This is a genomic window from Streptomyces coeruleofuscus (assembly GCF_039532725.1).
GTDB lineage: Bacteria > Actinomycetota > Actinomycetes > Streptomycetales > Streptomycetaceae > Streptomyces > Streptomyces coeruleofuscus.
The window spans coordinates 56,586-113,102 of record NZ_BAAASE010000017.1 but is presented as its reverse complement, the minus strand read 5'-3'; the positions used below and the strand labels follow the sequence as shown (position 1 = coordinate 113,102).

The following is a 56,517-nucleotide window of genomic DNA, read 5'->3' as shown; positions in this document are numbered from 1 at the left end:
GGTACCGTAGTTGTCACCAGATCGGCAGGCTACTTGTCACTAGCGGCGCGGACCGCGTGGTGGTTGTCACCCGCCGCAAGCGCTGCCAGCGCGAGCTGTGCTCGATGGCGGGCGCACGCCCAGAACCAAGTCCTCTAGTCGTCCTATGAACTCTTTTTGATCAAGTACTCGACGGCGTTGTTCCAGCGCTGCGAGGGGTTGGGCAACTGCTCGCCGCGCAGGTTGGCGCCTAGAGACTTCAGTACCTCGATGTAGGTCATGGCTACCAGTCGTTCCGGGCCGGTGTAGCCGAGTGGGATCCGCAGGTCGTCCGCATGAATGATGAGAGCGATAGACCCTGTCAGCCGGTTGCGGAGCTCCTCATCCCGGAAGACCAACGCAGCGACCTCGGTTCCCACGAGGAGGCCCGAGACATCTACGCGCCAGTTCCGGGCGGCCAAGGGGGGCTACTGCTGGCCTGCTGCGCCGCGCCGATCCACTCCATCACTCCAGTCTGTGCGACGTCTTGTCCCGTTCCGTGGAACAGGCGCAGGCTGCCCGTCGTTGTCCGGCGATCGGGTGGCCCTGTCGATGCCTTGGCTACTCGTGTGCGTCGACGATGCCGGTGAGGGCGCGTAGACCCGCGACGATTTCAGAGGCGTCGGGAGCCTGGTCGGGGTCGGTGAGCCACTGCGTCATCAGACCGGTGAACAGGGCCATCTGCGCGGCGCCCAGGGTGCGGGTGGCGGTGTCGCCGACCTCGTCCTCGGGTGTGCCGAGCAGCAGCGCGGCCAGACCCTGGCGGCCCTGGGCCTGACTTCCGGCCAGGTAGCGGCGCAGATCGTCGGAGTGTTCCGCCTGGAGCAGGGCTTCGAGCGTGGCCAGCCACAGCGTCCGGTCGTCCTGGAAGGACTTGATGATCTCCGCCCACATCGCCTCGTAGCGCACGGCCGGGCTGCTTCCGGCTTCGCCGTGGGCCTACAGCACGCCGTGCAGGGCGTTTTCCTTGAAGCCGTCATCTTCCTCGCGGTAGCGGCGCATGACCTTGGAGCCGGGGGCACATCCGCCCTGCTTCTCCGCCACGGCGTCGGGGTTGCCGGTGGGGGAGGACTCGGTGACCAGTCCGCGGCGGGGGCTGTGCCCGGTGGGCCGGATGTCGAGTTCGGCGCGGGCGCCGATGCGGGTGAGGACGTCGCCGACCGACTCCGGGGCCAGTCCGCCCTGCGCGACCGTCACGCAAGGTAACGGAATAGAGCAGACCGTTACTGAGGGTGGGCTTTCTAGAGAAACTTCTCCTTTTACCGTCCCATCGGAGGTAACCAATCGAGTGCGCCGTGTCTTCGCCGGAGGCGGACCTCGACCCCGTCGGACCAGGGAGCCTTCCTCATGGACCAGATGTACATATTCCTGGCGTGCGTGCTCGGCCATGTAGCGCACGCCTACTATCCCGCCCTCCTTACAGCGGCACGGCCGGGTTGGACCTCGAACTTTGGTACGTGGCGGGCCTTCGGTGCACGTGTCGCCACAGGCTCCATGGTCGGGGTACTGACTCTCCCGCTTGTTCTTGCGTACGTCAGCTCGCCAGCCGGAATGCGGTTCCTCTTCGCGGGCATCGTCGGGTGGAGTATCCGCGGCCTGATCATGCCCGCCCTCGCCTGTACATGCATGAGGGGCCCTTAAGCTCCTCTCCGGTGGTGCCGCCGGGTGCGCGCCGGATGACCGCCGTCCGTCCGATCCTCGGTAGCGCCTTCGTTACAGCACGCCGTGCAGGGCATTTCCTTGAAGCCGTCGTCTTCCTCGCGGTAGCGGCGCATGACCTTGGAGCCGGGGGCACATCCGCCCTGGCGCTCGGCGACGGCGTCGGGGTTGCCGGCGCGGGAGGACTCGGTGACCAGGTCGCGGCAGGGGCTGTGGCCGGTGGGCCGGATGTCGAGCTGGGCGGGGGCGCCGATCCGGGTCAGGATGTCGCCGATGGTCACGGGGTCGAGCCCGCGCTGCAGGACGGTCTTCCATCGGTTGTGCACGGCCCGGTAGGCGACGAGTCGGGGTCGACGTCTTCGCCGAGTTCGGCCTTCCTGCGGCGCCAGGCCCGTACCGGGCACAGGTGGGCCCGGGAGCCGAAGGGCACTTCGACCGTGCGCGGCGCCACCTTGGAGTCCCGGACGTCCACGATGAGCCCGCGGCCCTCGGGGTCCTCAGCGATGTCGCGCACCCTGAGGTAGGCCAGCTCGTGCTCGCGGCCGGCGCGAAGTGCAGCGTCATCAGTGACAGGTCCCGGATTCCGAACCGGTTGGGCGGCAGGGTGGCGGCGATTTTCTCCATGTGCCGCACGAGCAGCGCGGGCGCCGGGCCGCGTCCACGGCGCTCCCCCGCCTTCTCCATCTGGCCTCCTCGGCGACGTCCTCGGCCAGCTGCAGCTTGTGCTGCCGGCGGGCGGTGACGACGACGCCGGACAGGCGGCGGTCGATGGTGGAGGGCGCGGTGAGACTGGCCGACTTTCGGCCGGGCTTCGGCGGCCGGGCGGGCTGGTGCCAGCACCATTCGACGAACGCGACCAACGTGCCGGAGCGGACGGCGGCCGGGGGCAGGTCCTCCTCGGCGCAGAACCTGAGCGGCGCGGGTGGCGGGCCGCAGGCCCCGGTCCCACGGCTCTCGGGCCCCTTCCGGCTCTGGGAGTGACGGCCCCGGCTGGAGGGCCCGGTGATGCTGCTCGGCCGGGCTCCACACCCTCATACTGAAGGGATAGAAGGTGATCAGAATGCGAACCCGGAACCTTATCGTCACGGCAGCCAGTGCGGCGGTTCTGGCCGTGGGAGGGGTTACCGCGTGCGGCGGCACCCCTGCTCAGGACAAGGCGGACCTCCCCGTGACTACGACGGCGGACCTCCCCGTGACTACGACAGAGGAACAGCCCACTCGTCAGTCTCCCCCGACGCTCCGCGTCGGTGAGACCGTTACGGCCTATTACCAGCCCACGTATGACGAGCCAGATCAGCCGGTCAAGGTCACCTTGAAGGACCTGGCCGAGGTAGCTAACGAAACACCCGGAAAAACGAGCTACGCGATGACATTCCGCGTAGAGAACACGGGTACGGCCACGTTCCTCCCCTCACTTCTGGATGGAGGCACGTGGGAGAGCGAGGACGGCCGGTTGGTTGACTCCGTGAGTGTGGTAGGCCACGAATACGAGGACTTCGTCCAAGAGATCCCGCCCGGCAAGTACGCCATCGGCACGTCGGTTGTGGAAGTCCCGGAAGGCAAGGGAACGCTCCACTTTACGGACACGGGCACATCGCCCATGTTCGACGTGCCACTGGACAGCTGAGCGCCCAGTTCCGCCCGCGATCCGGAACTTTAAGGAACAGACCAACCCACCGCCACCAAGAGCGTCCTACAGCACTCCGAGCAGGGCGTTGTCCTCCCACTGGTCGACGACTTCGAGGTAGCTGGCGAGGACCTTGGAGTGCGGGGCCCAGCCACCCTGCTTGGCGATGACGATCTGGTCGTGGCCCTTCAGCCGGGAGGAGGTGGCGAGCCCGCGGCGGGGGCTGTGGCCGGTGAAGCGGATCTCGATTCCGGCGCGTTCGCCGGCGCGGGTGACGACGTCGCCGATCGCCGCGGGCTGCAGGCCGCCCTCCATGACGGTGTGTCAGCGGTTGTGCAGGCGGCGCCAGGCGTATCCGTCCGGGTCGGTGAGGCCGGCAGCCTCCTTCCACGCCTGCCAGGCCCGGACCGGGCAGATCGACGGCCGGGATCCGTAGGGGACCGGGACGACGCGGGGCCGGACCTTGGACACGCGCAGGTCGGCCTGGATGCCGCCGGGGGTCTCGGCGTAGTCGCGCACCCGGTTGAAGGCGAGTTCGTGCTCGCGGCCGGCGACGGCGAAGTGCATGAGCACCAGGGCGCGGTCGCGGATGCCCCTGAGGTTGTCGGGGCAGGCGGCGCTGATCTTCACTAGGTGCTCGACGAGGAGCGGCGGGGCCTGGCCCCGGCCGCGGGTCTCCCCCTTCTCCTCCATCTCCTTCACCAGCTGCTTGAGCCGGTTGCGGGCGAGTCGGGCGACGCCGTCCTCCAGCCGCACGCCGTGCTCGGCGCGGGCGGACACTACGGTGCCGGAGATCCGGCGGTCGATGGTCGACGGCGCGGTGCACGTCCCCTTCTTCCCGCCGGGCTGGGTCCACAGCCACTCGACGAACATCACCAGCGTGCTGGGGGTGATGGCGAGCACCGGCACGCCGGAGGCGGCGCAGAACTTCGTCCAGCTCGCCCAGTCCTGGGCGTAGCTTCTGCGGGTGCTCGACGGGCGGCCGTCGGCGATGGTGCGCACGGCCTGGCGGTCGATGTGGTCGAGTGCGGCCCGGGTTGCGGTGTCGTACTGCTCCGGCCGGGCCGGTGCCGCGGGGATGACGAGCGGTTCGACCGTGTTCTGACCATCCGACATGCGACGCCCCGTTCACCGGATTTGAGCACTTCCATGGAACCTCGATATGGGGCGCTTATCCGGAGTCCAGGGCGGTGCCGCTAGCAGACGCCGTATGAACTGTTCCTTTGATGTGCTCTTGGAATCCACTGACCCCTACGTCAGCAAGGGATGGCCCGTCATCGACTGCGGCCGTTGAGATGGTCGCGAGCGCCCACCACGAAAGCCTCCACTACGTTGGTGAGAGCGACGTGGCGAGGCACGATCTCGGAAAGCGGGGGAAGGCGAAGATGGTGTGGTGCCCCGTGGCCAGAGAGCGACAGCATCCTGGCCAAGGGAAGCAAGGGATGACAGACGATATTGAGGACGCTGGCGGCGTGGGAGACGACGGACTCGGCGAGTTCCGCGACGTGCTTCGGCCCTTCGAGCTCCACGACGATGTAGGCATCCTTAAGGGGCCTATTGTCGGCCTTGCTGCGCAGCTCAGCGGCTCGCGCCCCCGCCCTGCCAATCAGTTGGGACGGGTCTTGCCCCGCCGCGCGGATGACGACTCCGTCCTGTGGATGCGTGGATGCTTGGAAGGCTCGGGCGGCCTTGGCAAAGGCGGCGTAAGCGTCGCGCTGGTGCTCTCGTCGTACAGCATCGACAGGTCCTTGGTGGGCTCCCCGGGCCTGCGCGCGCCCGGCTGCGTAAGCGGCCGTGGCGGCGATGATGGCCGTAGGGGCGGCGATGAGAGCGGCGACCACGGTGGAGTCCATGACGTGCCATCGTGCCGGACAACGAGAGGGCCCGTGGCAGTGTTGGCAACTCGCGCCCTATGGGGCGGCTCGGCCCGGCAGGGAGCGCTTGCGCCCCTCAGGGTCCGGTGATGGCGGCACTACCCACGTGGGGCGTCGGCCCTCGGATCTCCGCACTCCGAGCCGTCCGCCTTGTCTCACCTGCGGGGGTTCGGGCGATGCTCCCAGCCTTGGGACGTCCCGACTCCAAAGGGTCGGCCGACCACACCTAACACATCCTTAGCCTGCACCGGACAAAGACCAGGACAACGAACCGGACAGGGCCAAGATCTCAGTTCAGACCCGAGGACGACGCCGACGACTGCTGTCACTGCCTGGTGGCCGCCGGCTAGACGCTTCGATGGCCAGCTACGCCCTGTTCAGCGATTCTTTCGCAGCCTGAAGGAAGGCCGAAGAAAATTCTATGTAGCGCGACTCCAGCTCAGCACTGTGGGCGCGAGAGGGCGGAAACTTTTGGGTGATCTGCACCAGCTCGTATCCGACGCTGGCTACTGATGCGGGGCCCTCGATGTTCACCAACGAGGCTGCTCGCAACAAGGCTGCGCGGTCTTCAGACCCATGACGATGCAGGATGGCCACGTCCTCCGCCGCCCTGAGGAGGTCGACGTACGCCTGCCTTCTTCGGTCAGCGGCGGCAGTACGTCTCTGCTCATCTAGGGTGGCTTGCACGGTGTGGAGAAGCGCGTCTGCCTGGCGATCGCCAGCATGCTTTGCCGCTGCTGCTTGCCGATGGCCAGCGCTTCGGGTGAACCAACCGGTGACGATGCTGCCCGCCAGGGCTGAGCCTGAAGCGATCATCGAGACCGGGACCGAGTCATACCGCCTCGCTCACACCAAGGCACAGCAGCAGCTCAAGGCTGTCTGAACCCGATCCGCTGACGTCAGCCGCTCGGGGCCTCGAAGGTCTGCACGGCGGTCCGGTATGCCTCCTGACTGGGCCGAGCAGGGTTGATCAGGACCACGAAGTCCGGCAGGGCCCCTGGCACGGGCCGCCCGTCCTCGTCCTGGCTGCCAGGTTCGGCCTGCCAGTCGATCAAATGGACGATCACAGCATGGCGGCCCTCGGGCACGGGGCACTCGATCACGTCGTCCGAGCCGTCTGCGCTGACGTCTTCAATGCCGCCCACGAGTGCACGACCGCGGGAAACGAAGAGGTAGGGCTGGGAGGCCACCAGTTGGTGGGCTGTCTCGCGCTCGGTCAACCGGGCCGGCGCGTCGGCAGTGCCCGAGCGGACCAGAACCCCGAAAGCGCCGTCTCCGCCGACGTTGAGCGGGACCAAAGCACCTGCCTGGATGTGGCGGACGACGTCCTCGTCCTTCAGGAGCTCTGCCTGCGATGTACCGCCGTCGTGGCAGTGAGCCGCCTGTGCATATACCGCTTCATGACAGCCTCCAGGCCCCGAAAGACCACCACACGTCAGCGACGAGCCCGCCCGGCATCGCCAGCCACCAGCAGAGAACAGCGCTCCCGGGCCGACCGCCACTGACACGCTCCCGCTGACACGAAGCCGACACATCGCAGGCTGGAGGACGGCACGGAGATCAAGCTGGGGGTGTTCCTGAGCAACAGCAAGAGCAGGCGCGCCAAGCTGAGCGCCGACAAACTCGCTGCGCTGGCCGACCTAGGACTCGACTGGGCAGCGGCGTAGCCACCCATCTGGCGGGGCCGTTCCGGCCCCGCCAGGCGGCGGTCAGGTGGGTAGTCGTCTTGAATCACCCAAGCTGGTCAGCAGTGAGGTGCGCTCCGGGCTCGTACGGCATCTAGTCCCTTGGCCTCGGCCAAATGATGTCGGCAAGTTCGCGTTCCCTCCCGTCGAGAGCGCAGGTACCCAAGGTCTTTGCCGAGCCTTGTGCCAGCGGGTGGCTGGCGTCGAGGAATGCCTCGATGTCCTCGCGTGCCGCAGACAGCAGCGCTGTGCCCTCTGGTGACCTCAAGCGAATGAAGACGCGTTGCCGGCCGCTTGCCTCGTCCGCTGAAGGCCACACGATGACGTCACCGATTCCCACACTCTCGTGCAGGCCGTCGACGAGCAGCTCGCGGGCGAAGAGCCATTCCGTTTCCTCGTCGGTTCCGTGGTTGAAGACAGCTGTGACCGCATATGGATCCGCAGTGCGGTAGACCAGCCGGACGGCAAGGCGCTGCCCCTTGTCCTGTTCGGTGCGGTGCAGACGCATCCAGATCCGAGCAAGCTGCTGGTGCCCGTCACTGTCCTTCCTGCTCCAAAGTCTGGGTTGGCCGGCGGCTTCAATAGCGACGGTCTGCCCATCCTCCTGCCGATAGTCGGCCGTGAGGTCGGTGGCTTTCCTCGGTAGCAGCAGGCTGGCGCCCGGACGCGGCGCATAAGCGTCCAGGTCGGGCAGAGGCGGCGGCTGGGCCGGGATGGCCTGCCGGTGCGCCGGATTCAGATCAACCGCGAGGTCGGCAGCCACCAGAAGGCAGGCCGGATCCATTGCCGTATTCGGTTGTGCATCCGCCCCTGGTCGCGGCATGCCCGCAAGAGCTGTTTGACCAGCGGTGAACGGCAGACCTGTGACATGCGCAGCTGGCGGTCGGGCAGCCAAGTCGGACAGGAGCCAGTGCGCAGCGTCGTGAGGGGGAAGATCGACGTGCTCTTCCCAGGGTCGTGAGTCCTTCCCGCCGTTCGGCCACTGGAGCAGGCCGCGCAAAGGTGCGGGCTGCGGTGAGTACAGCAGGTCGGTCAGGCCTGCCGGGGCCAGCCCACGCTTCTCGCCAGTGCTCGTGCCGCCGGACCGGCTGACGCTGTGTGTGACCGTGCTGAAGGAATTATTCGCTTTCCCGGCATCCCACATCCTGGCGGCATGCTGGCATACGACAAGGGCCGCGTCGAGGTCTACTTCTTGCTGCCATGCCTGGACCAAGCGGCTCAGCCGGATTCGCGCCGCGTGAGCAGCAAGTGGGTGGTCACGATGTTGTGCCAAAAGGGTCCAGCCGCACTCTTGCGCGGTCACGGCGCCGCTATCGGCCAGTTCACCGGAGAGTGTTAGCGCCCATTGGGGCTCGAGTTCGGACGCTTCTTCAGCAAGCGTGCGCGCACTATCGTGGTCAGCGAAGAGATAGGCCGCGCGTGCGGTCGGCTCCGGTGCGGTGGTTGCTTGCAGCAGCGCGAGTGCGACGTGTGCCTGGCTCGTTCCGAAGGCGCAGCGTGGCGCATGCGCTGTGATGTGCCAGCCGACGGATCGTAGGTCGCGCAGCCGCCGGTCGATCAGCGGGCTGAGCGCCGTTTTCGATGGTGTCTGGGTGCACAGCAATGACCTCATGGCGTGTGCAGTGAGGATGACATCTTCTGGCCTACTGCCGCGCATGGGCCTGCCGCTGCCGCTGAGGTCTAGGAGAGCGTGAGCAGTACGCCAGTGGCCGCGTGCGGAAAAGCCAAGCCACGCGAGCAACCTGCCGGCCATGGCTTGGTACACGAGAGCGTCGTCGAAGCGGGTGCGTTCGCCGTCGTCGCTGTCCCCGGACACAGCCAGCTCCTCGTCCGGCTCGCCGACGTTCCCGCAATGAGTGCTGCTGGTGGGGTCTGCGACGGCGGCGGCGTGCAGTTGCCGCTGGGCGTCGTCGGGAATGGTCTCGTCCAGGGCCCGCACGCGGGGGGCGCGCAGGCTGGAGGCGGCCATCAGGGCGGCGAACTCGTCGTCAGCGGTGGCAGGCATCGTGTCGTCCTTGTGAACACTCATCGTGCTCCCTCCTCCCCCGGCCGGGCCTGGTGCAGGCCACTGACCAAAACCTTGGTGCGGGCGCGGGCCAGGCGCCGCTCAAGTGCCTTAGGCGTCAGACCGACCTTGGCGGCCGCCTCGGCATGGGTGTAGCCCAGAGTCACCCAGCCCAGCGCCTCGCGCAGCTGCTCGTCGGGCAGCAGCGGGCGCATGCGGTTGATGTGGTCCCGCGTCGCTGCGGTGTATGCGGGGTCGGTGGCGCGCTGGTCGGGGATGTCGTGCTGGGCGAGGAGGACGTCGTCGGTGTCGGCGGTGCGGTGGTCGAGTTCAGCCTGCCCGAGGTGGTGGGCCTTGTACCAGCGGATATAGACGGGACGGAAGGCCAGGACGGCAGCGCCGACGAAGTAGGTGGTCAGGCTGGCGCCGCCGTCGGGGCTCCATTTGCCGCGCACCAGCCCGTGCTCCCGGAAGAGGGTGCTGCCCTTGAGGACGGTGTCGGTGACGACCTGGGTGCGGTCCTCATACGCCCACACCTCGGGCATCATGGCCGGCGACACGGGACGGCCCATGCGGGCGGTGCGCTTGAAGATGTGGCCGCTTGCGCTCCAGCTGCTCAGCGTACGCCAGCCGTAGGCCATCAGCTCGGTGATGAACTGCTGGTAGTGGGGGCCTTCGAAGCCGGAGCGGCGCAGGAACGCGACGAGTGCAGCGTCATGGCCAGGAAGCTGGGCCCGCGTCGCAGCGTCCTCGCCCGCCTCCGCGGCGAGCACCTCCTCCAGGGCGCGCAGCTCCTGGTTCGTATCAGCGGCCGGCACGTGCAGGCTCTGCGTCATGGTGTGGGGTCCGCGCCCCTCGCACGATCCATCCGGCACATCCGCTCCCTAGCCCTCGCCAGCCCCAGCGGGCCCCCGTTCTGCCCCTTGCGTCACACAGGTCATAGGCGCGGCTCATGCCTCTCCCCCCTGCCCACCACCATAAAAAAAATGTGACGTGCGCCACACGGGGGGAGCGGATGTGGACGTCCCCTACACCCTCAACAACCGGCCACTGCACCAGCGGTGACCACCCGTCAGAGGAAGGCACGTCCATGAACACCAGCCCCACTACCGGCCAGGGCCACAGCCAGAACACCGCGCACCCCACCACCGTCGGCACGGGCGCGGGAACGCCGCAGGCACACCCTGCCGACTACGCCCCGCAGGCCATACCGCACTCCCAGCCCCCGCAAAGCCCCCACCCGCCCCAACCCCAGCCCCCCATCGGCGGCGGCCCCACCGCGCTGCTCGGACTGCGCAGCGCCATCATCCTCATGCTCGGCGTCCTGGTCGGCACCGGTGCCGGCATCCTCACCTACATCGCCCAGCACAACGCCGCCACCGCCATCCTCGCCGGCGGCGCCTCCTTCGCCGGCGCCGTGCTGTTCTTCCACACCATCATCGCCACCTGAACCACCCCACCGCAGCGCCCTCGTGATGAGGGCGCCGCGGTCCGGCCGCCTCTGCCCAGGGGCAACAGCGGCGCCGGAACACCCCCACGTCGGCAGGGAGGACGCCGAGATGATCCGCCACCCGTTCGCCCGCTACGGAACACCCCCGCGTCGGCGAGGAAGACGACGCGGGCGGCGAGCAGGTCGAGGGCAGCCTCGGAACACCCCCGCGTCAGCGAGGAGGACTTGGCCTGCAGCCAGCGGCGCAGCTTCGCGCGCGGAACACCCCCGCGCGGGGAGGACACCGGCCAGTGCGAAGGCGACTGCCTGACCCTCGGAACACCCCCGCGGCAGCGGGGGGGGCACAGCCTCATGTCCGTATCCGGTTCACAGAACATCGGAACACCCCCGCGTCGGCGGGGAGGACGAGGTCTCTCCCGGGGCGTAGCGGCGGCCGTTCGGAACACCCCCGCGTCGGCGGGGAGGACGCCCCGCTGCTTAGCCCCTCGGGCTCAACAGCGGAACACCCCCGCATCGGCGGGGAGGACTGCCGCCCCCGCGTGTGCACGAGCGCCTGCCGCGGAACACCCCCGCGTCGGCGGGGAGGACGACGGCGCGCACCGCCATCGGCAACCCACTGACCTGGGGCGGAACACCCCCGCGTCGGCGGGGAGGACGGCGCGCAGGCGCGAGACCCCGGGTTTTGGGACGGAACACCCCCGCGTCGGCGGGGAGGACGCCTTGTCGGTGGCGGACTCGCCGCCGGCGTACGGAACACCCCCGCATCGGCGGGGAGGACCACAGCAGGCCGTTCCCGGCGTCGCAGACGTGCGGAACACCCCCGCATCGGCGGGGAGGACCAGTCTCAACGGTCCTGCGTGAACGACTCAGTCGGAACACCCCAGCATCGGCGGGGAGGACTCGTACCCGGCGTTCCCCAGCAGCTCGACCGCCGGAACACCCCCGGATCGGCGGGGAGGACCCCGGGCCGTACCGGTGGGTGGGGTGCTGGCACGGAACACCCTCGCGTCGGCGGGGAGGACACGCTGGTGAGCTGCTTCTCGTAGGCGAGGAGCGGAACACCCCCTCATCGGCGGGGAGGGCCGCTTCCTCCTCGTCACCGCCAGCCTCGGCGCCGGAACACCCCCGCATCGGCGGGGAGGGCCTGCTCTTCGTCTACCCGCTGGATGGACGCTCCGGAACACCCCCGCATCGGCGGGAAGGACTGCCTCGTGATCGGCACCCAGTGCGCGACCGTCGGAACACCCCTGCGTTGGCGGGAGGACACCATGATCCGGCAATCGTCAAGATCGAGTCTCGGAGACGACCCCCGCGTCGGCGGGGAGGACCAGCACAGCGGGTTGCCGCCGGACCCGTACTTCGGAACACCCCCGCGTCAGCGGGGAGGACCCCGGCGCCGGCCTGACCCACCACTGCGACGGCGGAACACCCCCGCATCGGCGGGGAGGACTCGACGATCTTGTTTTTCAGCGCGCCGAGCATCGGAACACCCCCGCATCGGCGGGGAGGACCCCCCTGACGCCGACACTCTCCACGTACACCGCGGCACACCCCCGCATCGGCGGGGAGGACGATGGCGGCCTTCTCGCCGAGCGTCAGCTTCACGGAACACCCCCGCATCGGCGGGGAGGACCGCTCCTCCGCCAGGCGCGCCCGGTCCTTCGCCGGAACACCCCCGCATCGGCGGGGAGGACTTCAACGGCCGGCACATCGCCTCCGTCTCCGTCGGAACACCCCCGCATCGGCGGGGAGGACCCGGCGGGCAGGGCGGGGACGTTGACGCCCAGCGGAACACCCCCGCATCGGCGGGGAGGACTGCACGCGGAAGCTGTCGGTGGCCATGTCCATCGGAACACCCCCGCATCGGCGGGGAGGACGTTCCCTGGGGGATGCCCAGCCGCTTGGCGGCCGGAACACCCCCGCATCGGCGGGGAGGACGCCCACCACGCCGCCGCCCTGCTCCCGTTCCTCGGAACACCCCCGCATCGGCGGGGAGGACGCCCGGAGAAAGTCGTCTTCAACCGGGGCCGTAGGAACACCCCCGCATCGGCGGGGAGGACCGAGGCCGCGTGAAGGCGCTGTGACCGTCCGGCGGAACACCCCCGCATCGGCGGGGAGGACGTCGGTGATCCTCTGGAGGAGTTCGTGGAGGGCGGAACACCCCCGCATCGGCGGGGAGGACCCGAAGACCCGCCCCTGCACGCCCGCTATCGGCGGAACACCCCCGCATCGGCGGGGAGGACCAGCGGCGGCAGGTGTGCCAGGCGGTGTGCGTCGGAACACCCCCGCATCGGCGGGGAGGACCGGGTCGGGGCGGTGGTCGGCTACTCGCCGTGCGGAACACCCCCGCATCGGCGGGGAGGACCCACGCGCTACTGACAATGGGCTGGGAGTTGGCGGAACACCCCCGCATCGGCGGGGAGGACTCGTCTGCCGCCCTGGTCTGCGCGGACGCCTTCGGAACACCCCCGCATCGGCGGGGAGGACCCTTTCTGACCTGCACTTCAGCAGGGGTTTTGCGTTTCCTTTACCTTCGGTGCAGCGGTCATGCGGATCAGGGTGAGGCCGTCGAAGTCGACGGGGGCCCGGCGGCGGATTCCTGCGGTGCGGATGGCGTAGCCCTGTTCTGTGGCGGCGGGGTGGATGAGGATGGCGGCGCCGTTGCCCACGACTTCGGTGACGGCGTGCCAGAGTTCGTCGCGGACGCGGGCTGAGACGCTGCCGACGAAGATGCCGGGCACTACTTCGCTGGTCCATCGGCTGAGGGCGCCGCGTAGGTGGTCGGGGACCGCGGTTGTGGCGATGACGACCATGGAGGGCATCAGGTGCCTCCATGGGCGTAGTTGACGCCTGCTGGGAGGACTCCGGTTTTGGGGTCCCAGAGGTGGACCATCCGCACGTCATGCCGTTCGGAGCGTTCCTCGTCGGTGTCGTCGCCAGCTGTGGTCGCCTGAGTGTGGGGCGGGGTCAGTAGGGACTGGACGTCCTGGACGATGCGGGGCAGGAGGCGCAGGAGTCGGAGGTTTTCGCGGAAGCGGCGGCGGGCTTCTTGTTCGGGGTTGTCGCAGTTGTGGAGGGCGAAGGCGAGGGGGAGTGTGATGTCGGCTTTGTAGAGGTCGGCAATGTCGTAGACGAAGGCGTGCTGGGTGCCGGTGTGGACGTAGCCCAGGGCTGGGGAAAGTCCGAGGGCGAGCAGGGCGGCGTGGACGACGCCGTACAGACAGGTGTTGGCAGCGGAGAGGGCGAGGTTGACGGGGTCCTGGGTGTCCCATTGGTCGGGCCGGTAGTTGCGGCGGAAGCGTCCGATGCCGTGCTGCTGCGCGAGGATCTTGTAGAAGGCCTTCATGCGCTGGCCTTCCATCCCGCGAAGCTGGTCCAGGGTGACGGATTCGGGTACGTCGGCGTCCTTGAAGCGCATCCGGTACATGCGGACGGCGACGTCGAGGCGCCGTGCTGGGTCGGCCCACATCGCGACCTGTTGTTCGAGCCAGTGCGTGGTGAGGGAGTCGGGGAGGATGCCCGCGTAGGCGCGGACGCCGCCCGCTCCCACGGAGACAACGCTCGTGCCGTGGCGGGCGAGGGTAGCCAGGGCCGGGGTGGTGATGGACACGCCTGGGCCGAGGAGCAGGCAGGACAGAGCGGCGGTGGGGATGTAGACGAGGTCGGTGCGGTGTTCGTCGATCTGGATCTGCGCGCACACTCCGGTGTCGTCCTGTACCACCCTGACCATGTCCAGGTAGAGGAAGGACAGGGAGTCCGCGACGCGGGGGAGCATGGCCAGGGTAGGTGCGGCGAGGCGTCTGCGCGCCTCGCCGCCCCGTCGTGGCGGGCTCACGCGGTGCTTGTGGGGGCGAGGCTGAGCAGTCCCGCGCCGTACGGTTTACCCCGTCCGATGCCGTGGACGACGGCGTCTTCAAGGGCGTCGGGGTCGGTGACGGTGGCGGTGCCGTCGTAGCGGAGCAGGCTGTGCCGCATGCGGGGGGCGTCTGGGGTGCGGGGGCCGGCCGGCTCCATGCTGGTGGGGGTCAGGACGTGGACGTCGAGGCCGGCTTCGGCGGCTCTGCGGAGCCACCACTGGTCGGCGTCGGCGCCGGAGAGCGGCACGATCCGTCCCCGCTTGCCCCTCTCCTCCAGGGAGAGCCGCTCCCGTTTGGCGGGGTTGAGGACGATGCGGTAGCGGACGCCGAGCCCTTTGCGCAGTGCGGTGAACATCGGGGCGAGGCTCTTGACGTCGGCCTGGCCGTATCCGGTGGGCAAGCGTGCCGGGTCAAGTGTGGCGGCCTGGACGAGGAGGGTGCTGGAGGTGTCGGTCTCCTCCAAGCGGTACAGCAGCCCGGCCTGCTGTCGGGGGGCGTGGCCGAGGTTGTCGGGGACCATCCGCATGACGGTGCGGTGCATCTGGGTGGCGTCGCGCAGGTCCCGCTGCACGTCGCGGCTGTGCGGGTTGAGGCGGATGCGTGCGATCACCGGGTGGTCGTTCATGCGCTTTCCTCGAGGTGGGCGTAGTCGATCAGGCGCTGCATCAGGGTCTGTGGGGGGCCTGCCAGGGAGCGGGGCACCGGTAGCCGGGTGCGGTGCAGGCGGCGGCCGGTGTGGCTGCGGCCGTGCTGGGCGAAGCTCACCGGTGCGTCGTTGACGTCGATGACGTCGACCGGCGCAGGTTCTCCCGGACTGCTGGGGGGTGGTGGCTGTTCGAGGAGGAATTCCACGGGGATCGTCCCGGCTTCCTGCCCGTCGCTGTTCTTGGCTGGTGGTGCGGTGCGGCTGAGCGGCACCCGGGTGCGGAGTTCTTCCTCGGGGTCGTCCACGTGGCGGCGCAGGAGGAACGGCTCGTCGGGGACGCAGGAGCGGCGGCCCAGGTAGGGCGCCCAGTGCGGGCGGATCAGGGCATCGGCGAGGCGCTCGACGGTCTCGTCGGCTGCGGTGACGGCGACGACGAACACCGCGTCGGACAGGTAGTGGCGGCGGGTGATGACGGCGGCGCCTTTGTTGCTGCCTGCGCTGGTGGCGGCGGTGCGGTCCTTGGGGAATCCGCCGCCGGCGGTGTGGTAGTCGACGAGCCGGACGCCCGGCCGGTCCACGCGCACGGTGAGCCGCAGGTCCTGGTAGCGGTCCAAGCCTGGCTGGTCGCGGCCGATTCCCTCGGCAGCGGCGAACATGCCGATCAGTGCGGAGCGGGTCGGGAAGGGCGCGGTGTCCCGCACGGGGGTGAACGCCGAGCGTTCACCCCAGGACTGCAGGGGGCCGGCCAGGCGCAGCAGGAGCCCGCTCACTGCTGGTCCTGCCCGGCGGGCACGGCGGCCTCGACGGCGGCGCCGATCAGCTGGTCGAAGGAGTCGTGGGCGGAGCCGAGTCCGGTGTAGGTCTCGGCGGGATTGATGACGGTGTGGCCGTGGAAGCGGCGGTTGCGGTTGCCGGTGAGGCGGTTGATGTTGCCGGCGTAGGTGTCGAGGGCTTGGCGGGAGGGCTGGGAGAAGCCGCCTTGCGGGTCGCCGGTGACGGGGGTCTCGAAGGCTGCAGCCAGAGAGAGCGGCCGGTGTTCGCGCACGGCGAGGTAGGCCAGGTCCGGGACGGTGTGCGGGGCGGTGCTGTTCTTCTTGGCCTGGGGAAGGGAGAGCAGGAAGTGCTCGGCGAAGGAGCTGAGGACGGTGCGGGCGGCCTTGACGTCGCCTTCGAGGTTCTTCAGCAGGTCGGCGACGTTGACGGTGGCGTACCGGTAGAAGACGCCGGCGCTGAACTCGGCGGTGTCGAGGTGGCCGCTGCCGGTTTCGGCCTCGCCCAGCCAGTCGTCGACGGCGGTGAAGTAGTCACGCTGCGGTTCGGCGGCGTGCGTGGTGAACGCATGGGCGACCTGGGCCGCCCCGTCCACGTTGGCGTCGGGGAGCTCGGCGAGCATGCGGCCCAGCAGGCTGATGGAGGCGGTGCGCCGCTTGAGGATCTGCTCGATCAGGTGGGGCGGCAGGACCTGGCCGGGCTTCTTCTTGCCCTGGGCCGCTTCCAGGGCCGGGCGGTGTTCGGCGCATACGGCGGCCAGTTCGTCGATGGCCGCCTCCGGCAGGAACAGCAGCACCGAGGTGTGGCCGGCCGCTTCCGTGCCGATGCCCTTCTTCCCGGCGCTCGCGGCGACCTGCGCTCCGGCGAACGCGGCCAGCTCGGCGGGCCAGTCGGCCTGTTGAAGGGCGTGCTGCACTTTCGCCGGAACCAGGCGGGTGCGGGCGGCTTTCTCGCCGAGGTCCTGCTCGACGCCGAGGCGGATGGCCCGCTTCCAGGACTGGCTGGAGACGCGGATGCGGGAGGCGTTGCCGTAGCGGACCTGCTTGGGGGAGCCGAGGTCGTCACGGTTGAGGTTGGCGGCGGGCACCGACTGCAGGGCGCTCAGGTCCAGGTAGAGAGTCATCGGTCGTTCTCCATAGCGGAATCGAAGGGGGCGGGGTCGGTCGTGCCGGCGGCGGTGCGGAAGTAGCTTTCGAGCCAGCGGGTGGCGATGCGGTCGCGGCTGCGGTTCCACCAGGCGAGGTCCTCCAGGAGGACCGCCCAGTCGACGGTGATGCCGCCGGACTGGAGCTGGCGGATCAGGGCGGGCAGGCCCGGGTGGATGGCGTCGCTGCTCTGGCGGGCCATCAGGTGAAGAGCGCTTTCAGCGGAGTTCGCCTTCATCACGCCCTTGGCGACAGCCTGGCCGAGCGAGGCCCCGAGGTTGCACCGCTCGTACCAGGACACGGACGCGCTGTCGTCGGGCGTGGTGTCGCGGGCCGAGCGGGGACGTGCGGCGATCAGCGAGGCCACCGCGTAGTACGCCCGCCGGACATCGCCATGGTGCTGGTCGTCGTGGTCACGCAGCCACGGCACCAGATAGCGGTGCATGTAGTTGCACCGCTCCACCGGCAGCCCGAGCCCGCGCCGCAGGGCGGCCCGGGTCTGCGTGGAGGCGCACACGCGGTGCACGTAGGCGACGAACCGGTCCGAGACGCGGACGGGCTTGGAGGTCGGCGGAGCAGATGCCGCCGGCACGGAATCGGTCATGACACATCCCTGATGCGGGGAAAGGGTGAGGTGACACATGCGCCGACCGTGTCGGCGTGGGCCCAGCCGGGCGGGTTCAGTCAGTGGCGGAGGGCTGCAGCCGTGCGAGCAGGAGGCCGCGGGCGCGGTGTCGGGCACGCGCCACCCGAATGTCCGCACGGTTGGCCTGGCCGATGGCCTCATCCAGAGCCGCAAGGGCTGCGTCGACGAAGGGCCTGCCCACCCGGCCTGTGGTGCGGTCGGGTTCGGTGAGCTGCCAGAATCGTGTCTCCGCGGCCGGCCAGTACCGGGTCAGCGCGGCAGACGCCCACGGGCCGGGCTTGCGGGCGTCCAGCTTGATCTTGGCCTTCGGTGAGGGGTCGACACTGCTGTCGGTGGCGATCTTCCAGGCGATCCTCGCGGCGAAGTCCAGCCGGTCACCGGCCTGCTCCGCGGCGGTGTGGCAGCGCTTGACGTGATAGGCCATCTCCGGATCGTTCTCCTCCTGCCACTGCAGGACCTGCGGACTGGTCGCCCTAAACCAGACACTGTCCTTTTGCTGCCCGTCCTGGTGGAAGCCGTAGGCGCGAACCCGCAGCCGCGGCAGCAGCCACCTGGGCAGGTGCTCGAGAGCCGGAGGGCGCCGGGCGTCCTGTCGGCTGTCCTTCAGCAGCAGCGAGTCCAGATCCCGCCACAAGGCCCGCGCCCCGTCGGCCTCCCGCGGCTGGAAGTTGCCGTCGTGGCGCCGGTCGAGGATCTGGTACGGGTCACGCACCTTCTGCGGCAGCTCGTGCGTCGACCAGGTGAGGTAGGCATCCGTCACCGTCCGGCCGTCTTCGGACGGCACGAGTAGCGCGGCGTGACGGAACCGGCCGGTCAGTATCCGGCCCGGCCACGTGAGCGGCGGCAAAGCCTCCAGCGGGGCGCGGAGATCCTCCTCCCACGGGCACGCGTCCTCCGCCTCCCAGTCGACCTCCGCCTGGGGGCTCGGCACGGCCAGCACCAGCGTGGTGAACAGGTCCGGCCCCCACGGAAAGTAGGAGACGGACTTGCGCAGCGGGGCCGCGTCACCGCTGCCCGCACGCTCCACCGTGATCCGGCGGGGCGTGCACTGCCCGGACGGCCCGTAGTACAGCTGTGCGATCAGATGCCAGGCCGCCTCGGCGGCCGGTACCGGCACGGGCGCGGTGTCGGTGAAATGCCCGAACAGCACCGCCCCGTTGATGCCCGTGGGACGGCCCAGCACCAGCTTGTTCACCCCGGACGGGTTCGGCGCCCCCTTGGCATCCACACACTCCGCGACCAGGCGGGGATCCTGCAGGAACGGCCGCTGGGGATGGAACAGGTCGAACCGGCCCGCCAAATCCGTGCGGCCGAAGTAGGCGTCCACCGCCTGCGGATCGAACCGGCCGGCCTTCAGGACACGCTCCCGCAGATCGAACCAGTCGTCGATGTCTTCCGCGACGTCCGGATCATCCAGCCGGTCCCCGCCATCGGCGGCGATCCTCGCCGCGATCGGCGCCAGAATCCGCATCAAGCCCGCCGCCGCCGGCGGCACGGGGATCTCCACATCCTCGATCTCGTGCGCCCGCTTGAACAACTCGGATAAGCCCACGCAGTCCGGCTCTCCCGTCAGCAGACGCACCGGAATCCACGGCTCGACCCGCAGGTCGAATCCCCCACTCACCGTCATCCCCTCCAACACCCTCAACCCATGAGACGGGCAGGGCAAAGCCCCCCAGAGCCCTGCTCTGGCGTCGTCTGGGCATTCAAGCAGCCGCTACTGACAATGGGCCGGACCTGGAGGTTTTCGGATCAAAGGCGGGCAGTGACTGGTATCAGCGGCGCACCAGACCGCAGTCCTTGTCCAGGCGAAGTGTCTTGCCGCCGACCTTCACCGCCTGGGCGCTCCCGCCGTGCACGGGCTGGTACAGCACCCGCAGGTCTGCGAGCATCGGGTGCTGCGTCCACGACTTCGGTGGGGCGATGCTGTCGGGATCGGCGTCCTTGAGCCAGTCGGCGCGGATGGGGATGGTGCGGCGCATCACCTCCCGCACGGACGAGACCGGCATCGTGCCGTCCGCCGCGGACGCGCCGGCCTGGGGAAGCAGGTGCTCACCCTCTAGGTCCCGGGTTACGCGGCCGTCCTGGTGTACGTAGGCGCACAGCAGTCGCACCGAGTCGGCGCCGAGCCGGGTGGAGATCTCCCACTCGTCCTCTTCGCCGGGCAGGTGGTGCAGGTCGTGCAGCGCCGAAACCTGCCGCGCGCGCGGGACGGCGCGGAGGCCGGCCATGCTGCGTTCCGCCATCTCCTTGCCCTTGTGGGCCGTCCAGGCTTTCGCCTCGCTGCTCCCGGGGGTGTCCCAGTCGAAGTCCTCGCTGTCCCTGTGGACGGCTTCGACCAGGTCCTGCACGTCGTCCGGGATGGAGACGGTCCCGCCCTCGATGTGGGCGAGAGTGCGGGAGGTGGTGGAAAGGAGGTGCTCGGAGTACACCTCGCCCCACTGCGGGGGCGTCTTCCCAGTACCCGCGATCGGGTCGAGCACCACCAGACGCGGCCCGCTCGCCCAGGCCGGGCGGCTGCGGCCGTCGGGGTAGCCGTGCCGGGCCCAGTGGTTCTCGTGCCGCCAGCACCGCCCGGCCCGCTGCAGCAGCAGGGACAGCGGAGCGAGATCGCTGATGACGATGTCGGCATCAAGATCAAGCGACTGCTCGACCACCTGGGTGGCCACCACGATCCGGCGCCGCGGACGCGGACCGTTACGGCCCAGCCCTTGCGTGACCTCCTGCGTGCGGGCCTCACGCACATCCCCGGGGAAACGGGCGTGCAGCAGCTGCACACTTCCGTCCTGCTCGTGGGAGCGCTCGTCGAAGCGTTCACGAAGTTTCAGGTAGGTGTTCTGCGCGTCCCCGACGGTGTTGCACACCACCAGGGCGGTGCCGCCCTCCTTCTCGATCGGTTTCAGGAGCCGTTCGATCACCGCCAGCCGGGCTCGGGCACCTGAGCCGCCGTGGACGACCGGCTCCACCGCCACATCCAGCTCCATGCCCCGCGCACGCGCCTGCTCCTGCTGGCGGGCGCACGAGATCTCGGTCGCCCTTCCGCTCTCCCCGTCCACATACAGCCACCCCGGATAGGGCGCCGGGAACGTCTGCTTGCTCAGGGCGCGCATCTTGTGACCGGCGCCCTGCAGGTACTCCTTGATCAGCCGGTCACTGACCGACGCCGGCAACGTCGCCGACAACAGCACGACCGGAACGCCGTACGCCCCCAGCCAGTTCAACAAGCGGCCCAGCAACACCTGCATGTAGGGGTCGTAGGCGTGGGCCTCATCGACGATGAACGTCTTCCCCGACAGGGCCAGCAACCGCAGCGCGTTGTGCCGCACCGGCAGCACCGCCATCAGGGCCTGGTCGATCGTGCCCACCGCGAACTGCGCGAGCAGCGGCCGCTTGGACCCGCGCAGCCACCGCTGCGGCCGCATGTCCACCTCCGCCCGACCGCTGCCCGCCCCCACCTCGTCCCCGTCACACGTCAACACGCTCCGCGCAACCAGGTCCTCGTCGGCGTACGCGCTGTTCAGCCAGGCCATACTGTGCACCAGCGTCAGCGAAGCCTCCTCGCCGGACTGACGCAGCAACGCCTGCGCGACCCGCCCGTGCATCTGATCGCTGGTGGCCATCGTCGGCAGCAAGAACGCATACCCCTGCGTACCGAACGCCTCGGACAAGATCCGCTCGGCCTCCAGAGCCGTCTCGCTCTTGCCGTCCCCCGGCGCCGCGGTGACAAGAAAGATGCCGCCACGACGCCCCTCACCGACCGCCTGGCGCAGCTCGTCCATCACCGAGCGCTGCAACGGATTGGGCTCACCCCGAATGCCGTAGGCCTGAGCGAACTCCTTGCGCTGCAACCGCACTCGGGCCAGCCCAGCCTCAGCCAGCAGACCAGGAGCATCGCGCTGGGAACGCTGGAAATGATCCGCCAGCACCGGCTCCAGCCCCCGCTGCCGCTTTTGGAGGTAGTCCTCCTGGCTGACCAGCCAGTCGGCAAGAACGACCAGCCCCGTCACCAGCACCGCGGCCGGCGCCTTGAACACCCCCGGCGCCTGCGGTGCCCCCAGCAGCCCGTGCACCGCGGCCGCGTGCGCCATCCGCTGCCGCGCCCAGGCCGCCCCACCCAAAAACGCCGCAGCGACACCGTCCTCAAGGCGGTGAAAACGTCCGTGATGACCACCGACAATCTCGGCCAGCCGCTCTGCGACCCGCAGCTCCTGGTCACCGGCAAAACCCAGACCTGCCAGCACCTCTCTCACGCTCTGCGCGCCGGCCACGTCATGCCCGAACCGCTCCGCGGGCATCCTCCCGCGGTCACCGGCCAGCTCCGCACTGAGGTACTGGCTACCGCGCCTAGAACAGAACTGGAAGCCGGACACCTTGCCGACGTCGTGCAGACCGGCACACAGCCCGACGACCGTCCTGGCACGGTCCACCTCGCCTGCCAGCCCCATCCCCTCAGCGATCCGCACCCGCTGATTCCCCGACAGGTAGGCATCCCACAAGTGCAGCGCCATCGCCGCAGCATCCAACAGATGCCGGATCAGCGGATACGGCGCCAGCCCCGGATCCAACCCCCTCGACTTCCCCCACACCGACTCGTCCGGCAACCCCCACTCCCCCACCAACCTGCCCCTTCCACACCAGCTTCAAATCGAAGCCGGCATTCAACCACCACCCACCGACAACACCCCTCGATACAGTGACCACATGCAGCCCCACCCCTCACGGCACGGACCACTCTCCAATGCAAAGGAACGGCAAAGCCGCTCCTGAGCCGCAGGTCAGAAAGAGTCCTCCCCGCCGACGCGGGGGTGTTCCGGCTTCCTGGCACTGCTGGCAGACCCTCATGCGGTCCTCCCCGCCGACGCGGGGGTGTTCCGTGGGGTGGCCATGGTCAGGTCCTCGCGTCCGTGTCCTCCCCGCCGACGCGGGGGTGTTCCGCGGCCGCCCTCGGTGCCATCAACCGTGCAGGAGTCCTCCCCGCCGACGCGGGGGTGTTCCGCCGCCGACGCCGAAGCCGCTGCCCAAGCCGGTGTCCTCCCCGCCGACGCGGGGGTGTTCCGCCGTTGGGGCAGCAGCGGATCAAGCTCCTCGCGTCCTCCCCGCCGACGCGGGGGTGTTCCGCTGGAGTAGCGGCGGGTGCGCAGGTCCTTGTAGTCCTCCCCGCCGACGCGGGGGTGTTCCGCCCACCGACCGCGCTTCGGACCACAGCTCCTCGTCCTCCCCGCCGACGCGGGGGTGTTCCGGCGCACGGCTGGACCGAGAAGTCCGTGATCGGGTCCTCCCCGCCGACGCGGGGGTGTTCCGTGGCACTGGCTGTACATCCGCCAGGAGGAGGGGTCCTCCCCGCCGACGCGGGGGTGTTCCGACGGCAAGCTCCCCACCACCACCAAGGCCGCCGTCCTCCCCGCCGACGCGGGGGTGTTCCGCAACCATGGGCGGCTGCGATTGCCCACGGCCCGTCCTCCCCGCCGACGCGGGGGTGTTCCGCCGGACGTACCGGCGATCAGCATCCGGCGCCCGTCCTCCCCGCCGACGCGGGGGTGTTCCAGCCGGGCAGGACTTCCAGCCGATCCTTCCGGCGTCCTCCCCGCCGACGCGGGGGTGTTCCGTTCGCCCGCCCGGTGCCGATGATGGTCCCGGCGTCCTCCCCGCCGACGCGGGGGTGTTCCGCCGCCGCCGAGGGCGTAGTCGAGGGTGAGGGAGTCCTCCCCGCCGACGCGGGGGTGTTCCGTCCACGTGGGTGGATTACGCGGTGTCGCAGGGGTCCTCCCCGCCGACGCGGGGGTGTTCCGCGCCGGGCTGATCCACGGGGCGTCGCCCTTCGGTCCTCCCAGCCGACGCGGGGGTGTTCCGCCGAAGCCCCCGTTGCAGGTGGTTCGCGAGGGGTCCTCCCCGCCGACGCGGGGGTGTTCCGTGGTCCGACGGACAATGGAAGTCTGAAACGGGGTCCTCCCCGCCGACGCGGGGGTGTTCCGTCCTGCTCCAGGTACGTCCACGTCGCTGCTGCGTCCTCCCCGCCGACGCGGGGGTGTTCCGTACGGGGTGACACGCTCCCCGTACGGGGCGTGGTCCTCCCCGCCGACGCGGGGGTGTTCCGGTCGACCTCTCCACCGAGGCCGAGGCCTTGGCGTCCTCCCCGCCGACGCGGGGGTGTTCCGGGGATCGCGCGGGACGAGGCACTGCGGGCGCTGTCCTCCCCGCCGACGCGGGGGTGTTCCGCGGGCGTTCGGCAGGATTCCGAGGCTGAAGGGGTCCTCCCCGCCGACGCGGGGGTGTTCCGGAGCGCGGCCGGCGCCTTATTGGCCTGGGCCGCGTCCTCCTCGCCGACGCGGGGGTGTTCCGAGGACGGGGATGACGCCGTGCATGGCGGTTCCGTCCTCCCCGCCGACGCGAGGGTGCCTTCTCGCGGTCCCCGAAGGTGCCCTGGTTGGCGGTCCTCCCCGCCGACGCGGGGGTGCTCCGCACTACCGGTACGTCATTCCCCGCTGCATGCAGTCCTCCCCGCCGACGCGGGGGTGCTCCGAAACGATCACCCGGGCAGGTGGCACGGTGGGGGTCCTCCGCCGCCGACGCGGGGATGTTCCGACGATCAGTCGTGGCTCAAGTCGGCGCACGGCGTCCTCCCGCCGACGCGGGGGTGTTCCGTCGCCGAGCACGGTCATGGCGCGGCTCGGCATGTCCTCCCCGCCGACGCGGGGTTGTTCCGTCCTCGAGCCAGACGCCGTTGTCCCGGCCGCCGTCCTCCCCGCCGACGCGGGGGTGTTCCGTTCAGTCGGGCCGAGGCTGGGTGCCGGGCGCGGTCCTCCCCGCCGACGCGGGGGTGTTCCGAAGAAGGCGGTCGAGTACACGCTGGAGCGGGTGTCCTCCCCGCCGACGCGGGGGTGTTCCGGTAGTCAGATGCGAACGCGCTTGCTTCGGTTCGTCCTCCCCGCCGACGCGGGGGTGTTCCGAGTTTCAGGTCGTCATGCTCGTGCCTGCGTTGGTCCTCCCCGCCGACGCGGGGGTGTTCCGCTCCGCGCCGACTACGCGGACGCCGTCGTGCGGTCCTCCCCGCCGACACGGGGGTGTTCCGGCAACGGCCGAGCTGCGCAGGCACGTGGCTGCGTCCTCCCCGCCGACGCGGGGGTGCTCCGCCGCCGACCCCGGAGGAGCTGACGCAACAGCTGTCCTCCCCGCCGAAGCGGGGGTGCTCCGCTGGACCGGACGCCGGTGACACGGCCCACGATGCCCTCCCCGCCGACGCGGGGGTGTTCCGACGCGGATGATGTCCGTGCTCGCCCAGGCCCAGTCCTCCCCGCCGACGCGGGGGTGTTCCGGTCACCGAGAACCGCATGGTCAGCAAGATCCTGCCTTCCCCGCCGAGTGCGGGGGTGTTCCGCGGCGGATCAGATCGGTGCGGTACGCCGCGTCGTCCTCCCCGCTGACGCGGGGGTGCCCCAATGGTCGGCTGGGGCAAGCCCTACGCGAAGATGTCCTCCCGCCGATGCGGGGGGGGCTTTTTGTCGGCTGCAAGGTCACCTCCGGTGAGTCCTCCCCGCCGACGCGGGGGTGCTCCGGCCGTCGTCGACAGTTTCGAGGACGGCGCCGCGTCCTCCCCGCCGACGCGGGGGTGTTCCGAGTTCGTCGTTCCCGTATTGCTGGCCGCAGCAGTCCTCCCCGCCGACGCGGGGGTGTTCCGTCAGGGGTGTTCGGCATGGCTCTCTCTTTCCTATCCTCCCCACCGACGCGGGGGTGTTCCGATGCGGCTCCGCGGTGCACGGTTGGCGTTCTGGTCCTCCCCGCCGACGCGGGGGTGTTCCGAGCTGACCCGCCGCGGCGACCTCGCCCAGCACGTCCTCCCCGCCGACGCGGGGGTGCTCCGCGTGCCGCCCGCTTCCAGGCGATTTTGGCCCAGTCCTCCCCGCCGACGCGGGGGTGCTCCGTGCTGGGAGAGCCCCCGGGTCCTGACGCCCGGGTCCTCCCCGCCGACGCGGGGGTGTTCCGACGCCGAACGGGCCGACCTTCGGCGGCCTCGGGTCCTCCCCGCCGACGCGGGGATGTTCCGACGACCAGTCCTTCGGTCTGCGTGCGGTGGGCGTCCTCCCCGCCGACGCGGGGATGCTCCGACGCCGCAGTTGGCGACCCGGACGCCGAGGTAGTCCTCCCCGCCGACGCGGATGTGTTCCGTGGGGTGGCCAGCCCGCCCGAACCGCCTCCGGGCCATCCCCGCCGACGCGGGGTGCTCCGGTGACGCGGCCGGTCTTGAAGGGACCGTCGTCCTCCTCGCCGACGCGGGGGTGCTCCGCTGGTCTTCTGACACAGGGACAAGAAGTCCGGGTCCTCCCCGCCGACGCGGGGGTGTTCCGTCCGTGTTCCTCGACCCGGCGTGGGACCGCAGGTCCTCCCCGCCGAAGCGGGGGTGTTGCGGTCAGCGCTCCGATGGCCAGCGTGAAGAGCATGTCCTCCCCGCCGAAGCAGGGGTGATCCGTTCATCGGCTCCGAAGACGACTTCAACCAGTTCTTCCCCCGCCGACGCGGGGGTGATCCGGCGGCCGGCGTGTTCCGGAACATCTCATCGGTGCCGTCGATGTCACCGAGCGGAGCCTGGACGCCGCACGCGAGACGAGACTGCCTGTCGCCAGCCCGTCGTCGACCGCGCCCCGCTACCCGTTCAGGCCTCCCGTCGTTGAGGGGAGGGCTCGACCAGCCGGCTGGTCCTCTCCGCGTGGGGGTGTGCAGGCGGTGGCGGCCTTGAGTAGCGCTGTTACTCACTTTCGGGTGACGTCCCGAGCCGCTGGGGGGTGGTGCAGCCTGGCGAACAGACGCGACGCCCCAACCCCCGCAAGGCCTGACAGGCTGTCAGCGCGGCAACACCACGCACGGGTGGCATACATGGGCGTTACATTCGAGAGTCATGGAAAAGTGGACAACAAGTAACAAGGCGTCGTGTTTCCACGCAATTTCTCCACGACGTGCGCAGAGTGTGTGTGCGGCCAGCCGGTCGCCAACGCACACCACACCGACTCTCCCGGACAGCCTGTCACCGGCTCCTCGAGGGACGGTGTCCGAACCCTGAGGGGGACTCTTGTCCGCTTCCGCTTCTGTCACCGCTCGCCGTCTCGCCGCCGCCGCGCTCGCCGCCGGCGCTCTGGTCTCGGTGGTCACGCTGCCGGCATCGGCCGCCGACCACGCCCGCCCCGAGCGGCCCAAGGTGAAGATCTCGGACGTCCAGTACAACTCCCCCGGCCGTGACGACCGCTCCAACCGCTCTCTGAACCGGGAATGGGTGGAAATCACCAACACCGCCCGCCGCAGCGTCAACCTCGACGGCTGGACCCTCCAGGACGAGGACGGCCGCACCTACACCTTCGACCACTACCGCCTCGAAGGCCGCGCCACCGTCCGCATCCACACCGGCCACGGCCGCGACACCGACAGCGACCTGTACCAGGACCGCCGCCACTACGTCTGGGACAACCGCTCCGACACCGCCACCCTCCGCAACGACCGCGGCCGCTTCATCGACGACGAGTCCTGGGGCCACCACCACGGCGGCCACCACCACCGCTGACCAACATCGCGTGCGTGAAATCAACACCTCACCCACGCCGCGATAGAAGAACGACGCGCCTGGCCTCCCGGCCGGGCGCGTTTCGTCGACCCGGACCGGCCCTGGCCCCGCCGAGCCGAACCTCGCGGCGCGGCGGGCTCCTCCACTGGAGTGAACCGGCGGGCAAAGCCGCCCCGCGGCCCTCGACAGCCCGTATGTCTGATGCTGTGATCAAGAACCTGATGCGTGCCGGGGCCGTCGCCGCCCTCGTCCTGTCCTCGATGAGTGTCACGGCCTCCGCTTCCGGCGAGCCCAGCACACAGCGGGCCGCCATCGACTGCCCCTCCGGCTACGTCTGCATCTACCCCGAGATCAACTTCGGCGGGCAGCCCTGGGTGCGGCGAGCCGTGGACGGCAGCGTGAAAGACCTGCCCTCCGCGATCCGTGACCGCGGCAGCTCCGTGCGAAACAACTCCGACCGCACCGCCCGCGTCTACGAAAAACGCAACCACGCCGGACGCTGGGTATGCGTCACCCGCAGCGGCGGCTCCATCCACGACCTGCGCGGCTACAACCTCAACGACCAGACCCGCTCCCTGAAAATCAACCGCAACGACTGCGGCTGACCTTCTCCGCGCCACAGTCGACAGCAGCCCCGCCACCCAAGGGCGGCGGGGCTGCCCACACACAAGGCTTGCCCCGCGCGGCGTTGAAAAAGTCGCTCGGCTGCGGGCGGATCCGTCCCGGCGGCGGCCTCAAGGTGGAGGACGCGAGGACACGGCCGGAGCGGGCACAGTGTCTGGTAAGCCGCGGAGAACTCCAAGGACTCGGCCCAAATCTCGTCGCGTTCACCACCGGTCACTAGCCGGGATGTGACGGGCACCGCAGAGCCCGCAGTCACGACCGTGGCCGCCGGGTTCCTCAACAAGTTCCAGCTCGAGCGAGACGGCGCGCCAGGCCGAAATTCGCCCCGCTGACCGCGTAGCCATCGGCATGCTCGACATAGCGCAGCGGCCTGGAGCCAGGGCACGAACGAGCCCCGTGGTCGTCAGGAGCAGCGAAGGGAACCCACCGAACCACCCGGTGCACGGGTCCGGTGGCACCTGGCATGTCACCGCACCGGAGACGGCGGGTTGAGCAGCTCGGATTATGCGACTGGCTCGTACGTCACGGTCTGGTCCGGGCAGCCGGCCGCCACCTCGCGCAGGGTGGCCACTTCGGCCTCATCCGCTGTGAGGCTCCAGCGGAGCTTGGTTGCGACCCACTCGGCGGCGTACCGGCAGTGCACCTCGGCGGCGGGCGGCAGCCACTGGGCGGGATCCTGGTCTGCCTTGGACCTGTTCGAGCGGGCGGTGACAGCAACCAGACTGGTGGCCGCGCCCTGGTCGTTGGCGTACGCCTCGCGGCGCTGCGCCGTCCACGCCGACGCACCGCTGTCCCAGCTCTCCGCGAGAGGCACCATGTGGTCGATGTCCAGACCGGAGGCTGACGTCACCCACACCTGGTCGTAGTACGACCACCAGCTCCCACCCGTCAGACGGCAACTGGGGCCAACCGCGGGGGGTTCGACGGCCTCGGAGATCAGGACTTCCGCGCGGGTGTTGCAGCCGTCGGAGGGGTTGGCGCCGGCGTTCCAGTGGCGGAAGGCGTCCCGGTCGTAGCCGTCCCGGGACTCCGTCCCCAAGGGCAGGCCGGCGACGGCTTCGGACAGCGGGAGCGTCTCGGCCGCGTGGGCGGGCGCTGAGACGGTGAGGGGCAGGACAGTGAGGGAGGCGGCGGCCAGGCCGCGCAGCACGGCTTTGAGCATGAACTGTTGATAGCGACCCGCGACGGGGCGCTATCACCGGTTTACCCAGTGCGCCGCCCGTGTGGGTGCAAAGGTCATACCGGAACGTGCGCAAGCTCCACGTCGCAGACGAGCCAGGCGCCCGGCAGGACGGAAGAGCCTCGGGCAGCGCGTCGGTCTGTCATGCCCCGAAACATTTTGGAGCGGCGCGATCAGCTTTGGTTTGGTCACTTCTCTGAACTTTTGGGACGCTCCGTCCCAAGCCTCTGATCTGCAGCTCTCCGAAACCCGATGCCGGAGAAATCACAGCAGATGCTAAGCCGCTTCGCCTGCCCTCAGTACTGTGACTTCGCATGACCGACACCGAGATCGAGATCACCGCGGACCTGGTCCGCGACCTGCTGCAGGAGCAGCATCCAGACCTTGCGGGGCTGGCCATCCGCGAGGTGGCGGGCGGCTGGGGCAACCAGATGTGGCGCCTCGGGGACAAGTTAGCCGTGCGCATGCAGCGCATGGACCCCACCCCGGAACTCCAGCTCAAGGAGCGGCGGTGGCTACCCGTGCTGGCCCCGCGCCTGCCGCTCCCGGTGCCGACCCCGGTGCGGTGCGGTGAACCGTCCGAGCGCTTCCCCAAGCACTGGACCGTCATGACGTGGGTTCCCGGCGAGCCGCTGGATCACGGCTCGATCAGCCGCGGCGCCCACGCGGCCGAGAAACTGGCGGGCTTCCTTCGGGCGCTCCATGTGGAGGCGCCCGCCGAGGCGCCGATCAGCTCGGACTTCGGCGCTCACCCCAAGAAGTGCACCGACGGCTTCGAGAACTTCTTCCAGGCCGTTGTCCCCGACGACATCGCTGCCGACGTCCGGGCCGTCTGGGACGATGCCGTCGCGGCCCCCGAGTGGAATGACCCGCCGGTATGGGTGCACGGCGACCTCCATCCCGCGAACGTCGTCGTCTCGCACGGAACGCTCTCGGGCGTCGTCGACTTCGGTGCCCTGTTCGCCGGCGACCCGGCGTGGGACCTCGCCGCCGCATGGGTGCTGCTCCCCGCGGGCACAGCCTCACGGTTCTTCGACACCTACGCCCATGCAGACGAGGCGACGATCCGGCGCGCCCGCGGGCTGGCCGCGATGAAGAGCCTCTTCCTGATGCTCATGGGGCAGAACGGAGATCGGGGCCTTCCCGGCGGCAAACCGCACTGGGGACCTGCAGGCCGGGCGGCACTTGATCGTGTTCTGAAGGGCGTTTGATGCGCGCTTCTTCGAACTTTTTCTCGATCTTGGTCGAGGACTGTGCGGCACTTCACCTTCGTGGGTTCATCGATCACCACGCGTGATGGGGACGCCGAGGTCGACGGCCGTGTGCTGCCCAGGGCTCTGATCGAGCTGGCGGAGCTTCTCCTCGGCGTCGGCCAGGCTGACCCGGAGACCTACGACCTCGCCGAGCCAGCCTTCCGTCTCGGCTTCGGCGATTCGGGCGATCAAGGCATCGCGGATCTCGGTAAGCCGCGCCCGTTGGGCCGGGGGGCTCTCGCCCAGCAGCGGCGCAAGCAGTCCCCAGCAGTTCAGCAGGTCATAGGAGCACTCCAAGCCGCTCTGCTGCATCCGGGTGGACCCTCACGCCGGCCGCAACCGGCTTCCCCTCGCGCGAAGTCCCCCTCTGCAACCTCAAGCGTTGAGAGGAGCCTGTCCATGGCCCACACCACCACCACGCCTGACCGGCCGTCCTGGGCACACGACGACTTCCTGCTGCCGCCGCCCAACCCCGCCCAGCGCCTCAACCTCACCCTCCCCACGCGGGATGTACACCGCCTGGAACTCCACGCGGCACTGACCACCGCCGGCGTCGCCCCCATGCCCGGCGATCGCGAGGCCATCGACCACCTCAGCACCCTGCCCGACAACGTCCACACCGCATTGCACCGCTGGCTCACCCACACCACCCAATAACCAGCCCCCACCCGGGAAGCGATCACCGACACACACTTGGTGCGGTCAGCCGGTGCAGGCGAGCTGCCGGGCATGCCGGGCACCGGTCGGCCCGCCGCACTGAGTGTTCGGCTCGCGGGGCCCAGCCCAGCACCGACGGGAAGGCCTGGGCAAGCCCCCGTTCAGGAGAGGCTTGCCCAAGGGCCCTTTCGGCTTGCCCGGTCAGGTCCGCCGGCGGACGAGGCCGCAGCGGCCTCCACCCGAACCCGACACGCCCCTCATCCGTGCCACGCTCCCCTGATCAACCGGCGCGCGCCGTCGGGTCGTCAGATCCCCGCGTACGACAAAAGCCCCCTCACCCACGCACTGAACCGGCAGGGTTGCCGCGTCTGGTCTGGGTGACGAGATTTGATGTCGTGGCCGTGCCGATCAACGTCCAGAGCGCCATCGAGGATCACTCGATTCCTGTGCCGCAGAAACCGCTCGCGTCACAGGGCGTCGGCCAGCTGCCGGCGAGCCGCAGACAGAGCCGTGTCCAACTGGCGGGTGCCCGTGAGCACACACAGCGTGTAAGACGCGTCCTCGAGCTGGCGCCGGGTCTCCGCGCTACCGCCGGACGCCAGGCGCCGCCTGAGCGTCTCGCAGCGTTCAACGAGCTCCCGCAGGAGCGAAGGATGCGCCGTGAGCATGACGGCCGCCTCCGTCCTCGCCCGATCGGACCTGCCTTCTCCACTCTTACGGTCGCAAGTCCCGCAGCCCCCCGCACCCGGAAGCCGAGCAGCCCGCCGGGTCACGCCTGAGGGATGCGACCGACAGGTCGGTTGTGAGTTTGTGAATCGCTTGCGGTTGGCCGGGCCGCAGGGCGACTTCTTCCCCAGGGGCCGTGGTGCATGTGCGCGGCTGTGGTTGCGCTCATAGTCTGGTGTTGCTCGGGGTAGCTGCGGAGGTCTGTCATGCCCCGGAACATCTGGAGCGGCGCGATCAGCTTTGGTTTGGTCACCGTGCCGATCACCGTGGCCAGCGCTACCGAGGACCACTCGATCAGGTTCCACCAGTACCACCTGGAGGACATGGGCCGGGTGCGGGTGCGCAAGTACTGCGAGATCGAGGACCGCGAGGTCGACCAGGGCGAGATCGGCAAGGGCTACCAGCTGACCAAGGAGCAGGTCATCCCGATCAGCGACGAGGAGCTGCGGGACCTGCCGCTGCCGACGGCGAAGGCCATCGAGATCGTCGCTTTCGTGCCGCTGGACTCCGTCGACCCCCTGAAGATCGGCGAGGGCTACTACCTGGCGCCCAGCGGGCAGGTCGCCGCGAAGCCCTACAAGCTGCTGCGCATGGCCCTGGACCGGAGCAGCAAGGTGGCCGTCGCGAAGTACGCCTGGTCCGGCCGCGAGCGCCTCGGGCTCCTCCGGGTCCGCGAGGACGCGATCGTTTTGCACGCGATGCGCTGGCCTGACGAAATCAGGTCTCCGGAGGAACTGCTGCCGCCCCCAGTCGAGCTGACCGACGAGGAGATCGACAGCGCGCTCGCCCTCATGGACACCATGACCCGCGAAGATCTCGAAGGTGAGGAGTTCCAAGACACCTACACCGAGGCCCTCGCCCAGATCATCGAGGCCAAGCGGGAGCACCGCGAGCCGCCGAAGCTTCAGGAGCCGGAGGCGAAGCCGGGGCAGATCGTCGACCTGATGGCCGCCCTGACCGAGTCCGTGCAGAAGGCCAGGGCCTCCCGCGGCGAGGACGCCGACGGGCACGAGCTGCCGAAGAAGACCGCGAAGAAGCAGCCGGCCAAGAAGACCGCCGCGAAGAAGGCCGCGACCAAGAAGACGTCCGGGCGCCGGCCGCGCAGCGCCTAGTCGAGGAACCTCAGCGCGTTTCCGTGTCGTCATGGCGCGAACCGTAGAAGACGCTGCCCCGTAGCGTCGCGTGCATGGGCGAGGCCAGGCGCGCACAGGCGGCGGTCGAGGAGGAAGCGCATGAGGACTTCCCTCTGGCCCGGCTTTTGGGGCTGTTCCGGGGGGATTTGCCTCCAGGCGTGGGCCACCGCAGCTTCGTGGAAGGCGGAAGCGGACTCGGCGTCGGGCGCTGCGAGCTGGACCAGGACGTGGTCCGGCTCTGGTGTTCGAGTGAGGCGGGTGATCCGGTCGTCGTCTTCGATCGGGCGGGCGGGCAAAGGGCCTGCAGGGGGGCCGGGGCAGTCGTCGTGCGGGTCGGTGAGGGCCGCCAGGATGATCTGCAGCATTTCGGCGAAGTAGGGGCCGGGGGCGGGGATCTCGACGTCGGGGTGGCGGCGGTATCCGTCGCTGACGGCTGCGGTGGTGTAAGACATGACGGCAAGGGTGGTGTCGCTGTAGGTGCGGTCGCTGTCGGCGGTCATCTGCGTGACCATGCGGAGGACGGTGGCGGTGCTGGCCGCGCATCCTTCGTCTGTGTCCGTGCCGTCGCCGGCCTGGTCGAGCCAGAAGTCGGCGGCGTGGTCGTCGCCTCGTGCCCGGTGGTGGAGGGACAGGCAGTAGCCGGCGCCGCGATCGCCGGCGCCGGCGGCGTACTGCCACCAGTAGCGTGCTCCGTCCTCGGCGCCGGCCAGGTGCAGCAGGCAGCCCAGGATCCAGGCGCCTTCGGGGCCGGGGAGCTGCTCGGTGATGAAGTCGGTGATCTGAGGTGCGCTGGCGTGGGTCACGGCGACTTCGCACAGGGAGCGCAGGTGCTCTGCGGCGGTGTCGTCGGCGAAGGTCTCGTCGGCGAGGATCCTGGATCCGTCAGGCGGGGAGAGGGGGTCCGGGTGGGTGTCGAGGCAGGGAACCGTGTCCGCGGGGATACGGGGGTTCTTCAGCAGGGCCGCGCGGGCGAGGAGGTCGTCGATGGCGGTCATGTCGGGGTGATCACTCCCGGGCTGTGGGACGTTGGTGGAGCAGTTCGAGGGCTCCTCGTGCGTGGTGGTCGAGTGTGTGGACGTGGGCCGGGGACAGGCCGGTGGCCTCCTGGACCTCGTCGGGGGTGAACTCGCACAGGTAGCGCAGGACGACGACGTCGAACTGGTCCTGCGGCAGGTGGCTGATCGCGTCGAAGAATTCGGCGACTTCACTGATCTCGACGAACCTGGCCACCGGGTCCTGGATCCGGCTCTGCGCGACCGTCATGAACGCGGCAGGCCGCAGATCGAGGTGGCCGTCCGGATGCCGCCTGACACGCAGCAGCACCCGAGAGCGCAGGAGCCGCCACGCGTAGCGGGGAAGGTTCGGGCCGGCGGCTGCCTCTGCCTCGTCCCAGCCGGCCCACAGGATGCCGAACGCCTCGTCGACGATCCGCTCTGGCCGCTCGATGTGCAGCAGCGCCCGGGCGTAGGAGACGTAGTAGTGCTCCATCTTCTCGATGAAGCCGCGGTGTTCCACGGGCCGCTCCTCGGGCCCCAGCGGCCGGACGGCCTGGATGCGTTGTGTGATCCATGTGGTGGATTTGGCGGCCTCGTAGGCCCCGGCGGTCCACAGGCGGCACAGGGGCCAGGGAGGCAGTCCCAGGGCGTGGACCACGCTGTAGGTGAGCTCCCAGCTCGGGTAGTACTCGATGCCGCGCAGGAGAGCGGAGATGCGGGTCTTGGAGAAGCCGGTACGCCGGGCCAGCTCGTCGAGGGTGACACCGTGAGCGGATATCTGGTGGCGCAGGCGCTCCAGCAGCGCCTGATGGCTGGGGCCGATGTTCTCGGACATCGGCTCCGCGCGGCGGCCTCGCCGACCCGGACCGAACGCGGCGGGCGCCACGGAGAACGGTGCGTCCGGGGCGTCGTCGGCAGCGGGAGGATCGTCCTGGGGTGGTGGCGAGGAGGTCATCGCTGCGGCTCCTCCTGCCCGGCCGACTCCGGCGCCGGAGCGCGGGCGGGCGCGGTGCTGGAACCGTGGGCGGCGGCGGTGAGCTGCTGCACAAGCAATCCGAGCGAGGGCAGCAGCGCCACGACCGCGGCGAGGTGTCCCAGCACGGTCATCGCCGTGCTCCACGCGAGGACCACCACCAGCACGGCGACGGTCCACACCTTTCGACTGGGCATTTCACCTTCCCTGCGTCAGGTTGAGGGGTCTGGAAGGCCTCCTTCCTCGGCGGTGCTCAAGCGCCGGTGAAGGAGGTGGTGGACAGCATTGCGGGCGCCACAGCCGACACTCAAAGTGATCATGGAGTCACGGAACAAATACGTTCGATGGGACCTTTTTTGAACACCAGAACGCCAACTCCCGCCCCGGCACGGTCAGAACCGCATCAGAGCGTCCGCTTCTGATCACCATTCATGCAATTGCACAGCCACTGTCCGGGGACGGGCACCATGAAGGAGACGCCTTGGCGTCACACCTTCCCGTCTGGAAGGCGCGCGGGTTCCCTCGTGCTCAAGGAACCCCAGGAGGGCCCCGTGCCGCTCCCGTCCGGCACGTCGAAGCTGCTGGACGGGAGCCATCCATCGGCCCCACCGGACCCTGGTGACGTACGCGTCGTAACTCACCCCCGCCGCAGGGGCCATAGGCACTGGCCTGCCGCGCGGCCGCGCGCCCTCCAGGTCCCAGCTCGCCGTCGTACCTGTAGAAGCCGTCGACAGCCGCGCCCTGCCGGCGCCGCTGGGGCAGCTCGGCCAGCTGCGCGATGCCGGTGCTGGGGTCTCGGCCAGACGCCGGCGCGAGCTGGAGCCGGATCGTCTGGGCAGCTCGGAAGGCTCGAGCAAGGGGGCTCGGCCACTCATTCCGTGACCCTGGCCCGGCGCAGTACCTCGATCGCGCTTCGCACACCCGAGGCCTCGTCCCACTCCGTGCCGTAGTCCCCATCGGGCGTACGCCAGTAGCGCACCAGCCCGTCGGCTACCTCGGCGACGTCGCCGGGGTCGGCGAAGACCCGGTGCAGCGGTGTGACGGGGGCTTCGAGGAGGACGTCGTGGGTGCTGGCGCCGAGCTTGGCGTAGGACCAGCCGATGTCGTCGTCCCAGGCGAGCCTCACGCCGCCCCGGGCGCCGGTGCGGCTGACGTCCCAGACCAGGGTCATGTAGATCGTGTCCTGGCGGTCCGTCTGGTGGTACGCGCGCAGCGCGACGTCGGCCCGGACGACGCCGGGCGGGATGCCGCGGTCGGCCAGGGCCTGGTCGACGGCCTGGACGTAAGACCAGTGCGGCAGACCTTGTGACCAGAGCCCGTGCCACCCGGGCGGATCGAGCAGCACAGGCTCACCTCCACACGGGGGGACAGGATCGGGTCATGAGGCGCGGCGGAAGGTAGTGGCCGGGCCGATGATGGCCGGTCCGTACTTGTCGCGGACGCGGTCGACGGCGGCTTCGGCGACCAGTCGGGCTTCGCGGGCGTCATCGAGGCTGATCTGCTGGGCGACCTGGTCGGCGTCGACGAGGTCCTCGCCTTTGAGTGCGATCGCGTCCAGCCGGCCGCGCTGGAGACCGGCGGCGTCCATCAGCTGGTAGGCCATGGCGCGTAGATCGTCGTCGTGTGCGGAGGGCTCGACCAGGCGGCGGGTCTTCTCCCACCGGCTGCCGCCGGCGAACCTCAGCACCAGAGTGAGGGCGCGGGCCGCCTGGCCCCGCCGGCGCAGCCCCACACCGAGCCGGACCACGAGTTCGAGGAGCGCGGCGCGGACCTCCGCTCCGTCCAGAGCGTGTCGGGGGAAGGCGCGGCGGACAGTCACGGACTCGGGCAGGGAACGGGGGACGACGGGACGCGGGTCGATGCCGCCGGCCCGGTCGGCGGCCAGGCGGCCCGCGCGGCCGCCCAGCAGGCGCTGCACGGTGGCGGCCGGGACGGCGGCGAGCAGGCCGACGCTGTGGATGCCGTAGTCGCGCAGGATCGCGGCCTGGCTGGGCCCGATGCCGTGCAGGGCGTCGACCGGCAGCGGCCCCAGCCATGCACTGACCTCGTCAGGTGGGATGGCGAGGATGCCACCGGGTGGATCGATCTGGGCGGAGGCGGTGGCCGCGACCGTGATGGTGGGGCCAACGCCGACGCGGACGTCGACTCCGAGGCGGGAGAGCGTCCGAACCCGCAGCATCTCCCCCAGGTGGCGGGCGTCTCTGCCGTGGTAGCGCAGCGCGCCCTTCAGCTCCACCAGCGCCGCGCACGGCGGCAGAGCCTGCACGACCGGGGACAGCTTCGCGAGCAGCTCCAGAACCTGCCGGTAGATCTCCTGCGGCAGCCGGTCCGGGCAGCGCACATGCATCACCGTCGACCCCGCACGCGCCGGTTTTCCTGCGCTCATGGCACACCCACCTCCTCCCGACCCACAGTATCGAACTAGAATTCGAATACGCGAGGGTGCGGCTCGCGCGGCGAAAGACCCGGGACGGAACGTGTTCGACGACCTGCCACCTGACCTGGAGCGACTGCTCACCCTGAGGGTGTGGCACGCGATGTGGCTGGCGCGCATAGACAACAAGGTCGCCGACATCCAGCAGCGGGAAGCCGAGCGAGAACACGGCCGGCGCGTCCGGCCCGCCAGGCCGGAGTGGCTCGTGCAGCTCGGCATCGGCACCGGACGCCCGCCCGTCCAGGTCCACGCCGGCGACTGCTACGCCGCCGGCAACCGCCGCCGCCCCGTCGACCGCGACGAAGCCCGCCGCCTCCTGGCCTCAGGCCTGCCCGCCTGCCCGCACTGCCAGCCCGACATCGAGCTCCGCATCCTTGACTGACTACGGGTGCTTGCTGAGGACCGAGCAGACCACTACGTCACGTCGCCGCGCGACCAGCGGCTTCCCTGGTGTCAGGGTGAACGTGTCCGGCCTGGCGCCATGTACCGGTGAGCACCGGACGAATCCGGTGCTCAATACGGAGTGTTCTGTTGGTGAGCTGCCCAGTACGCCTTCGCACTCGACGCTGGGGATTTCCGTATGTGGCTGCCTCGTGGCCCGAGAACCGGAATATGCCAAACGGATTAGTCGGTCGTGTGTTCAGCGACGGTGTCTTTGACGAAGGCCCGACACTCGAGCCTGCGCAGTTATGCGCGGTGCGTCAACCGCTCGTACGCTTCCCGTACTGCGCACAGAAGGCGGCCTGCGATGCCTCGGGCAGCAGCTGCCTGGCGGGCCTGGGCGAAGTAATCAGAGCTGCTCAGCTGGCCGTTCACCCAGCTGCTGGCAGTGTCTGCGTCCTTGTGGATCACGGCGAGTGTGTGCTTGCTGTGACTCATACTGGCCCCCGGGTAGGTCGGATTGCTGCGCGTACCCGTTCTACACAAAGAAGGTGTAACCGCGTAGCGATAGCGGCAAACTGACCACTTCTAGCGTACGTCATGACGACGTACCTTGAGGGTCATTGACCGGCGGTTTGTTCTGTCCGGGGACGGAAGCTCGAAGGGCGGAATCAGGCTTCTTCATCTCCCGGACTGCACCAATGAGATGCACGATAGTTTTGAAACGTTTGTCTTCCCGAAAATTATTGGGAATGTGGCCGGGCTTGCGGGCTTGAATCATTAGAAGACCCTGTTGAACTCCGCCAGCACGCACCGGCATGAAGACGGCGCTACGGCAGTCGTCCGCTACATAGATTCGGCCGCGATCCGGGTCTTTTCGGACGTCATGAACGCTGCGCCCAGCGACTGAAAGTGCGGCTTCGACGAGGAAGCTGTCCTTTTCCGCTCCTCGGGAAAATTTATCCTGAAAGTGCCGTTGCACTGCCTGCTCGTTGGCGAAAGCGAGGTGAAGCTCCGTGTCCTCGGCGGTGAGCCAGTACAGAGCACTGGCGGCGTCAGCGTGTGCCAGCTCAGCAGCAGTGTCAACGAGCCGCTTCAGTACCGTGTCGCGCCTCTCCTCGAACTCAGCAGGATCGACGAGGATCTTTCCCATGAGGCATGAAAGAGGCTCAAGAGCGTGTTCCAAGACCGACGACCTCTCGGTCTCCACCCTCTTCGAGCTCGTATGCAGAGTGAAGAAGGAGGCGATGGCCGCACAGGCGGCACAGGTGAAAATGTAGTACGGGCCGAAGCTGTTCTCTGCAAAAGCCGGAACAGTAGGGAGCCCTACCGATACAGCACTGAGGACCGCTACGCCCCACGGCTTGATCTTTCTGCGGCCGAGTAGTTTGCTCTCCAGGGACACAAGTCGCCTTCCGGTAGAGGACTCTTTGATGGTGCCTCAAAGGTGACGGAATGGCGTTTGCTGTGGTTCCTCAACTGATAGGCATTTGCTCTCATGAGTGAATAGGAAGCACTGGAGCATTAGGGGAGCGCGCGGCAAGGCAGCGCACGCCCCCCTTTCCCTGATCACAAGGTCAAGGTTGCCCGGGAACGGCTGGGCTGGCACCTGGCCAGCGGCCCTCCGAGGCATGCGAGACGCTGGGCACTCAACTCAACGACGTTGGCCGCCTCGGGGGTGGGACGGCCCGCAGCAGCTCCCACAGCGGCCGTGAGCCCGACGCCCACACAGCCAGCGTCTGGCGGTCCACTACATGCAGCCGCTGCTGCTTGGCGAAGTCCACGGCTGGCGCGGTCACCCACCCGTTCGTCACGAGCACCGCGACGTCCGCCCCGTGCACCGGCCGGGCCGTTCCGTTGAGCACCTGCAGATCCGGCGTGCCCACCGCCGAACCGCGGGCGCCGTGGCGGCGGTGCTTGCACTGGATGACCCAGCGCCGCCCGAGCGGGGTCGGTGGCTTTCACGTCCGCGCCCAGGTCGCTGCCTCCGCCGACCCGCTGGGCGTCCCGGCAGCCGTCCCGGCGCATCAGGTCCCGTATCGCCTCTTCGAACTTGGCGTGGTGCAGCGCGTCCAGCTGCTCCAGCCCGTAGCGCAAACCCTGCGCACGGACAGCTTCCCATCGGGCTTGCTGCTGCCGGTAGCCGGCGCCCGCCAGCACGGCGAGCACCAGTGCGACGAGGAGCACCCACCAGTGGGCCAGTATGCAAGCCACGCACCCAAGGCTCCTACGGGTTAAATCTCAAGGTCAGAGCCTGGCATGGTAAGGGCCACAACCGATCATGGCTCCCGCTCAGTCATGGGGCGCAACCTACCGGATGGTGCCAGACTGAGAGGGAGGCGAAGAGCCGTGGTCGATCAGCTGCGCATCGAAGTCCGTGACGCCGAGCGGTCCGACTGGGACGTCGAGTCACTGCTCCAGGACTTGGACGGCCTGCGGGAAGATCTCCTCCAGCTCGATGTGGAAGACGTCGGGCGTCCCGACGCCGGCCCCGCTCCCCCGGGCAGCCGGTCGAGCGCTCTGGAACAGGTCAACGCCCTGCTCGTGACGCTCACAGCTGCCCCGGCACTGCTGCACCAGGTCGTCACGGTCGTCGGCAAGTGGCGCGGCCGCGCCTGCGGGCCGGCGCCCGACGTGTCACTGCGGATGGGTGACCGGCGGCTCGAACTCCACGGCGGTGACGCCGAAGACCAGCGCCGCATGGTGGCCCTGTGGCTCGATGCTTGTACGACGTCTCCCGAATTGAGGCGGACGGGCGATGGCTGACCGGGAGCGGCAGGCACTCATTGTGGTGACCAGCGCGTACGACGACCCCGGGCTCGGCGCGCTGCGGGCACCGACGGACGACGCCGAGGAGCTTGCGGAGGTCCTCGCCGATCCGGACATCGGGAGCTTCGAAGTGGAGGTGCTCACCGACCCTGACTCCCAGCGGCTGCGCACGAAGGTCGAGGACTTCTTCGCGGACCGCACCCCCCGCCACACTCTGCTGCTTCACTTTTCCTGCCACGGGGTGAAGAACGCGGCCGGCAAGCTGTTCCTCGCGACTACCGACACCCGACGCAACCGGCTCGCCTCCACGGCGGTGCCAGCCGAGTACGTGAGCGGCACGATGCTGGCGAGCCGCGCCCAGCGGGCGGTCGTCCTGCTCGACTGCTGTTATGCGGGGGCCTTCGAGCGGGGCATGTTCCCCCGGGCGGGTGCGGACGCCCATGTACAGGAGAGTTTCCAGGATCTGGAGCGGACGGGCGGGCGGCGGGGCCGCGCCGTGTTCACTGCGTCGAGCGCCGTCCAGTACGCCTTCGAGGAGGACCGCCCGGTGACCGGAGCGAACCCGCCCGAGGAACGCCGACCATCGCTGTTCATCGGCTCGCTGGTGAAGGGCCTGCGCTCGGGTGACGCCGACCGGGACGGCGACGGCGAGATCGGCATGTCCGAACTGGCCGACTACGTCTCCGACCGTCTGACGGAGCTGACGCCCCACCAGACGCCCCAGCTGTGGCTGTTCGGCGCCCACGGCGGCGACGTCACCATCGCCCGTACCAGGCCCAGGGCCCCTACCGCCGTCGCGCTGCCCACCCGGCTGGACAGTGCGGTGCATGCGGCGGGTCGCGAGGAGCGGCTCTGGGCGGTAGAGGATCTGGGCACCCTGCTACGCGGCGACGACGTGGGACTCGCCCTGTCGGCCCGTACGGCCCTCGCCGCTCTGACCCACGACGACAGTCGCCGGGTCTCGCAGGGCGCCGAACAAGCCCTGCGCACGGCGCACCCCCGGGCCGCGACGCACTTCGTCGACCTCGGCACGGTCACTGCGGGCACGCCGGGTCCGCAGACCCTACTCGCTCTGGAGGGCCCACCGATCGTCCATGCCACGGTGGAGGCGGCGTCCGGGCTGCCCTGGCTGCGGGCGACGCGCGTAGCGGAAGGCGTTCAGGTGAGCGCCGAGGTGGCTGAACCGGGTCACTACGAGGGCGACGTGCTGGTGCGCACGGCGACGGGCGAACTGCCGGTGCACGTGGGCGTGGACGCGGTGCCGGCCCGCCGCCCGCGCCGGTGGGTGCAACGACCGGTGGCGCGGCCAGTGCTGGCGACGCCGGTCCGGGAGGCTTCGATGCGAAAGACGCCGGTGCGCGCCCCGGAACCGCCGCCCGCGCCCAGCCCCGCAACGGAGGAGCCGAGGCCGCCGGGGCCCAAGACCTCGAAGCGGAAGCCACCGGAGCCGGCGGCCGCCGTCGAGGCGCCGCCAGGAAGGGCCCGGGCTGCGCGGCCGGCTGCCGCTCTCCTGTGCTCCGCGTTCGTCCTCAATCTGCTCGCGCTGGTCACTCCGATCGTAACGAGCGATTACAACGCGGTATTCGCGCACACCTCCGTGACCGGGCCGGGCTGGCTGGTCGTGATTGCGCTCTGGGCGGGCCTCGCCACGACCGGCGTGCTCGGAGCGCTCGCCCTGCGCGGCTCCGCGCTCCCATTCCGCACGCCGGTGCTCGTCTGGCTCGCCTGCGTGACAGCGGCGACCATGGCGGCCGCGGGCTTCATCTACAGCGCGCTCAGCGAGTCCATCGATTACTACACGCCCAGCGCGGGGACGGTGGCCCTCACGCTCGCCTGGATGGTCGAGCTCTGGTGCTGTGTCACCGTCTGGCGCCGCAGGCAGACCGCGTCGCCGACGCCGCCTCGCCAAGGTTGAGGGCGGCCTGCACCAAGTCGGCGATGTGCGTCTTGCCGGCGCCGGGCTGCCCCGCACGACCACGACCGGCTGCTGGACCGCCGCGCACCGCCGGCAGGGGGATCAGCCGGTGCGGCACCTCGGAGCTCTCCTGCTCGGAGTGGACCACCGGGCTGCCGGCTGCTTTCTGGATTACCGTCGTTCCGCCTGGATGACAGGTGCCGCCCGAGGTCCTCTGCGCGGGCGCAAGATCGCTGTCGACGAACGCAGCATGGCCGTCGCGGCCCACACGCGCCGGGCACGGGACGACTGGTCCTACCGCGTCCCTGCCCATGCGCGCCCGCGACTGTCGCTGCTGGACCTCAATTACGTGGCGCACGCGCTGGTCACCTGCGATGAGGCAGGCGTGAACCTGGTGTTCGAGGCGATCGGCCCACTTGCCACCAGCGTGCCATGGGCGCAGGTCAGCGGGAGCCTGGGGCGCGACTGGCCGACCGAGTTCCGGCCACTTCGTGGCGCTGCCTCCCGACAGGGGGCGCGCTACTGATGAGCAGCCGGTCACCCCCTTGGCTGAGAGCAGCAGCACCACACACGGTGATCAACGAAGTCCCGAACCAGCCAGAGGTTGATCGAACAGCCGTGTCATTCAGGTCGTATCCTGCGGTGAGGCGACCGGTGCTGGTCGCCCAGAACAGGACACCTGACTATGACGCCTTCCGTGCCGCCGGTCACCGAGCCAGACCCGTCCGCGTTGACCTGCCCGGGGGACCAGGTCGGGCCGTGCGCAACGTGCCAGCGCAAGACCCACAAGTACGGCCGCGGCGGCTGCCCTCTGTGCCAGTGGTGCATGGCCCCGGCCATGGAGAAATGGGGCCCGGGCGTGCGGTACACCAACACGCGCTCCTGACGAGCACCTTCAGCGGTCCGTACGGATGCCCCGGAAGCCCGGACCGAGCCCACGACGCCTCGGTGGCCTTCGCGCCGGGCCACCCGCCACGGGTACCGACGCCGCGCTGTCCCGCCCGAGCGCCTGGTCGTCCAGGGTGATGCCCAGGCGCCGGCGCGCCTGGGCAGTATCGGTCGCCACCGCGGCGAGGGCCTGTACGAGGTCCTCCCGACGCTGCGCAGGGTGTCGGTGAGGGTGTCGATCGCGTCGAGGACGTCCTCGGCGCCGCCGTGCTCCAGCCGTCCGGGCCCGCGAGGTCCGCGAGGTGACATGCGGGGTGCTGGGGCGGCCCGGGTGGCTGCCGAGTGGCCGGTCCATGTCGTCGCCTTCGACCTGCTCCGGCTGTCCGGGACGGATACGACGCTCTGGCCGTACCGGCGGCGCCGGGCCGTATTGGAGTCGCTGTTCGCCGCGCGAAGGTTGTCGGCTGCCGTGGGCGCTGTGTCCGTCGACCACCGACCCGGACATGGTGCGTGAGTGGCTGACGTGGGCGGCGGTCGGTATGGAGGGCGTGGTCTACAAGCGGCTGGACAGCCGTTACGAGCCGTCCGTGCGCGGGTGGCGGAGGTAACAAGGTGCGGGAGACGACCGAGGCGATCGTCGGCGCGGCCACCGGCGCCCTGGCCTCTCCGCGCAGTCTGCTGCTCGGCAGGTACGACGAGGGTGGGCGCCTTCGGTACGCCGGCCGCACCACAACCCTCACCCAGGAGGCCAGCAGAACGCTCGCCGGCCTCCTCTCCCCTGCTCAGCCCGGACACCCGTAGACAGGCTGGTCGTTTGCTGCCGGATGGGGCACCAGAGAGACGCTGGACGTCACGCTCGTGTGTCCCGAGCTGGTGGTGGAGGTCGGGGTCGACGTCGCCCGCGACGCCGCCGGCCGGTGGCGCCACCCCGCACGCCTGCACCGCCCCCGTACCGACCTCTCCCCCACCGACGTCCCTCCGCTGGCCACGCCCCTGTGACAAGCCCGAACGCGGGTCCATGGGCTCCGTTCGACGGCCCGGCATGGAGGGCATCGCGGAGCCCGTGAACAGGCACAGCACCGGCGAGGCCCAAGCCAGGCGGTGTTGTAGGCCCACAACACCGCCCTCTTAGTCTCCTTGCTTGCGCCTCTTACCAATGGCCCAGGCGGCGAGAGCGGTGATCGCAGATGTGAGGAGAGCGGCGGGGAGCTCCGTTAGCAGTCCTTGAGCAAGCAGTTTCAGTGCGATGTCGAACATCTTGTCCTCCTCGGTGAGTTCCGACCTCTCACCCAGGCTCACCCTCGCCAGATGGCCGCTGACGTGCACTGACGCGTCAGCACAACTCAAGACGCCACGGGACGACCTCTGACGCTGTAAGTTGCCGCTGGACGTCATAGGACAGTTCTGGACAGCTGGGGGGACAGCTCATGCCCAGACTCACCGCACCGGTCTTGGCGACAGGGCCTCGCAAGCAGTTATGCGATGAGCTGCACGCCCTTCACCGGCGAGCCGGATGGCCCTCGGTTCGCGAACTGGCCCGCGCTCTAGGCAACGGAGTTGCGAGTTCTAGTCGGATCCATGATGCCTTCACCAAGCCGCGGCTCCCGGCGTGGGGACTTGTGGAAGTGCTCGTGGAGGAACTCGCGGGCCGGGTGCCGACTGGGTTGGAACCTAGGGAGGAGGTGAAGCGGTTCCACACCCTCTGGGAAGCAGCTGCTGCAGAGGGATTCGCTCCAGAGCCGGCTCTCCCGTCTGAAGCTCCGGAAGGAGTGCGTGAACCGCCAGCCTCTGCGCCGCCTGAGGACGTTTTCAGGCCGATGCGCCTCGCTGCGGAGGCGGCGGAAAAGCGGCGGGATTTCCAAGAGGCCGTCCGACAAGGCACCAAGGCGCTGCACGCCTACTCCTCGTCGCTAGGTCGCGACCACCCGCAGACACTTGCCTCCCGTAACCACCTCGGACACTGGCTGGGCCGCGCCGGGGATCCAACCGCCGCCGTGGCAATGCTGACCGACCTCGTCGAGGACCAGCGACGGGTACTAGGCCCCGACCACCCCGACACCCTCAGCTCCCTCCATCGTCTCACCGAATGGCGAGGCGAAGCCGGGGATCCAGCCGCCGCCGTGGCGATGCTGACCGACCTCGTCGAGGACCGAAAGCGGGTACTGGGCCCCGACCACCCCGACACCCTCGATTCCCGCCATGACCTCGCCCATTGGCGGGGCGAAGCCGGGGACCCGACCACCGCCGTGGCGATGTTCACCGAAGTCGTAGAGGACCAGCGACGGGCTCTAAGCCCCGACCACCCTCTGACGCTTCACTCACGTAGCCACCTCGCTGACTGGCTGGGCAAAGCCAGGGATCCAGCCGCCGCCGTGGCGATGCTGACCGACCTCGTCGAGGACCAAAAGCGGGTACTGGGCCCCGACCACCCCGACACCCTCGGCTCCCGCCATGACCTCGCCCACTGGCGGGGCGAAGCCGGGGACCCAGCCGCCGCCGTGGCGATGATGACCGAAGTCCTAGAGGACCAGCGACGGGTCCTGAGCCCCGACCACCGCGACACGATGCGCTCCGGCCACGACCTCGCCAACTGGTTGGGCTACGCCGGGGATCCAGCCGCTGCCGTGGCGATGCTGACCGAACTCGTAGAGGACCGAGAGCGGGTACTAAGCCCAAACCACCCACACACCCTCGACTCCCGCCATGACCTCGCCCATTGGCGGGGCGAAGCCGGGGACCCAGCCGCCGCCGTGGCGATGCTGACCGAAGTCCTAGAGGACCAGCGACGGGTCCTAAGCCCCGACCACCGCGACACGATGCGCTCCCGCCATGACCTCGCCCACTGGCGGGGGGAAGCCGGGGACCCAGCCGCCGCCGTGGCGATGCTGACCGAACTCGTAGAGGACCAGCGACGGGTCCTAAGCCCCGACCACCCCGACACGCTTGGCTCCCGCCACGACCTCGCCCACTGGCGCGCAGAGACTCTGGGTCCAGCCGCCGCAGCAGCGATGCTGCTCGACCTCGTGGAGGACCGGAAACGGGTGCTGGGCGCCGACCACCCCGACACGCTTGGCTCCCGCCACGACCTCGCCTACTGGCTGGACGAAACTGGGGACCTTGACGCAGCCCTCGCGATCATGAGCGACCTCGTAGAGGATCGAAAGCGGGTACTGGGACCTGACCATCCCGACACCCTCTGCTCTCGCCACTTCCTCGCAGAGTGGCTGGGTAAGGCCGGGGACCCGGCCGCCGCCGTGGCGATGCTGACCGAACTCGTGGAGGACCGGAAAGGGGTGCTGGGCGCCGTCCACAGCGACACGCTTGGCTCCCGCCACGACCTCGCCTGCTGGCTGGACGAATCCGGGGACCGGGCCGCCGCCGTGGCGATGATGACCGAAGTCGTAGAGGATCGAAAGCGCGTACAAGGACCCGATCACCCCGACACCGGTGCATCTCAGGCATGGCTTCGGCGTTGGCGGGGCAAGGCTGACTAACCTCGGACCTCGCCGCCACCTTCGTCGACGCCACTGCCATGGAGAAGTGGGGCCCGGGGGTGCGGTACGACAGCACACGAGCCTGACCGCTCCACGCGCTCGCGCGGGGCGGCGCTCAGGGGTGGCCCCAACTCGGTCGGGTGAAGACCGCCGTTTGAGAGAACCCCAGCAGGCGCCCGCGCGTAGTTCCCTTCATGAAGCCGATCAACGAAGCGCACGTGGCAGCGCCGGGCCTGGCCGTGGTGGAGGTTGCAGCCGCCGATGACGAGACCGCACTCGCGGTCCAGGAGCTGCTCGCCGCACGGTGCGCCATCGCGCCGGCTGACCGTACGACCCGGGAGCCCGGCGAGCCCGGTGTCCGGCTGCGCTGCTTCCTGGACCTGCGCCAGCAGCCCGACGTGTAGTTCCCGGGCCAGCGAGCAGGCCAACGCGTGCGTCAGGGAGATCGTCGCGGTCACATACCGGCCGCGAGGGTTCAGCGACTTGATTGGAAATGCCCTGCACCAGCTGAACAACCACGTCCAGGATTCCCTGGCCGAAGGCGGTGGGAGCTATGAGCACGCCGAAGACCAGCACGATGACGACGGTCAACTTCTCGTCGAAGCGGCTCCGGGCCTGCGTACGCCGGCGCAGCCGCAGGAGATGATGCCCCCCAGCAGAACCGCCACATTGATCGTCACCAGCATCAGGCCAGCCCTCCCCCATCAGGCACTCCCCCAGCGGCACGGCACCGGGGCGGCCCGGGCGGCGAGCAAGTGGCCGCCCAAGGGGGTGTGTCCGCCGCCACGGCGCCGGACACACCCTTCTCCGCCGGTCCCTCTCTGTGGACCAGCGGCTTGTCCGTGCAGGAGGACGGTGCGGGGTGGGTCCGGGCGGGTCAGTGGGTGCGCAGCCACCATTCCAGGATGGCGACGAGGACGGCTCCGGCGGAGCCGGCGAGGCCGAGAACGGCGCGGCGGCCAGCCTCTCGCCACAGGGCTCGCGGGCGGCGGGGCCGGCGGGTGCGTCCGCCGGTCGACCGAGTCGACCGGCGGACCACACGCATCGACCCAACGGCCAAGGCATGCCTTGGCGACGCGAAAGACGGTTCCTCACTATCGGGGGCCGGCCCTCGCGGTCGGCAAACCGGCTGGCTGGGTCATGAGGTCATCGGGCAGAAACGGCCTGGCTGTCCCTGTGTTTGATGAGGCGGTCCAACATCTTGTCGAACTCGTCCGGCGGCATCTTGTGGATCAGATGCAGCGCTGCGGTCACGCCATCCTCGTAGGGGAACCGCTTGGGCTGCTGATCCGCTCCCCCAGCGGCGGCCTCATCGGCGGTTGACTGTGCGGGGAGACTTGGCGCACCCTCCCCTGTGCGTGCCTGACCGTGAGCGGTCCTGCGCTTCGGAGGGGTGGAGGGCAGTTCGTCCGCGCTGCCGTCCTCTATTACGCCGTAATAGCCCTCCGCCTTTCCGGTCGCCTGAGCGGCTGGTGCGTCGGTCTGCTTCCTGCGTTTCCGCTCCTGCTTCTCAGCCTCCTTGCGGGCTCGTTCCTGTTTCAGCGCCGAGAGCGCTGCTTCCTGCTGCTCAGGTGGCTTGCTTCCCACAGCACGCAGCAGATCGATGGGCTCTTCGCCAATACGGGCCTGGAGTTCGGGAGTGAGGCTGAGCAGGGCGAGGCGTTGTGACACCCATCCCTGGGAGCGGTGGAGCCTCTTCGCCAGAGCGGTCTGGCTGCCGTGGATGGCTAGGAGTCGTTGCAGGGCACGGGCTTCGTCCAGCTCTGGCAGGTCCTGCCGGTGGATGTTGGCGACGAGGGCGCTTTCGAGAAGTTCTTCCGAGTTGGCGCCCTGGTCGTCGCTGACCATCACCTTGATGGCGATGAGGCCAGCGTCCCGTGCGGCGGCGAGCCGGCTGCTGCCGTCGATGACGACGTGGGTGGTGTCCGGTTCGAGATCGGCTTCGCGCTCCGGGTTGGCCTTGATGTAGGCGTCGCGGTTCATGACCGTGATCGCTTGCTTCTGCCCGTGGGTCTGCAGGCTGCCTGCGAGGTCGGTGAGGTCTCCGAGGCTGGAGCGGGGGTTGTCAGGGTTGAGGCTGATTCGATGGGGGGGCAATTCCGTCGGGGGTGCAACACCGTCGGTTGGCACGCCGGTTGCCGCTGCGACGGCCTGCCGACGAGCACTCACAGGCCGCACTCCCCCGCCGAAGCGGCCGGCACCCAACTGATTGGCCTTGCTCACGACACCTCCCGAGCCAGCGCCCGCATGCCGATCGCCTGCTGCGATTTCGGAGCGTACGACAGGAGGGGCTTCTTCACTCGTACTGCTTCCTTCTGTTCCTTGAGGTCACCGATGAGGCCGACGACTCGCGGATCCTTTATGTCGACCCACCCCTGGAGAGAGGAGGTGGCGATGTACCCGCGGCGTGAGTCATAGAGGTTGACCACGATGCCGAGATAGTCGATATCGACCTGCAGGTCGGCACGCAGGTCGTCGATCTGCGTGGTCAGCAGGTCGTAGGCGTCGGCAGAGCTGTCTTCGGCTTGCACGACGATCAGCGCGCCGGATTGTCCAGGCGCCTCACCGTCACGGCGACGCCCGTAGTAGGCGGCGGCGTCCATGCTGAGGCCGAGACTGGGCGGGCAGTCGACGACGATGACGTCGTAGTCGGCTTCGAGCGGGGCGAGGGCGCGCTCCAGGGCGGCTTCGCGGGCACGCACTGCGGACAGGCGCACATCAAGGAGGAAGGCGTCGTTGCAGGCGGGCAGCAGGTGGAGGCGTCCTCCGAAGGCCTCGTCGTCGACGGAGACGATGAGGTCGCGCAGGTCGCCCTTGGCGTCACCCGCCATGTGATTGGTGAGGCTGTCCCCGTTCATCGGCAGGGGAGAGGCACCCAGTTGGTTGGTGAGGTGGCACTGGGGGTCGAAGTCGACCAGCAGTACGCGCTGCCCCAGCCCGGGGAGGTTCTCCACGTCGAGCGGATTTCCCTCCTGCCCGTCGTGCTCCTCGTGCACCTCGCTGGCGCGTAGGGCTTTCGCGAGGGCTTTGGCGACGCGTACGGCGTGGAGCGCGTTGGGGTCTTCGGCGAGTGCCTCGCCGAGACCGGCCGTGATGGCGGTCTTCCCTACGCCGCCCTTCTGGTTGCAGACGATGATGCGCCGGGTGATGGAGGGCCGTTCGATGTCAGGTGCGGGGTTGGTGTCGAGCCACAGCTGGACGGACTGGGCCAGGCCTTGGACGAGGGAGACGCGGCGGTCGGATGCGGTGCGCGTGAACTCGTCCCACTGTCCGGGAGGGAGGAAGGTGGCGAAGGAACTTGCGCCGGTGGTGTCGACCTGGGCGGGGGAGGAGGCCAGGTTGCACCAGTCGGTGATGCCCTGTTCGACGGCGGCCTGGATCTCGATGCCGTGCTGCGCGGCTCTGATCTTGAGGTTCTGCCGGAGCCATCCCGGCAGCTTGGATACGACCTTCTCGCGGTCGCTGGAGGTGGCTGGCGAACTCATGGAGGACACCATACTAACGTTCATGATCCTTCGCTGCTATTGGCGCGTTAGTTTGGCTACCTGTTGGACCGTCAGCAAGCGCTCGTGGCTACCTCGGGCTATTACGGCGTAATAGCCCCCTCGTCGACCGAAGGCGCGCGATGCCGGGTGACCCTCTCCCTATTACGGCGTAATAGCAGGCCACTCACGGGGAGAAGCCAGGCCTCGCTGATCCGCAGCCGGATGGACGGCCACACTGCGGCGAGCGGCAGGATGTGCGGTGGGTAGCGAGACGGGGGAGCCGGTCCGCTTCGACGGCCCCGGGGTGCTGCAGCGGGCGCGGATGGGGAGGCCCCGCAGCGCTACGAGAGGAAGGATCTGCTGTACGAGATCTGTCTGGAGGCGGGTATACCGAGCTTCGGGGGTTTCAGGAGTAGGCCGCGATGGCGGCGAAGTAGACCCCCAGGGCGGTAGCCGCGGCGCCGGCGCCGGTGAGGGCCGCGTGAGCGGTACCAGTCCCGCTGCGACGGGCAAGCATGTAGACAGCCGTCGCAAGGTGCAGGGCAATGGACAGTGCGAGCAGCAGGGACACGATCTGCAGTGGGCTCATCGATGGCTCTCCGTGTGTGGCGGCCCGGACGGCCGGACTGGATGGCAGTCCCAATGTGGCTTGCGGCCGGGGGCGTCCAGGAGAGCTCCATCGCAGATTGGACACTTGCCGTCGATCCGGGCAGGTGGGCGGCTAGTGTCCCGATGAGGTAGACGGCAGGAGCGCCGAGATGTCCAGGGGGAGGTTGGACACGCACTCGCGCATGCGAGGGCGTGGGTGCGAAATGGCAAGACCATCAGAGCTGGACACACCGTACGTTCGACTGATCACCGAGTTGGCCGCCTTACGTAGCGAGCGCTTGGAGAGCCGGCCTTCCAACCGGGCACTGGCTCGGTCCATCGGGGTCAGCCCGACGACAGTGGGGGACTGGTTGTGTGCGGACCGTTTTCCCCAACGGATCGATCTGCTCCTGGCGCTGGTGCGTGCCGTGCAGGCTGAGATTGAAAGCAGCGGGCTGGTGGGGGACCCGACCGTGGTCCGACTGTTGGATCCGCAGCGCTGGCGAGCTGCCTACCAGGCGGAGGCGGCCCGCCGCGCGGATAGTTCCCGTGTCACGGCCGTGACGGCGCAAGGCACCGCCGCGCTGGAACGCATGCGGCCCGGTCGGCCGCTGAGTGAGGTCACCGACCCATTTCATTTGGAAGTGCACCGTGCGATCGCGTCGTCGGTTGCCGGACTTCCGCCGCTGCCGCGGTATGTACCGCGTGAGCACGACCGTCAGCTGGCCCAGGTGGTCACACGGGCAGCTGGCGGCGCCAGCCAGATCGCGGTGCTGGTCGGAGGGTCCTCGACGGGAAAGACCCGCGCCTGCTGGCAAGCTCTTGAGCTGCTGCGTGCTCGCCATGAGCCGTGGCGGCTGTGGCACCCCATCGACCCCACTCGGCCCGACGCCGCGCTGGCCGAACTAGCCGACATCTCCTCCTACACGGTGATCTGGCTGAACGAGGCACAGCTCTACCTGGCGCCGGACGGGCTCGGTGAACGGATCTCCGCAGGCCTGCGCAACCTCTTGCGGGAACCGGAGCGGGGCCCTGTGCTGGTGCTGGCCACTCTGTGGCCCAAGCACTGGAAAGCGCTGACCACAAGCGAGAACCCGGACACCCCCACGCAGGCCAGTGAGCTGCTCGACGGGCACAAGATCAAAGTTCCCGACTCGTTCACCGCCTCCGACCTGGCCACCTTGAGTTCCGGTGACGACCAGGACCCGCGACTCGGGGAAGCAGCCGAGTACGCCCGCGACGGGCAGATCGCGCAGTATCTGGCGGGGGTGCCAGCCCTGCTGGACCGCTACCAGGAAGCCGAACCAGCCACAAAAGCGGTGATTCATGCCGCCATGGATGCCCGCGCACTCGGCGCAGGACCGCGGCTGCCGCTCGCACTCCTCACTGACGCCGCACCGGGCTACCTCACCGATACGGAATGGGACCAGGCCGACGACGACTGGCTCGAGCGAGCGCTGCGGTACGTCACCACTCCCTGCAAAGGCATCCCGGGCATCTTCACCACCGCCAAGCCCCCCGCCCACCGCAATGAACGCATACGCCCTACCAGCCCTCTCCCAGGATCGGGCCCCGGAACAGGCGATGGACCGCTGTACCGGCTGGCCGACTACCTCGACCAACACGGCTGGCGCTACCGCACCGATCAGGTTCCGCCCATCGCCTTCTGGACCGCCTGTGCCGCCCATGCCCACCCCGCCGACCTGACCGCACTGGGCAACTCTGCCTGGGCTCAAGGCATGTACCGCGATGCCGTCCAGCTCCACAAACGGGCCACAGCCCATGGCAGCCCACACAGCGCAGCTGTCCTGGTCCGCAACCTTCATGAACTGCACCCTGCGGATCTACGCCCCGCCCAGTGGGCCGCTGCCCACGCCGCCCTGGACGATCCCACTGCCGTGGCCCGGCTCTTGAGCCAATTGCAGAAGGTCGGTGGACCCTCCAGCGTCCGTGTCCTGCTGAACCGGAATCCTGCCGCTCACGTCGGCCTCGACGACTTGGATGCAGTCGGTGCGCTTCTCCATCAGCTGCATAACGCCTCGGCAGACGAGCAGTTGGTTGCACTGGCCGACCGCGTCGCTGACCACGGCCCTCTGAATGATCCGAGTGCTGTTGTTCGACTTCTGGACCGGCTGCAGGAGGTGGGGACACTGTCCAGGGTTTCCGTCCTACTAGGCCGGAATCTCGCTGCTCAAGTCGCCCTCGACAATCTGGCCGCAATCGACGGGCTGCTGCATCGACTGCACAGGTCCGCGGCTATCGAGGAGTTCGCAGAGCAGGCAGCAGTCCTCGGCGAGCGGGTTGCTGCCGACGCTGCTCTGGACGATGTGGCTTCCGTGACTCGGCTGCTGAAAAGGCTGAGAACGGCCAAGGCGCTCGAGCAGTTCGCCGCTTTGGCCGACCGGGCCGCCGCTCAGGCGGACCTCGATGATTTGACGGTGGTGCTCGAGACCATACAGAGCCTGCTGGAGCTGGGCGCCCAGATGCAGGCCGGGGCTCTCGCCCATCGAGGCGCCCTTCACAGCCCCCTCCACGATCCCTACGCGGTAGCCCGACTACTGGGTCGGCTACGGCAGTTGGAGGCTCACGCAGACGTCTTCGCCGTGCTGGACCGAAATCCCGCCGGCTGCGCCTCCCTCGACGACTTGGCCGCGGTGGCCTGGCTGCTGGACGGCTTGTACGGGGCAGGGGCAGTTGGGCAGTCCGTACTATTGGCCGACCGGGCGGCCGCTCACGGCGCGGTTGATGACCTCGGCGCGGTGGCCCGGACCGTACAGGCACTGCATCAGGCCGGGTTGCGCGAGCAAGCCACCGCCCTGGTGGAACGGGCCTGCCTCCACGTCCGTGTCGACGACTCCTACGCTGTGATCTGGCTGCTCGGCGAGCTGCGCAAGGAAGAGGCTCTCGAGCAGTTCACTGCGCTGGCTCATCGGGTCGCCGCTCACATCGCTCTCGATGACTGCGGCGTAGTAGTCCAGACCCTTGATGGCCTGCAGAAGACCGGCGCGCACGAACAGGCCGCCGCCCTGGCTCAGCGGGCTGCCAACCACTTGCCTCTCAACGATCCGTACGACGTTTCCGTGCTGCTGGACAAGCTGTGGAGCACCGGTGCGTACAAGCAGGCTGCCGCCTTGGCCGAACGGTCCGCTTCCCACGCCGCATCGAACGGCCTGCACCTGAACCCGTCCGGCGTCCCTGCACTGCTGGACAAGCTCCGGGAAATAGGTGCGCACAAGCAGGCCGTCATGCTCGCTCGGCGAGTTGCTGCCCAGACCGACCTTGACGAGCCTCACCTGATAGCCGAGCTGCTGGACAAGCTGCAGGAGATGGGTGCGCACGAGCAGGCTGCCACCTTGAGCCAGAGGGCCGCCAGCTGCTCCCCTCTGACAGCTCCTCACGCAGTGGCTCAACTGCTGGGCAGTCTCCGGAAGATCGATGCCCGCGATCAGATCGATGTGCTGCTGAAGAGGAACCCTGCCGGCCTCGTGGGACTCGGCGATGTGTATCAGCTTCCTGGCCTACTGCAGGAGCTGAACGAGGTGGGTGCTTGCGAACAATCTGCCGCCTTGGCCCAGCGGATAGCCGCGTACGCCGCCTTCGACATCCCCGGCGATGTCGTTTGGCTGCTAGACGAGTTACCTCTCGCTGGCGCCCATGAGCAGGCCACCGCCTTGGCTCAGAAGGTGCCCGAATATGTCGATTTCGGAGATTCGACGCAAATCCCTGAGGTTCTGGCCAGGTTGCGGGGCCTCGGAGCTCTTGAGCAGGCCGTTGCCCTGGCCAATCAACTGCCACCAGCAGGCCGCTTCGATGACTTCCTTCAGATCAGTGACCACCGGAGGCGGTTCAGGTTCGGCAGAGAGCCAGACGGGAACGCCACCGCCCCCTGGACCTGGGACGACTTGGCTTGAACCTGAGGAACGAACAGCGGCACCGGCTCCGGCGAGACGAGGTGTGGGGCAGAAACACCCAGCACCTTCGGATCAGCAAGACAGCCTTGCTTGACGTCAGGTGGATGAGTGGCGAGCCGTTTATCCACTTCGCGGCTATTCCCATCACCGCTCGTCGCCTGACGTGATGGAACTGTTCGAGCATGTGGCCGCGGTCGCTCCTGGTTCCTACGGCCTCCTCCAGGTTCGCGATGACGAGGAGCCGCTCACGAGAACGATGTGCGCGCGCTGGTTCGAGGCATGGTCACGCAGCACACAGAGGCGCTGCTGTCCGCGTACATCTCGACGGTGGAAGATCCCTTCACGGGCTGAGGCGTCCTCAGCGCATCACGCTCGCAGCTTGGACCGTACGAGGCCAGATGCGGTATCGCGCATCAGGTGCCGAATCCTGCGCTGTGGCGCATCCGGTCCACGGGCCAGGAACACGGAAAGGCCCCGGACTGCACCCCTCAAGCGAGGGGGCGGCCGGGGCCTCGTGTGGGGTTAATCGACCAGCTCGATACCAATGGCCAGGCAGCCCAGCCGTTCCTTGTCCGGCGGATAAATGCGCCGGATGTTGGCCAGTTGCTCCTCACGGGTCGCCTCGGGGTTCACCTGGAAGGGCCCTTCGGCGTCCAGGAGTTCTTCGAACGAGGCGTACTCGGCAACGCGTGTCACCCGCGTCATGCATGACCGGTCGGTGCCCTTCACGGCGAACCGGATCAGGTCACCGGCCGCCAGGCCGTCGAACTTCGGGTACTTCACCCGGACTTCCCGGGTCTTGCGGCCGGTGGCCACGAGGTCGAAGTACTGGGGATACAGGTTCAGCTCGATGACGCGGGCTGAGGTGGTGCTCATGTAGTCGGGCTCCCTGAGGGTAAGGACATCAGCCGGGACAGCTCCGCAGCCGAGTACGAGCGGAAGAAGTGCCGGGGGTGGGACAGCAGCAGCTCCGCCAGGTTCAGCAAGCGGTCCGCGAACTCCCCCACGGTGCCGGGCCACTTCCTGGTGTCGAGCATCCAGGGTTCAGCGCCCGCGGGCAACGCCGCCTCTCCGGAGCGGATGAGGCTCTTGGAGAGCTTGGCGCCCGTCTCCGCGACGATCATCGGGCAGAACAGGCGCGCAGGCAGCTGGCCGCGGGTCAGACCCACCGCCTGGAGCGCGCCGTCAACCAGGAGGCTCCCGGGCATCCAATCGGTGCCCTTGACCATCACCTGGAGGACGTCGGCCTCCGCGAGCGCGGCGAGTTCCTTGACCATGTTCCGGTAGAGCGTGGCGAGGTCGAGATAGCCGCCGCCGGCGGGGGTGATAGTGGTCGTGTAGGGGCCGTGGTGCAGGCAGACCGCTGCCACGATGGCGAGGCTGCGGTCTGCCCGTACCACGCAGGTGCGCTGCGCGTACTTCTCCGCCCATCCGCAGGAGCGCGGACAGGGCACCCGCAGGTGGGGCACTCCGGTGGAAGGCGCCAGCCACATGCGGGCGGCTTCCAGGCGGGGCAGGACCCGTAACCAGGTTTCCCGGAACTGGGCGGTCTGCTGCTGTTGCGAGTACGTCTCCACGCCGTACGGCACGGCCAGCCGCTCTGACAGGGCGTCGAGGAGAGGTTGGTAGAGGGCGCCGACGAGGTGGGCGATGCCGTTCGCACCGAGGGCTTGGGCGTAGGCCCTCTGGTAGCGGTTCCCCGATGCAGGGTCGGTGGCCAGCTCGTGAGGCGCGTTGTCCAGTGCTGAGAACCGGACCTCGACGGGCAGGTCGTGGCGGTGGTGGAGCCGGGCGGCTGTGGCGAACGCCATCGACTGAACCAGTGCGGTTCCGGCGTGGGGGGCGCCGTTGATTTGAGTGCCCACCACCAGGGCGATTCGCTTTGGCTTGCTGGAGCGGATGCGCGGCGTGAGGACGTCCTCCACGTTGGTCAGGGCGTTGGCGAGGACGGTGTTTGGGCTGATGAGCGTCATGCTTCTGCCTCATCTCATGTCGGTGAGCTGCTGTGACGGTGTGGGCTGTGGGGGAGGACCGGGTGGTGACTGTCAGGGGTCGGTGTCCCCCGGGGCTGGGGCGTCGCCGAACATGTCGTCCATCGCCTGTGTGACGGCGGGCCGGTGATCGGGCCGGGTGGCGTTGAGGACCGCGTTGGTGAGGTCGATTAGGTCGATGTCCTCGAAC

The 56,517-nt window shown here is 69.1% G+C and carries 50 protein-coding genes, 2 pseudogenes and 3 CRISPR repeat arrays (1 of these 55 cut by a window edge); of the genes and pseudogenes, 17 read left to right on the top strand and 35 right to left on the bottom strand.

Translation table 11 applies throughout. The features are described 5' to 3' along the window. Positions 1 to 143: 143 nt before the first annotated feature. From ABFX81_RS40610 to ABFX81_RS40595, 4 genes are all read right to left on the bottom strand, one after another. Positions 144 to 398, bottom strand: a complete 255-nt coding sequence (locus ABFX81_RS40610) for a hypothetical protein (protein WP_086843349.1) — start codon at positions 396 to 398, stop codon at positions 144 to 146. Between the two features lie 181 nt (positions 399 to 579). After that, the gene (locus tag ABFX81_RS40605; RefSeq protein ID WP_346139542.1) at positions 580 to 927 is read right to left on the bottom strand and encodes a TetR family transcriptional regulator C-terminal domain-containing protein; all 348 of its coding nucleotides are present in this window, start codon (positions 925 to 927) and stop codon (positions 580 to 582) included. A gap of 30 nt (positions 928 to 957) precedes the next feature. Then, on the bottom strand, positions 958 to 1,215 hold the full coding sequence (locus tag ABFX81_RS40600) for a site-specific integrase (protein ID WP_346139541.1): 258 nt from the start codon (positions 1,213 to 1,215) through the stop codon (positions 958 to 960). Positions 1,216 to 1,655: 440 nt separating this feature from the next. After that, complete coding sequence (locus ABFX81_RS40595; protein ID WP_346139540.1) at positions 1,656 to 2,003, bottom strand: site-specific integrase; 348 nt, start codon at positions 2,001 to 2,003, stop codon at positions 1,656 to 1,658. A 734-nt stretch (positions 2,004 to 2,737) separates the two neighbouring features. Here ABFX81_RS40595 and ABFX81_RS40590 point away from each other — a divergent pair. Continuing rightward, on the top strand, positions 2,738 to 3,304 hold the full coding sequence (locus ABFX81_RS40590) for a hypothetical protein (protein ID WP_086843347.1): 567 nt from the start codon (positions 2,738 to 2,740) through the stop codon (positions 3,302 to 3,304). Positions 3,305 to 3,370: 66 nt separating this feature from the next. Here ABFX81_RS40590 and ABFX81_RS40585 read toward each other — a convergent pair whose 3' ends face one another. From ABFX81_RS40585 to ABFX81_RS40560, 6 genes are all read right to left on the bottom strand, one after another. Next, a complete protein-coding gene (locus ABFX81_RS40585; protein ID WP_346139538.1) occupies positions 3,371 to 3,619 on the bottom strand; it encodes a site-specific integrase in 249 nt (82 codons plus the stop codon). A 9-nt stretch (positions 3,620 to 3,628) separates the two neighbouring features. Next, a complete protein-coding gene (locus ABFX81_RS40580) occupies positions 3,629 to 4,420 on the bottom strand; it encodes an integrase (RefSeq protein ID WP_346139537.1) in 792 nt (263 codons plus the stop codon). A 158-nt stretch (positions 4,421 to 4,578) separates the two neighbouring features. After that, positions 4,579 to 5,157 carry a hypothetical protein gene (locus tag ABFX81_RS40575; RefSeq protein ID WP_086843345.1) on the bottom strand — a complete coding sequence of 193 codons (579 nt, stop codon included), beginning with the start codon at positions 5,155 to 5,157 and terminating at the stop codon, positions 4,579 to 4,581. Positions 5,158 to 6,077: 920 nt separating this feature from the next. Then, entirely contained in the window at positions 6,078 to 6,680 is a 603-nt protein-coding gene (locus ABFX81_RS40570) for a hypothetical protein (protein ID WP_346139535.1), read from the bottom strand. Between the two features lie 277 nt (positions 6,681 to 6,957). After that, positions 6,958 to 8,892 carry an SsgA family sporulation/cell division regulator gene (locus tag ABFX81_RS40565; protein ID WP_086843337.1) on the bottom strand — a complete coding sequence of 645 codons (1,935 nt, stop codon included), beginning with the start codon at positions 8,890 to 8,892 and terminating at the stop codon, positions 6,958 to 6,960. Beyond that, positions 8,889 to 9,704 (bottom strand): RNA polymerase sigma factor, encoded by an 816-nt coding sequence (locus ABFX81_RS40560; RefSeq protein WP_346139533.1) that lies wholly within the window; start codon positions 9,702 to 9,704, stop codon positions 8,889 to 8,891. The genes ABFX81_RS40565 and ABFX81_RS40560 overlap by 4 nt, the downstream gene beginning before the upstream one ends. Before the next feature lie 254 nt (positions 9,705 to 9,958). On the opposite strand from ABFX81_RS40560, the gene ABFX81_RS42335 reads away from it, so the two are divergent. Further along, positions 9,959 to 10,318, top strand: coding sequence for a hypothetical protein (locus tag ABFX81_RS42335; RefSeq protein WP_428837265.1), 360 nt, complete (start codon positions 9,959 to 9,961; stop codon positions 10,316 to 10,318). A gap of 1,298 nt (positions 10,319 to 11,616) precedes the next feature. Beyond that, positions 11,617 to 12,805: direct repeats of the CRISPR family, unit length 29 nt; unit sequence CGGAACACCCCCGCATCGGCGGGGAGGAC. A gap of 17 nt (positions 12,806 to 12,822) precedes the next feature. On the opposite strand, the gene cas2e is transcribed toward ABFX81_RS42335, so the two are convergent. The 8 genes from cas2e to cas3 all read right to left on the bottom strand — a co-directional run bounded on the left by cas2e (position 12,823) and on the right by cas3 (position 21,984). Then, positions 12,823 to 13,140 carry a type I-E CRISPR-associated endoribonuclease Cas2e gene (cas2e, locus tag ABFX81_RS40555; RefSeq protein ID WP_086854587.1) on the bottom strand — a complete coding sequence of 106 codons (318 nt, stop codon included), beginning with the start codon at positions 13,138 to 13,140 and terminating at the stop codon, positions 12,823 to 12,825. Continuing rightward, on the bottom strand, positions 13,140 to 14,093 hold the full coding sequence (gene cas1e / locus ABFX81_RS40550) for a type I-E CRISPR-associated endonuclease Cas1e (RefSeq protein ID WP_086854588.1): 954 nt from the start codon (positions 14,091 to 14,093) through the stop codon (positions 13,140 to 13,142). Before cas1e ends, cas2e begins: the two co-directional genes overlap by 1 nt. Positions 14,094 to 14,149: 56 nt before the next feature. Next, positions 14,150 to 14,800 (bottom strand): type I-E CRISPR-associated protein Cas6/Cse3/CasE, encoded by a 651-nt coding sequence (gene cas6e, locus ABFX81_RS40545; protein WP_086854589.1) that lies wholly within the window; start codon positions 14,798 to 14,800, stop codon positions 14,150 to 14,152. Continuing rightward, the gene (cas5e, locus tag ABFX81_RS40540; RefSeq protein WP_086854590.1) at positions 14,797 to 15,591 is read right to left on the bottom strand and encodes a type I-E CRISPR-associated protein Cas5/CasD; all 795 of its coding nucleotides are present in this window, start codon (positions 15,589 to 15,591) and stop codon (positions 14,797 to 14,799) included. Before cas5e ends, cas6e begins: the two co-directional genes overlap by 4 nt. Next, positions 15,588 to 16,715 (bottom strand): type I-E CRISPR-associated protein Cas7/Cse4/CasC, encoded by a 1,128-nt coding sequence (gene cas7e / locus ABFX81_RS40535; protein ID WP_086854591.1) that lies wholly within the window; start codon positions 16,713 to 16,715, stop codon positions 15,588 to 15,590. Before cas7e ends, cas5e begins: the two co-directional genes overlap by 4 nt. Continuing rightward, positions 16,712 to 17,341 (bottom strand): type I-E CRISPR-associated protein Cse2/CasB, encoded by a 630-nt coding sequence (casB, locus tag ABFX81_RS40530; protein ID WP_346139530.1) that lies wholly within the window; start codon positions 17,339 to 17,341, stop codon positions 16,712 to 16,714. The genes cas7e and casB overlap by 4 nt, the downstream gene beginning before the upstream one ends. 76 nt (positions 17,342 to 17,417) lie before the next feature. After that, entirely contained in the window at positions 17,418 to 19,013 is a 1,596-nt protein-coding gene (gene casA, locus ABFX81_RS40525; RefSeq protein ID WP_086854592.1) for a type I-E CRISPR-associated protein Cse1/CasA, read from the bottom strand. Positions 19,014 to 19,158: 145 nt separating this feature from the next. Beyond that, complete coding sequence (cas3, locus tag ABFX81_RS40520; RefSeq protein ID WP_346139529.1) at positions 19,159 to 21,984, bottom strand: CRISPR-associated helicase Cas3'; 2,826 nt, start codon at positions 21,982 to 21,984, stop codon at positions 19,159 to 19,161. A gap of 183 nt (positions 21,985 to 22,167) precedes the next feature. After that, a CRISPR array of direct repeats spans positions 22,168 to 23,722; the repeat unit is 29 nt; unit sequence GTCCTCCCCGCCGACGCGGGGGTGTTCCG. A 1,184-nt stretch (positions 23,723 to 24,906) separates the two neighbouring features. Beyond that, a CRISPR array of direct repeats spans positions 24,907 to 25,546; the repeat unit is 29 nt; unit sequence GTCCTCCCCGCCGACGCGGGGGTGTTCCG. An 898-nt stretch (positions 25,547 to 26,444) separates the two neighbouring features. Between cas3 and ABFX81_RS40515 the strand changes: the two genes are divergently transcribed. After that, the gene (locus tag ABFX81_RS40515; RefSeq protein WP_086852415.1) at positions 26,445 to 26,930 is read left to right on the top strand and encodes a lamin tail domain-containing protein; all 486 of its coding nucleotides are present in this window, start codon (positions 26,445 to 26,447) and stop codon (positions 26,928 to 26,930) included. Positions 26,931 to 27,124: 194 nt separating this feature from the next. After that, positions 27,125 to 27,535, top strand: coding sequence for a peptidase inhibitor family I36 protein (locus ABFX81_RS40510; protein ID WP_346139528.1), 411 nt, complete (start codon positions 27,125 to 27,127; stop codon positions 27,533 to 27,535). Between the two features lie 521 nt (positions 27,536 to 28,056). Here the strand turns inward: ABFX81_RS40510 and ABFX81_RS40505 are convergent. Further along, entirely contained in the window at positions 28,057 to 28,716 is a 660-nt protein-coding gene (locus ABFX81_RS40505) for a GmrSD restriction endonuclease domain-containing protein (protein WP_086852413.1), read from the bottom strand. Positions 28,717 to 29,048: 332 nt separating this feature from the next. Here ABFX81_RS40505 and ABFX81_RS40500 point away from each other — a divergent pair, with 332 nt between their 5' ends. After that, positions 29,049 to 29,945, top strand: a complete 897-nt coding sequence (locus tag ABFX81_RS40500; RefSeq protein ID WP_086852411.1) for a phosphotransferase — start codon at positions 29,049 to 29,051, stop codon at positions 29,943 to 29,945. 66 nt (positions 29,946 to 30,011) lie between these two features. On the opposite strand, the gene ABFX81_RS40495 is transcribed toward ABFX81_RS40500, so the two are convergent. Further along, positions 30,012 to 30,299, bottom strand: a complete 288-nt coding sequence (locus ABFX81_RS40495; RefSeq protein WP_346139526.1) for a hypothetical protein — start codon at positions 30,297 to 30,299, stop codon at positions 30,012 to 30,014. An 87-nt stretch (positions 30,300 to 30,386) separates the two neighbouring features. Here ABFX81_RS40495 and ABFX81_RS40490 point away from each other — a divergent pair, with 87 nt between their 5' ends. Further along, positions 30,387 to 30,644: a hypothetical protein gene (locus tag ABFX81_RS40490; protein ID WP_086852419.1), complete on the top strand. Its 258-nt coding sequence runs from the start codon at positions 30,387 to 30,389 to the stop codon at positions 30,642 to 30,644. 467 nt (positions 30,645 to 31,111) lie between these two features. Here the strand turns inward: ABFX81_RS40490 and ABFX81_RS40485 are convergent, their stop codons facing one another. Further along, positions 31,112 to 31,312: a DUF5133 domain-containing protein gene (locus ABFX81_RS40485; RefSeq protein WP_086852409.1), complete on the bottom strand. Its 201-nt coding sequence runs from the start codon at positions 31,310 to 31,312 to the stop codon at positions 31,112 to 31,114. Between the two features lie 264 nt (positions 31,313 to 31,576). Here ABFX81_RS40485 and ku point away from each other — a divergent pair, with 264 nt between their 5' ends. Then, complete coding sequence (ku, locus tag ABFX81_RS40480) at positions 31,577 to 32,482, top strand: non-homologous end joining protein Ku (RefSeq protein WP_346139524.1); 906 nt, start codon at positions 31,577 to 31,579, stop codon at positions 32,480 to 32,482. 29 nt (positions 32,483 to 32,511) lie between these two features. Here the strand turns inward: ku and ABFX81_RS40475 are convergent, their stop codons facing one another. The 5 genes from ABFX81_RS40475 to ABFX81_RS40455 all read right to left on the bottom strand — a co-directional run bounded on the left by ABFX81_RS40475 (position 32,512) and on the right by ABFX81_RS40455 (position 36,857). Further along, a complete protein-coding gene (locus tag ABFX81_RS40475) occupies positions 32,512 to 33,498 on the bottom strand; it encodes a hypothetical protein (RefSeq protein ID WP_346139522.1) in 987 nt (328 codons plus the stop codon). 10 nt (positions 33,499 to 33,508) lie between these two features. Continuing rightward, positions 33,509 to 34,453, bottom strand: a complete 945-nt coding sequence (locus tag ABFX81_RS40470; RefSeq protein WP_086839589.1) for a sigma factor-like helix-turn-helix DNA-binding protein — start codon at positions 34,451 to 34,453, stop codon at positions 33,509 to 33,511. Further along, positions 34,450 to 34,668: a hypothetical protein gene (locus ABFX81_RS40465; protein WP_086839590.1), complete on the bottom strand. Its 219-nt coding sequence runs from the start codon at positions 34,666 to 34,668 to the stop codon at positions 34,450 to 34,452. Before ABFX81_RS40465 ends, ABFX81_RS40470 begins: the two co-directional genes overlap by 4 nt. 674 nt (positions 34,669 to 35,342) lie before the next feature. Next, complete coding sequence (locus tag ABFX81_RS40460; RefSeq protein ID WP_086839592.1) at positions 35,343 to 35,816, bottom strand: DUF6292 family protein; 474 nt, start codon at positions 35,814 to 35,816, stop codon at positions 35,343 to 35,345. A 33-nt stretch (positions 35,817 to 35,849) separates the two neighbouring features. After that, positions 35,850 to 36,857, bottom strand: a complete 1,008-nt coding sequence (locus ABFX81_RS40455) for a DinB/UmuC family translesion DNA polymerase (RefSeq protein WP_086839594.1) — start codon at positions 36,855 to 36,857, stop codon at positions 35,850 to 35,852. Between the two features lie 91 nt (positions 36,858 to 36,948). Here ABFX81_RS40455 and ABFX81_RS40450 point away from each other — a divergent pair, with 91 nt between their 5' ends. After that, positions 36,949 to 37,287 carry a DUF6233 domain-containing protein gene (locus ABFX81_RS40450; RefSeq protein ID WP_346139521.1) on the top strand — a complete coding sequence of 113 codons (339 nt, stop codon included), beginning with the start codon at positions 36,949 to 36,951 and terminating at the stop codon, positions 37,285 to 37,287. A 597-nt stretch (positions 37,288 to 37,884) separates the two neighbouring features. Here the strand turns inward: ABFX81_RS40450 and ABFX81_RS40445 are convergent. Then, entirely contained in the window at positions 37,885 to 38,439 is a 555-nt protein-coding gene (locus ABFX81_RS40445) for a GAF domain-containing protein (protein ID WP_346139520.1), read from the bottom strand. Positions 38,440 to 38,935: 496 nt separating this feature from the next. Further along, positions 38,936 to 39,500, bottom strand: a pseudogene (locus ABFX81_RS40440) (restriction endonuclease). 135 nt (positions 39,501 to 39,635) lie between these two features. On the opposite strand from ABFX81_RS40440, the gene ABFX81_RS40435 reads away from it, so the two are divergent. The 7 genes from ABFX81_RS40435 (at position 39,636) to ABFX81_RS40405 (ending at position 46,756) form a co-directional block, all read left to right on the top strand. Beyond that, the gene (locus tag ABFX81_RS40435) at positions 39,636 to 40,052 is read left to right on the top strand and encodes a hypothetical protein (protein ID WP_086839598.1); all 417 of its coding nucleotides are present in this window, start codon (positions 39,636 to 39,638) and stop codon (positions 40,050 to 40,052) included. Further along, a complete protein-coding gene (locus ABFX81_RS40430; RefSeq protein ID WP_086839600.1) occupies positions 40,045 to 41,970 on the top strand; it encodes a caspase, EACC1-associated type in 1,926 nt (641 codons plus the stop codon). Before ABFX81_RS40435 ends, ABFX81_RS40430 begins: the two co-directional genes overlap by 8 nt. A 250-nt stretch (positions 41,971 to 42,220) precedes the next feature. After that, positions 42,221 to 42,496 carry a hypothetical protein gene (locus ABFX81_RS40425; protein ID WP_086839602.1) on the top strand — a complete coding sequence of 92 codons (276 nt, stop codon included), beginning with the start codon at positions 42,221 to 42,223 and terminating at the stop codon, positions 42,494 to 42,496. A 974-nt stretch (positions 42,497 to 43,470) separates the two neighbouring features. Then, positions 43,471 to 43,659, top strand: coding sequence for a hypothetical protein (locus tag ABFX81_RS40420; protein WP_086839609.1), 189 nt, complete (start codon positions 43,471 to 43,473; stop codon positions 43,657 to 43,659). A gap of 57 nt (positions 43,660 to 43,716) precedes the next feature. Further along, a complete protein-coding gene (locus ABFX81_RS40415; protein ID WP_346139517.1) occupies positions 43,717 to 43,857 on the top strand; it encodes an ATP-dependent DNA ligase in 141 nt (46 codons plus the stop codon). A 632-nt stretch (positions 43,858 to 44,489) separates the two neighbouring features. Further along, a complete protein-coding gene (locus ABFX81_RS40410; RefSeq protein ID WP_346139516.1) occupies positions 44,490 to 46,352 on the top strand; it encodes a tetratricopeptide repeat protein in 1,863 nt (620 codons plus the stop codon). Between the two features lie 194 nt (positions 46,353 to 46,546). Beyond that, a complete protein-coding gene (locus ABFX81_RS40405; RefSeq protein WP_346139515.1) occupies positions 46,547 to 46,756 on the top strand; it encodes a DUF6207 family protein in 210 nt (69 codons plus the stop codon). Between the two features lie 85 nt (positions 46,757 to 46,841). Here the strand turns inward: ABFX81_RS40405 and ABFX81_RS40400 are convergent. The 4 genes and pseudogenes from ABFX81_RS40400 to ABFX81_RS40385 all read right to left on the bottom strand — a co-directional run. Continuing rightward, positions 46,842 to 47,038 (bottom strand): annotated as a pseudogene (locus ABFX81_RS40400) (hypothetical protein); the annotation flags it as partial. A 460-nt stretch (positions 47,039 to 47,498) separates the two neighbouring features. Continuing rightward, positions 47,499 to 48,575, bottom strand: a complete 1,077-nt coding sequence (locus ABFX81_RS40395; RefSeq protein ID WP_086852306.1) for a ParB/RepB/Spo0J family partition protein — start codon at positions 48,573 to 48,575, stop codon at positions 47,499 to 47,501. Next, the gene (locus ABFX81_RS40390) at positions 48,572 to 49,837 is read right to left on the bottom strand and encodes an AAA family ATPase (protein WP_086852308.1); all 1,266 of its coding nucleotides are present in this window, start codon (positions 49,835 to 49,837) and stop codon (positions 48,572 to 48,574) included. Before ABFX81_RS40390 ends, ABFX81_RS40395 begins: the two co-directional genes overlap by 4 nt. 406 nt (positions 49,838 to 50,243) lie before the next feature. Further along, positions 50,244 to 50,426: a hypothetical protein gene (locus ABFX81_RS40385; protein ID WP_346139513.1), complete on the bottom strand. Its 183-nt coding sequence runs from the start codon at positions 50,424 to 50,426 to the stop codon at positions 50,244 to 50,246. Between the two features lie 358 nt (positions 50,427 to 50,784). Between ABFX81_RS40385 and ABFX81_RS40380 the strand changes: the two genes are divergently transcribed. Further along, a complete protein-coding gene (locus ABFX81_RS40380) occupies positions 50,785 to 54,336 on the top strand; it encodes a hypothetical protein (RefSeq protein ID WP_346139512.1) in 3,552 nt (1,183 codons plus the stop codon). Positions 54,337 to 54,502: 166 nt separating this feature from the next. Then, on the top strand, positions 54,503 to 54,862 hold the full coding sequence (locus tag ABFX81_RS40375; protein ID WP_346139511.1) for a hypothetical protein: 360 nt from the start codon (positions 54,503 to 54,505) through the stop codon (positions 54,860 to 54,862). Here the strand turns inward: ABFX81_RS40375 and ABFX81_RS40370 are convergent. The 3 genes from ABFX81_RS40370 to ABFX81_RS40360 form a co-directional block, all read right to left on the bottom strand. Continuing rightward, positions 54,859 to 55,212, bottom strand: coding sequence for an ASCH domain-containing protein (locus tag ABFX81_RS40370; protein WP_086851839.1), 354 nt, complete (start codon positions 55,210 to 55,212; stop codon positions 54,859 to 54,861). The genes ABFX81_RS40375 and ABFX81_RS40370 overlap by 4 nt on opposite strands. Beyond that, complete coding sequence (locus tag ABFX81_RS40365; RefSeq protein WP_086851841.1) at positions 55,209 to 56,309, bottom strand: hypothetical protein; 1,101 nt, start codon at positions 56,307 to 56,309, stop codon at positions 55,209 to 55,211. The genes ABFX81_RS40370 and ABFX81_RS40365 overlap by 4 nt, the downstream gene beginning before the upstream one ends. 72 nt (positions 56,310 to 56,381) lie before the next feature. Continuing rightward, positions 56,382 to 56,517, bottom strand: the end of a protein-coding gene (locus tag ABFX81_RS40360) for a hypothetical protein (protein WP_086851842.1). The gene runs 419 nt beyond the window's last position; 136 of the gene's 555 nt are visible here — the last part of the coding sequence; the start codon falls outside the window, past its right edge; the stop codon is at positions 56,382 to 56,384.

Coding starts and splice junctions, on each gene's coding strand:
- ABFX81_RS40590 (WP_086843347.1), top strand. CDS start 2,738: ATGCGAACCCGGAACCTTATCGTCACGGCAGCCAGTGCGGCGGTTCTG.
- ABFX81_RS40585 (WP_346139538.1), bottom strand. CDS start 3,619: ATGGAGGGCGGCCTGCAGCCCGCGGCGATCGGCGACGTCGTCACCCGC.
- ABFX81_RS40580 (WP_346139537.1), bottom strand. CDS start 4,420: ATGTCGGATGGTCAGAACACGGTCGAACCGCTCGTCATCCCCGCGGCA.
- ABFX81_RS40575 (WP_086843345.1), bottom strand. CDS start 5,157: ATGGACTCCACCGTGGTCGCCGCTCTCATCGCCGCCCCTACGGCCATC.
- ABFX81_RS40565 (WP_086843337.1), bottom strand. CDS start 8,892: ATGAGTGTTCACAAGGACGACACGATGCCTGCCACCGCTGACGACGAG.
- ABFX81_RS40560 (WP_346139533.1), bottom strand. CDS start 9,704: ATGACGCAGAGCCTGCACGTGCCGGCCGCTGATACGAACCAGGAGCTG.
- ABFX81_RS42335 (WP_428837265.1), top strand. CDS start 9,959: ATGAACACCAGCCCCACTACCGGCCAGGGCCACAGCCAGAACACCGCG.
- cas2e (WP_086854587.1), bottom strand. CDS start 13,140: ATGCCCTCCATGGTCGTCATCGCCACAACCGCGGTCCCCGACCACCTA.
- cas1e (WP_086854588.1), bottom strand. CDS start 14,093: ATGCTCCCCCGCGTCGCGGACTCCCTGTCCTTCCTCTACCTGGACATG.
- cas6e (WP_086854589.1), bottom strand. CDS start 14,800: ATGAACGACCACCCGGTGATCGCACGCATCCGCCTCAACCCGCACAGC.
- cas7e (WP_086854591.1), bottom strand. CDS start 16,715: ATGACTCTCTACCTGGACCTGAGCGCCCTGCAGTCGGTGCCCGCCGCC.
- casB (WP_346139530.1), bottom strand. CDS start 17,341: ATGACCGATTCCGTGCCGGCGGCATCTGCTCCGCCGACCTCCAAGCCC.
- casA (WP_086854592.1), bottom strand. CDS start 19,013: ATGACGGTGAGTGGGGGATTCGACCTGCGGGTCGAGCCGTGGATTCCG.
- ABFX81_RS40510 (WP_346139528.1), top strand. CDS start 27,125: ATGTCTGATGCTGTGATCAAGAACCTGATGCGTGCCGGGGCCGTCGCC.
- ABFX81_RS40505 (WP_086852413.1), bottom strand. CDS start 28,716: ATGCTCAAAGCCGTGCTGCGCGGCCTGGCCGCCGCCTCCCTCACTGTC.
- ABFX81_RS40500 (WP_086852411.1), top strand. CDS start 29,049: ATGACCGACACCGAGATCGAGATCACCGCGGACCTGGTCCGCGACCTG.
- ABFX81_RS40495 (WP_346139526.1), bottom strand. CDS start 30,299: ATGCAGCAGAGCGGCTTGGAGTGCTCCTATGACCTGCTGAACTGCTGG.
- ABFX81_RS40490 (WP_086852419.1), top strand. CDS start 30,387: ATGGCCCACACCACCACCACGCCTGACCGGCCGTCCTGGGCACACGAC.
- ABFX81_RS40485 (WP_086852409.1), bottom strand. CDS start 31,312: ATGCTCACGGCGCATCCTTCGCTCCTGCGGGAGCTCGTTGAACGCTGC.
- ku (WP_346139524.1), top strand. CDS start 31,577: ATGCCCCGGAACATCTGGAGCGGCGCGATCAGCTTTGGTTTGGTCACC.
- ABFX81_RS40475 (WP_346139522.1), bottom strand. CDS start 33,498: ATGACCGCCATCGACGACCTCCTCGCCCGCGCGGCCCTGCTGAAGAAC.
- ABFX81_RS40470 (WP_086839589.1), bottom strand. CDS start 34,453: ATGACCTCCTCGCCACCACCCCAGGACGATCCTCCCGCTGCCGACGAC.
- ABFX81_RS40465 (WP_086839590.1), bottom strand. CDS start 34,668: ATGCCCAGTCGAAAGGTGTGGACCGTCGCCGTGCTGGTGGTGGTCCTC.
- ABFX81_RS40455 (WP_086839594.1), bottom strand. CDS start 36,857: ATGAGCGCAGGAAAACCGGCGCGTGCGGGGTCGACGGTGATGCATGTG.
- ABFX81_RS40445 (WP_346139520.1), bottom strand. CDS start 38,439: ATGGGAAAGATCCTCGTCGATCCTGCTGAGTTCGAGGAGAGGCGCGAC.
- ABFX81_RS40430 (WP_086839600.1), top strand. CDS start 40,045: ATGGCTGACCGGGAGCGGCAGGCACTCATTGTGGTGACCAGCGCGTAC.
- ABFX81_RS40425 (WP_086839602.1), top strand. CDS start 42,221: ATGGCCGTCGCGGCCCACACGCGCCGGGCACGGGACGACTGGTCCTAC.
- ABFX81_RS40405 (WP_346139515.1), top strand. CDS start 46,547: ATGAAGCCGATCAACGAAGCGCACGTGGCAGCGCCGGGCCTGGCCGTG.
- ABFX81_RS40390 (WP_086852308.1), bottom strand. CDS start 49,837: ATGAGTTCGCCAGCCACCTCCAGCGACCGCGAGAAGGTCGTATCCAAG.
- ABFX81_RS40385 (WP_346139513.1), bottom strand. CDS start 50,426: ATGAGCCCACTGCAGATCGTGTCCCTGCTGCTCGCACTGTCCATTGCC.
- ABFX81_RS40375 (WP_346139511.1), top strand. CDS start 54,503: ATGGAACTGTTCGAGCATGTGGCCGCGGTCGCTCCTGGTTCCTACGGC.
- ABFX81_RS40370 (WP_086851839.1), bottom strand. CDS start 55,212: ATGAGCACCACCTCAGCCCGCGTCATCGAGCTGAACCTGTATCCCCAG.
- ABFX81_RS40365 (WP_086851841.1), bottom strand. CDS start 56,309: ATGACGCTCATCAGCCCAAACACCGTCCTCGCCAACGCCCTGACCAAC.